This window comes from Collinsella sp. AM20-15AC, from assembly GCF_003471405.1.
GTDB lineage: Bacteria > Actinomycetota > Coriobacteriia > Coriobacteriales > Coriobacteriaceae > Collinsella.
In genome coordinates this window covers 56,687-104,424 of record NZ_QRJA01000005.1, presented here as the reverse complement: position 1 = coordinate 104,424, position 47,738 = coordinate 56,687, and the positions used below count along the sequence as shown (strand labels likewise).

At 57.8% G+C, this 47,738-nt stretch carries 37 protein-coding genes and 1 pseudogene (1 of these 38 cut by a window edge); 14 read left to right on the top strand and 24 right to left on the bottom strand.

The annotated features are described in order from the left end of the window. Positions 1-5: 5 nt before the first annotated feature. From rlmN to DW233_RS02940, 3 genes and pseudogenes are all read left to right on the top strand, one after another. A complete protein-coding gene (rlmN, locus tag DW233_RS02955) occupies positions 6-902 on the top strand; it encodes a 23S rRNA (adenine(2503)-C(2))-methyltransferase RlmN (RefSeq protein ID WP_370448030.1) in 897 nt (298 codons plus the stop codon). Between the two features lie 537 nt (positions 903-1,439). Beyond that, positions 1,440-1,880, top strand: coding sequence for an RNA polymerase sigma factor (locus DW233_RS02945; protein ID WP_117553198.1), 441 nt, complete (start codon positions 1,440-1,442; stop codon positions 1,878-1,880). Next, positions 1,861-1,938 (top strand): annotated as a pseudogene (locus tag DW233_RS02940) (helix-turn-helix domain-containing protein); the annotation flags it as partial. The gene DW233_RS02945 and the pseudogene DW233_RS02940, both read left to right, overlap by 20 nt. 62 nt (positions 1,939-2,000) lie before the next feature. On the opposite strand, the gene DW233_RS02935 reads toward DW233_RS02940, so the two are convergent. Next, positions 2,001-4,766 carry an FtsX-like permease family protein gene (locus tag DW233_RS02935; RefSeq protein ID WP_233547922.1) on the bottom strand — a complete coding sequence of 922 codons (2,766 nt, stop codon included), beginning with the start codon at positions 4,764-4,766 and terminating at the stop codon, positions 2,001-2,003. Positions 4,767-4,771: 5 nt separating this feature from the next. Further along, complete coding sequence (locus DW233_RS02930; protein ID WP_118266630.1) at positions 4,772-5,473, bottom strand: ABC transporter ATP-binding protein; 702 nt, start codon at positions 5,471-5,473, stop codon at positions 4,772-4,774. A gap of 271 nt (positions 5,474-5,744) precedes the next feature. Between DW233_RS02930 and DW233_RS02925 the strand changes: the two genes are divergently transcribed. After that, on the top strand, positions 5,745-6,383 hold the full coding sequence (locus DW233_RS02925) for a GyrI-like domain-containing protein (RefSeq protein WP_118266628.1): 639 nt from the start codon (positions 5,745-5,747) through the stop codon (positions 6,381-6,383). A gap of 185 nt (positions 6,384-6,568) precedes the next feature. Next, positions 6,569-7,804, top strand: a complete 1,236-nt coding sequence (locus DW233_RS02920) for a chloride channel protein (protein WP_118266626.1) — start codon at positions 6,569-6,571, stop codon at positions 7,802-7,804. Between the two features lie 206 nt (positions 7,805-8,010). On the opposite strand, the gene DW233_RS02915 is transcribed toward DW233_RS02920, so the two are convergent. The 3 genes from DW233_RS02915 to DW233_RS02905 all read right to left on the bottom strand — a co-directional run bounded on the left by DW233_RS02915 (position 8,011) and on the right by DW233_RS02905 (position 11,528). Continuing rightward, the gene (locus DW233_RS02915) at positions 8,011-8,589 is read right to left on the bottom strand and encodes a methylated-DNA--[protein]-cysteine S-methyltransferase (RefSeq protein ID WP_233547921.1); all 579 of its coding nucleotides are present in this window, start codon (positions 8,587-8,589) and stop codon (positions 8,011-8,013) included. Between the two features lie 352 nt (positions 8,590-8,941). Then, positions 8,942-9,967 (bottom strand): aspartate-semialdehyde dehydrogenase, encoded by a 1,026-nt coding sequence (locus tag DW233_RS02910; protein ID WP_118266622.1) that lies wholly within the window; start codon positions 9,965-9,967, stop codon positions 8,942-8,944. Between the two features lie 172 nt (positions 9,968-10,139). Then, positions 10,140-11,528 carry an aspartate kinase gene (locus tag DW233_RS02905; RefSeq protein WP_118266621.1) on the bottom strand — a complete coding sequence of 463 codons (1,389 nt, stop codon included), beginning with the start codon at positions 11,526-11,528 and terminating at the stop codon, positions 10,140-10,142. Positions 11,529-11,631: 103 nt separating this feature from the next. Here DW233_RS02905 and thrC point away from each other — a divergent pair, with 103 nt between their 5' ends. Both thrC and thrB read left to right on the top strand, forming a co-directional pair. Further along, on the top strand, positions 11,632-13,149 hold the full coding sequence (gene thrC / locus DW233_RS02900) for a threonine synthase (protein WP_118266619.1): 1,518 nt from the start codon (positions 11,632-11,634) through the stop codon (positions 13,147-13,149). Positions 13,150-13,352: 203 nt separating this feature from the next. Beyond that, positions 13,353-14,234 carry a homoserine kinase gene (gene thrB / locus DW233_RS02895; RefSeq protein WP_118266617.1) on the top strand — a complete coding sequence of 294 codons (882 nt, stop codon included), beginning with the start codon at positions 13,353-13,355 and terminating at the stop codon, positions 14,232-14,234. A 252-nt stretch (positions 14,235-14,486) separates the two neighbouring features. Here thrB and yihA read toward each other — a convergent pair whose 3' ends face one another. The 12 genes from yihA to DW233_RS02830 all read right to left on the bottom strand — a co-directional run bounded on the left by yihA (position 14,487) and on the right by DW233_RS02830 (position 28,918). Further along, positions 14,487-15,077, bottom strand: coding sequence for a ribosome biogenesis GTP-binding protein YihA/YsxC (gene yihA, locus DW233_RS02890; protein ID WP_006234871.1), 591 nt, complete (start codon positions 15,075-15,077; stop codon positions 14,487-14,489). 38 nt (positions 15,078-15,115) lie between these two features. Next, a complete protein-coding gene (mtnN, locus tag DW233_RS02885; RefSeq protein WP_118266615.1) occupies positions 15,116-15,856 on the bottom strand; it encodes a 5'-methylthioadenosine/S-adenosylhomocysteine nucleosidase in 741 nt (246 codons plus the stop codon). A gap of 298 nt (positions 15,857-16,154) precedes the next feature. After that, positions 16,155-16,973, bottom strand: coding sequence for a pyruvate formate-lyase-activating protein (gene pflA, locus DW233_RS02875; protein WP_117716956.1), 819 nt, complete (start codon positions 16,971-16,973; stop codon positions 16,155-16,157). 174 nt (positions 16,974-17,147) lie between these two features. Continuing rightward, positions 17,148-18,002: a DegV family protein gene (locus DW233_RS02870; RefSeq protein WP_118266611.1), complete on the bottom strand. Its 855-nt coding sequence runs from the start codon at positions 18,000-18,002 to the stop codon at positions 17,148-17,150. Between the two features lie 266 nt (positions 18,003-18,268). Then, the gene (locus tag DW233_RS02865; RefSeq protein WP_117818104.1) at positions 18,269-19,711 is read right to left on the bottom strand and encodes a glycoside hydrolase family 32 protein; all 1,443 of its coding nucleotides are present in this window, start codon (positions 19,709-19,711) and stop codon (positions 18,269-18,271) included. A 99-nt stretch (positions 19,712-19,810) separates the two neighbouring features. Next, positions 19,811-21,262 (bottom strand): PTS transporter subunit EIIC, encoded by a 1,452-nt coding sequence (locus DW233_RS02860; protein WP_117818102.1) that lies wholly within the window; start codon positions 21,260-21,262, stop codon positions 19,811-19,813. Between the two features lie 45 nt (positions 21,263-21,307). Beyond that, positions 21,308-22,690, bottom strand: coding sequence for a family 43 glycosylhydrolase (locus DW233_RS02855; protein ID WP_055252441.1), 1,383 nt, complete (start codon positions 22,688-22,690; stop codon positions 21,308-21,310). A 184-nt stretch (positions 22,691-22,874) separates the two neighbouring features. Next, the gene (locus DW233_RS02850; protein WP_117736112.1) at positions 22,875-23,885 is read right to left on the bottom strand and encodes a LacI family DNA-binding transcriptional regulator; all 1,011 of its coding nucleotides are present in this window, start codon (positions 23,883-23,885) and stop codon (positions 22,875-22,877) included. Between the two features lie 302 nt (positions 23,886-24,187). Beyond that, positions 24,188-24,439, bottom strand: a complete 252-nt coding sequence (gene grcA3 / locus DW233_RS02845; protein ID WP_055252439.1) for an autonomous glycyl radical cofactor GrcA3 — start codon at positions 24,437-24,439, stop codon at positions 24,188-24,190. Between the two features lie 85 nt (positions 24,440-24,524). Continuing rightward, positions 24,525-26,576, bottom strand: coding sequence for a formate C-acetyltransferase (pflB, locus tag DW233_RS02840; protein WP_117758359.1), 2,052 nt, complete (start codon positions 26,574-26,576; stop codon positions 24,525-24,527). Positions 26,577-27,046: 470 nt separating this feature from the next. Next, positions 27,047-28,060, bottom strand: a complete 1,014-nt coding sequence (locus tag DW233_RS02835) for a 2-keto-3-deoxygluconate permease (RefSeq protein WP_233509199.1) — start codon at positions 28,058-28,060, stop codon at positions 27,047-27,049. A 108-nt stretch (positions 28,061-28,168) separates the two neighbouring features. Continuing rightward, positions 28,169-28,918 (bottom strand): SDR family NAD(P)-dependent oxidoreductase, encoded by a 750-nt coding sequence (locus DW233_RS02830; RefSeq protein ID WP_006234857.1) that lies wholly within the window; start codon positions 28,916-28,918, stop codon positions 28,169-28,171. 249 nt (positions 28,919-29,167) lie between these two features. Here DW233_RS02830 and DW233_RS02825 point away from each other — a divergent pair, with 249 nt between their 5' ends. The 5 genes from DW233_RS02825 (at position 29,168) to DW233_RS02805 (ending at position 36,444) form a co-directional block, all read left to right on the top strand. After that, positions 29,168-29,617: a MarR family winged helix-turn-helix transcriptional regulator gene (locus DW233_RS02825; protein WP_118266609.1), complete on the top strand. Its 450-nt coding sequence runs from the start codon at positions 29,168-29,170 to the stop codon at positions 29,615-29,617. Then, positions 29,614-31,980, top strand: a complete 2,367-nt coding sequence (locus DW233_RS02820; RefSeq protein ID WP_118266607.1) for an ABC transporter ATP-binding protein — start codon at positions 29,614-29,616, stop codon at positions 31,978-31,980. The genes DW233_RS02825 and DW233_RS02820 overlap by 4 nt, the downstream gene beginning before the upstream one ends. Then, entirely contained in the window at positions 31,980-33,836 is a 1,857-nt protein-coding gene (locus DW233_RS02815) for an ABC transporter ATP-binding protein (protein WP_118266605.1), read from the top strand. Before DW233_RS02820 ends, DW233_RS02815 begins: the two co-directional genes overlap by 1 nt. Before the next feature lie 581 nt (positions 33,837-34,417). Next, a complete protein-coding gene (locus DW233_RS02810) occupies positions 34,418-35,449 on the top strand; it encodes a 3-deoxy-7-phosphoheptulonate synthase (protein WP_118266603.1) in 1,032 nt (343 codons plus the stop codon). Positions 35,450-35,799: 350 nt separating this feature from the next. Continuing rightward, a complete protein-coding gene (locus DW233_RS02805) occupies positions 35,800-36,444 on the top strand; it encodes a GNAT family N-acetyltransferase (RefSeq protein ID WP_118266602.1) in 645 nt (214 codons plus the stop codon). Between the two features lie 82 nt (positions 36,445-36,526). Here DW233_RS02805 and DW233_RS02800 read toward each other — a convergent pair whose 3' ends face one another. Then, positions 36,527-38,077: an RNA-binding domain-containing protein gene (locus DW233_RS02800; protein ID WP_158564555.1), complete on the bottom strand. Its 1,551-nt coding sequence runs from the start codon at positions 38,075-38,077 to the stop codon at positions 36,527-36,529. A gap of 191 nt (positions 38,078-38,268) precedes the next feature. After that, complete coding sequence (gene aguA / locus DW233_RS02795) at positions 38,269-39,390, bottom strand: agmatine deiminase (RefSeq protein ID WP_118266601.1); 1,122 nt, start codon at positions 39,388-39,390, stop codon at positions 38,269-38,271. Between the two features lie 178 nt (positions 39,391-39,568). Here aguA and DW233_RS02790 point away from each other — a divergent pair, with 178 nt between their 5' ends. After that, positions 39,569-40,372: a helix-turn-helix transcriptional regulator gene (locus DW233_RS02790; RefSeq protein ID WP_158567790.1), complete on the top strand. Its 804-nt coding sequence runs from the start codon at positions 39,569-39,571 to the stop codon at positions 40,370-40,372. A 372-nt stretch (positions 40,373-40,744) separates the two neighbouring features. Here the strand turns inward: DW233_RS02790 and DW233_RS02785 are convergent, their stop codons facing one another. The 4 genes from DW233_RS02785 to DW233_RS02770 all read right to left on the bottom strand — a co-directional run bounded on the left by DW233_RS02785 (position 40,745) and on the right by DW233_RS02770 (position 46,579). Next, positions 40,745-41,914 carry an ATP-binding protein gene (locus DW233_RS02785; RefSeq protein ID WP_118266597.1) on the bottom strand — a complete coding sequence of 390 codons (1,170 nt, stop codon included), beginning with the start codon at positions 41,912-41,914 and terminating at the stop codon, positions 40,745-40,747. Between the two features lie 251 nt (positions 41,915-42,165). Continuing rightward, complete coding sequence (locus DW233_RS02780) at positions 42,166-43,542, bottom strand: MATE family efflux transporter (protein WP_117736106.1); 1,377 nt, start codon at positions 43,540-43,542, stop codon at positions 42,166-42,168. A gap of 100 nt (positions 43,543-43,642) precedes the next feature. Next, positions 43,643-45,271: an amidohydrolase gene (locus DW233_RS02775; RefSeq protein ID WP_158567789.1), complete on the bottom strand. Its 1,629-nt coding sequence runs from the start codon at positions 45,269-45,271 to the stop codon at positions 43,643-43,645. A gap of 315 nt (positions 45,272-45,586) precedes the next feature. Continuing rightward, the gene (locus DW233_RS02770; protein ID WP_117736105.1) at positions 45,587-46,579 is read right to left on the bottom strand and encodes a helix-turn-helix transcriptional regulator; all 993 of its coding nucleotides are present in this window, start codon (positions 46,577-46,579) and stop codon (positions 45,587-45,589) included. Positions 46,580-46,707: 128 nt separating this feature from the next. On the opposite strand from DW233_RS02770, the gene DW233_RS02765 reads away from it, so the two are divergent. Continuing rightward, positions 46,708-46,899: a hypothetical protein gene (locus DW233_RS02765; RefSeq protein ID WP_118266594.1), complete on the top strand. Its 192-nt coding sequence runs from the start codon at positions 46,708-46,710 to the stop codon at positions 46,897-46,899. A gap of 36 nt (positions 46,900-46,935) precedes the next feature. Here DW233_RS02765 and DW233_RS02760 read toward each other — a convergent pair whose 3' ends face one another. Beyond that, on the bottom strand, positions 46,936-47,738 hold the 3' portion of the coding sequence (locus DW233_RS02760; protein WP_118266592.1) for an APC family permease. 607 nt of this gene lie beyond the right edge of the window; only the last 803 of its 1,410 coding nucleotides appear in the window; its start codon lies off the right edge, out of view; it ends in the stop codon at positions 46,936-46,938.

Below are 47,738 nucleotides of genomic sequence, written 5' to 3'. Positions count from 1 at the left end.
TCGCGGTGACATCGTTTTTATGTCAACCTTGGTCTAACAGAGCCTTTCACAAAGAAAATCTATCAATATCAACAAAAAAAGTCTATAAAAGTAGCGATACTGAAAAGTATGTTTATGAATTGAAAGATAACAGGTATATTGAAACGGTTTTTATTAAACGGCGAGATGGTGGGACTGTTTGCGTAAGTACGCAAGTTGGTTGTTCTGTTGGCTGTATTTTTTGTGAGTCCGGACGCAATGGTTTTGTTCGTAATCTAACACCGTCTGAAATTGTGCAGCAGGTTGTATTGATACGTCAAAAAGTAAATCGTATCGTTTTTATGGGAATGGGAGAACCTTTATTCAATTACGACAACTTGATTGCAGCAATCCATATTCTTCGAGATAGAAATGGACTTAACTTTCCAACCGACGGCATTACCGTATCAACAGTTGGTCCAGTTAATCAATTAAAAAAATTGCGCGAAGAACATCTAAAAATTCAGTTGACAATATCTTTACATGCAGCAACACAGGCTGCGAGAAACTGTATCATTCCTCATATGCACATGTACGCTATTGAAGATGTTGTTAAGCAAGCATTGTCCTATTCTCAAAGGCATAATCGAAAAGTGGTATTTGCGTATTTGCTTTTACCAGGTATAAATGACCGTTCCTCAGATATAAGGCAACTTGCAAAATGGTTTAAGGGCAAAAATGTTATGATTAACGTGCTGCAATACAACCCGACGAGTAATTCAAAAATTAGAGCACCACAAAAACAAGAAATGGTTGCGTTCAAACATCAATTAGAGCAAACAGGACTTGAAGTTACCATGAGAGTTTCTCATGGTAGAAAGATTAAAGCAGCTTGTGGACAGTTAGCTAATACATATAATAAAGCCAAAAAACAACAGAAATAATTTAATTAAAAGAGCCAGACGCACAGACGCAGAGCCGATAATATGCAGTTTGAAATACTGCTGTTATCGGCTCTTTTTTGATTTTAATTTGTGCCCCCAATAACCATATTGGAGCAAAATCAGAACTGTTGCTTGTCGTTCTTTGATTTCCGCAGCAGCTTTGAAAAATCAAAGCCGCCGTTTCTTTTTATCTTCTAATGAAATGACGCGGTATCACTGTTAAAAGCGGCGGCTAAAAGGAGGTAGCCGCCATGAAGCACATACCCTATCGACAAAATCCGACGGTCATTGACACATCAAAAAAAGCCCGACCACCGCCGGGAACATCTCTACCCTTGACTATGAACTGTCTAATCATCTAAATACTGCTTACAATACCCATACGCCTGTCCGGGCTTTTCGGACAGGCGTATTTTGCTGCTCAAAAAATTTTTTGAAAAAATTTCAAAAAATCTTCGGCGTTTTTCAAAAACGCCGTATTGCCCCGCGAAAAGGGGGAAGCACCACCAACTTTCCAACGAGAAAGGAGGTGAGAATGTGGAACCTAATAGCAGGGAGTTTTACAAACAATGTGCTTTTCAGAAGTTTTGTAATACGGTGCTGCACAATGAAGCGTGTGACGCTCACAGGGAGCTGCACAGGCATAAGGCAAGGGAAGTCACCTTTTCCGATTTGCCCTTAGACGAAGCGCGGCAGCTTCATACCTTTGATGAATATTTCAAACGGGAAACCGCCGAAACCGTCTTTGAGAAAGCCGGGAAGAAAATCACGCCGAAGCTGCTTCTTGAAGCAATCCGTACTTTGCCGGAAGAAAAGCGCAAAGCCGTACTCCTGTACTATTTCGAGGGAATGAACGACACCGAGATTGCGGAGATGTTCAACACGTCGAGAAGCACGATACAGTACAGGCGGACAAGCTCTTTTGAGAAATTAAGAAAATATCTGGAGGAAAATGCTGATGAATGGGACGAATGGTAACGAACCCGGCTACCCGGAAAACGCCCTTATTCCCTATTCTGTCATTGTGGCAGCGACAATGGTTGTCCGGCGTTTGCCCAGATAAAACCTGCCAAAATAAACCTGTCCCTTTTTGGCAGGTTACTCGGCGCTCTTGAGGGCGCCGACCATGTCGATCTTGTTGAGGGTACGGTTGGTAGCGAGGTTGACGATAAATGTAAAGCCAAAGGAAAGTACCACGGCGAGCACGTAGCTCAGAGGCTCGACCTCGACGTCAAAGTACAGCGACGGCATCTGCAAAATGTAGGTAAAGCTCTCGGCCAGCAAGCCGCCCAGCGGTACGCCCAGTGCGGCTCCAATCGCCGTAAGAATCAACGTCTCCTTGTTGACATAATGGTGCACCTCGCCACGGCGAAAGCCCAGCACCTTGATGGTCGCCAGCTCGCGTTCGCGCTCCGAAATATTCGTATTAGACAGCGTAAACACCACCACAAACGACAGGCACGCCGCCATAAAGGTCACAAGCACCACGACCGAATTGATAATCGTAAAGTTTGCCTCATAGTTTTCCCAATGCTCGGCGGTACTCGACAGCGTAATCCACCCATCGCTCTTAAGACGGTTGGAAAACGCAATCTGATCGGCCGACGAGCCCTTAAGCAGCGCAAGGATGCCGTTGAGGCGCGCGCTTCGACCGAACGCGCGCTCATAGGTGCCCTGCGTCATGTAAAGCGTGTTGCCCAGATAGTTGAGCGAGATGTCGCTGACTTTGACCTTGGCAACATTGAGCGACGAATCTTGGACGTGAGCCGTGTCACCCGGCTTGATCCCCAGCACCAGCTGAGAGCTCTTGCTCAAATACACATCCCCGTCACGCAGGGTGAGCGGTTCTTTGGACTCATCCTCAAGGCGAACATAGTCGTCCAGATCGTTCGTGCGGTCATCGGGCACCACGATCAGCTGCACGGTCTCGCTCTTTCCGCCGAATGTAAAGGTGACGTTGTCGGTCATAATCGGCAGCGTCGAAGTCACGGTCACGTTGGAATCATTGGCCGCGCTGCGCTCATCGAGCGCCGCGCACGCCTGCGTAAAGTCATCGGGGTTGGCGACCGCCAGCAGGTCATAACGCGTGATATGTCCGTACTGCTTGGGCGAAAGCGCGACCGACGTGTCGCGAATGCCCATACCGCAGATCACAAGCGCGGTACAACCCGCGATGCCAAAGATGGTCATAAAGGCGCGCTTTTTGTAGCGGAACAGGTTACGCGCTGCCACCTTGTTCAAAAAGCCCATGCGGCGCCAGATAAAGCCAATGCGCTCGAGCAAGATGCGCGAGCCGGCGCGCGGGGCCTTGGGGCGCATGAGCGAGGCGGGGGTCTCGGCCATCTCGTGGCGGCAGGCGATAATCGTGGCGCCCACCACGCCCACGGCAAACAGCGCCACCGACACTAGTGACGACACGATGTCGTACGAAAGCAGCATCTGGGGCAGTGAGTACATGTCGTCGAACACCGTAAACAAGAACAGCGGCAGGCCCACGAATCCGATGATGTTGCCGAGTACGCCGCCAATCAGACACGCCCACAGCGAGTAGTCCACATATTTGGACAGGATACGCCCGCGCGAATAGCCGAGCGCCTTGTACAGACCAATGAGCGTGCGCTCCTCCTCGACCATACGTGTGGCGGTGGTGAGGCTGATGAGCACGGCGACGATAAAGAAGATGAACGGGAACACCGTGGCGATGGCCTCGATTGAGGAGCTATCGCTCTCGACGCTCGAGTAGCTTGCGATATTGTCGCGGTCTTGGATGTACCAGGTGCATTCGCCCAGGTCAGAGAGGTCGGCGCGGGCATCGGCAAACTGCTGGTCGGCGGCGGCACGGCGCTGGTCCAGGTCGGCTTGTGCCTGCGCACGCTCGTCACTGCCCTCGACCATACGGTCAATGTTGCCCTGCTCAATCCCAAAGAGCATATTCGCCTGACGCTCGGCCGCATCCAAGCTTGCCGGCGTGTCGACCGTCAGCTCCTGAGCGCGCGCCTTCTCACGCTCCTCGCGGATCTTCTCGATATTGCCCTTGACCTCATTGATCTTTGCCGTGTAGGCATCCGAATAGGAGTTGAGACTCTTGGCTCCCTCGACGATCACGTGGACCGCGGAGTAGGAAGAAGATGTCGCGGCATCCTCACTCACATAGAACTTGTAGTCCGCAGTCGAAGCAGCACGAAAGGCGTTGACGGTCGAGTCGGAGCTCACGTCGGTAGGATCGAGGACCTCGGCCGTAATGGTGTAATCGCCCGCGGCAAACTGGTCCTTGGCGCTTTGGTTGGACGAGCTCGCGTCATTGGCGACAAAGCTCACCGTATCGCCGATTTTCTTGCCTGAAGCCTTCAAAAAACGTGAGGTCACTGCCACTTCGCCCGAAGTCTCGGGCAGCTCGCCGCGCACCAACACCGGTTGGTCAATATTCTCCTTGGAGAGGCTCTGTACGACGACACGCTCGCGCGTCGTACCCACGGCGGTATAGGCGGTCTCGGTATAGATGCCCTCGGCCGTCTCGACGCCATCGACCTCTTGGATCGCAGCAAGATCGTCATCGGTCAGACCATAGGTCGACTGCACGTTGATGTCATAAACATTCTGCTGGTCAAAGTAAGCGTCAACCGAATCGCACAGGTCCTCGCAGCCCGCCTTAAGGCCGCACATCACGCTCACGCCAAGCGCCGTGATGATCACGATGGACAAGAAGCGCTTAAGGCTGCCGCGAATCGTGCGGTAGATGCCACGGCGAAAAACCGTCGGCACCATATCGTTTGAGCTTTGGGCGGTGCGGTAGGTCGTAAAATCCTGCTCGCGCTCCGCGTTCTGCGCGTCGCGGCGCCGGCTGTTTTGGCGGTCCTGGTCCATGGGCGCTACCACTCGATCATCTCGATCGGCACGGGATTTTGTTGGACCGTCTCGCTCTCCACGCGCCCGCTCTTAAAGCGAATCAGGCGATCTGCCATGGGCGCCAGCGCGGAGTTGTGGGTGATGATAATGACCGTAATGCCCTGCTTGCGGCAGGTATCCTGCAACAACTGCAAGATCTGCTTGCCGGTTTTATAGTCGAGCGCACCCGTGGGCTCGTCACAAAGGAGCAACTTGGGGTTCTTGGCCAGCGCGCGGGCGATGGACACGCGCTGCTGTTCGCCACCCGAAAGCTGTGCCGGAAAGTTGGCGAGGCGCTCACCCAGGCCGACCTGACAAAGCGTTTGCTCGGCATCGAGCGAATCGGGGCAGATTTGCGCCGCGAGCTCGACGTTTTCGAGCGCCGTCAGGTTGGGGACCAGATTGTAGAACTGGAAGACAAAGCCAACATCGGCGCGGCGGTATTCCACGAGCTGTGCCTCATTGGCGGAACTCACGTCGCGCCCGTCCACCGTTACGGTGCCGGAGGTTACCGTGTCCATGCCGCCCAGAATGTTGAGGGCCGTGGTCTTGCCGGCACCCGAAGCACCCAGGATAATGGCAAGCTCGCCACGCTCAACGGTAAAGCTCGCGCCGTCGAGCGCGTGAATGCGGGCATCGCCCTCGCCGTATGCTTTGATGACGTCTTTGAATTCGATATAAGCCATCGATCGGTTCCCATCTGGTCGGATAACTCTTTAGTATTACCCATTTCCCACCGACAAAAAAGGGACAGGTTTATTTTGGCAGGTTTTATATGGGGAAACGGCAGCTATAGATGAGGCGCCGGGGAGGCCGAGAAATCATCGACGGGGTCAGGCCGACCGCCAAACACAACGCACGCATCTCAATCTGTCAGCCAAATCATTCGAACAGCTGTTCGTTTCTATGATATGATTCAACTATCTAAGCAGGCCAATACGCAGAAAGGCGGCCAACATGGCGTTCGACTTTAAGAAGGAATGCAAGGAGCTCTACAAACCTGCAAGCAAGCCGAGTATCGTAACTGTCCCGCCTATGAGCTACGTTGCCGTTCGCGGAAAGGGCGACCCAAATACCGAAGGTGGCGAGTATCAAAACGCCCTGCCGCTACTTTACGGCATCGCCTATACCGTCAAGATGTCGAAGAAAGGCTCAAGAAGTATCGAGGGCTATTTCGACTTTGTGGTACCGCCGCTCGAGGGTTTCTGGTGGCAAGAGTCCCCGAGCGGCGACATCGATTATGTACGCAAGGACGATTTCAACTTTATCTCGTGCATCCGCCTGCCCGATTTCGTCACCCGAGATGACTTTGACTGGGCAGTCGCGGAAGCCACGACCAAAAAGAAACTGGACTTTTCCGCCGTCGAACTGCTTAAAGTTGACGAGGGCCTCTGCGTTCAATGCATGCATACCGGACCCTATGACAGCGAGCCGGCAACCGTAGACGCCATGCATGAATATACGACCGAGCAGGGCTATGCCCTCGACTTTTCCGACACCCGCCTTCATCACGAGATCTACCTCTCCGACCCACGCAAATGCGCGCCGGAGAAGCTTAAGACTGTGGTTCGTCATCCTATCAAGCGCGCTGAATAGCGTGGGGCGTCATTTCACGCGCTAGGTTTTAAGCCAGCCAACCAGCCGCCTCCTAGGCCGTCCGGTAATTATCTTGACGCGGCCCGTCGCATCTTATAAGTTTGTTTTGCTAAAGCTGGAAAGCCTCTCAACGATGCGCAACTCCAGCTCTTTTTCTATCAAGAGAGCAAGTGTCGGAAAGCAAAATGTCAGAAAGCAGCGCTTCGAGCAGAATCAAACGCCTGCTCAACACCTATAGCGGCCTCATGCTTATGGGTGCCGTCGGAATCCCTATTGGCATCATCGTCGGTGCAATTTGTGCCCTCTTTGGTCGCGTGCTCCTGGCAATCGGCGCCTTCCGCGACGAGCACATCACCCTGCTCCTTCCCTTCCTCGCCCTCATAGGCTTGGCCATCGTATTTGCCTACCGCACCTGGGGCAAAGGCACCGATCGGGGCATGAGCTTAGTATTCGACGTAGGTCACGGACGCGAGGACGCCATCTCCCCGCGTTTGGTGCCGCTCATTATGCTGAGTACGTGGGGGACGCATCTCTTTGGCGGTAGTGCGGGACGCGAGGGCGTAGCAGTGCAGATCGGCGCCACCGTCTCACATTGGATCGGCCGACGCCTACCTTTCCGCGACCCCGGCAACACGTTTTTGCTCATTGGTATGGCCGCTGGCTTTGCCGGACTCTTTCGAACGCCACTCGCCGCCACGGTCTTTGCTATCGAAGTACTTGTCGCAGGACGCATGGAATACCGCGCGCTGTTTCCCGCGCTTACGGCTTCACTTGCCGCAAGCATGACCTCCGGCGCCCTGGGGCTCGAGAGGTTCGAGGTCGCCGTTGCCGCCTCGCATGCGCTCGACCTCCCCGGTCTTGGACGGCTTGCGGTGCTGGGCGTCGCGTTTGGCATGGCGGGCGGCGCCTTTGCCTGGTGCCTTGCGCATGGCAAGACCCTTGCAGCGCGGCTGCTCCCCAACCCTTACATACGCGTTGCCGTTATGGGCCTTGCGCTGTCGGCGATTCTGTTCGTGCTATGGCAGGGGCGTTACTGCGGCCTTGGAACAAACCTGATATCCGCGGCACTGGGTGACAACGGCGAGCCGTCGATCATGCCTTGGGACTGGGCGCTCAAATTCGTACTCACCATCGCCACGCTTGCCGCAGGATATCAAGGTGGTGAGGTAACGCCGCTGTTCTCCATCGGAGCAAGCCTGGGTGTCGTGCTCGCCGGAATTCTCGGCATGCCCGTCGAGTTCTGCGCCGCGCTGGGATACGCCGCCGTCTTTGGCAGCGCCACCAACACGCTGCTCGCGCCCATCCTTATCGGTTGCGAGGTCTTCGGTTTCGGTAATCTGCCGGCGTTCTTTATCGTCTGCGTTGTGGCTTATCTGTTCATCATGGACAAATCGATCTACACCCTGCAAGAGCGAGCGTAGAAAGATGTCCAAGCAGGTGGTCTCAACCGGAAACGGCGTCCCACTCTGAGGCCGTATTCCGGGACACGGTTTCCGCTTGGGAAGCCATTCGGAAAGCGTGTCCCGCTTTAAAACGATATTCCGGGACGTGGTTTCCGTCTGATCCTCCATTCGAAAAGCGTGTCCCGTTCTATCGCGGCGTCTTGGCTATGCAAAGTGCTCGAACGTTATTCCTCGTACGCGCCCTCAAGCCAAAGCAGCCACTCCTTGCGATCAAGTCCGCCGGCATATCCGTTGAGCGATCCGTCGGCCGCCACCACGCGATGGCACGGCACGATAATCGAAATAGGGTTGCGAGCGACCGCAGCCCCCACCGCGCGAGGAGATACAACGGGCGCTTCATTTCCCGGCACACGATGTCGAGCCGCAACACGCTGGGCGATCTCGCCATACGTAGCGACCTCGCCACGCGGAATTGAAAGTAGCTCAAACCAAACCTCACGCTGAAACGCCGTGCCAATCATATGCAACGGCGGCGTAAACCGAGGTTCCTGCCCTGCAAAATAAGCATTCAACCAAGCCCAAGAACGCTCAAGCACCGAAGAAGCCGCGCCATTTGCCGGACTCACCGACAACATCCCACCGGTACCAGAAACCGCATCGGCACCTACGACATACTCCGCATCCTCTTTGAGCAGCGTAGAGCCAAAGTGCTCCTGCCCCTCAAACCAAAGCCCCGTCAAACCGCGGCCATCAGCGGCAAGCAAGATTTCGCCCAAAGGCGAGGCAAATGTCGTCGTGACCACCAGCGGCTCCTTTCAAAACTCCGCAACATAATACCGCGAACTGTGCAGACAACCCCAATCGACCCCAAAGTCACCCAAGGCAGCAGGCGCAAAGCGCCGAGGCCGCCGCCGGGACCAGGGCCCGCAACAACCACGTGCCCCCACATCAGCCCAGCGGCCCCAACCAACAACGGCCCCATCGTGGGCAGCTCGCAGCAACGTCACCGCAGGCGGGGGCCGGGCTTGGTTTTCAGAACACTCCGCAGACCAGTGTGGCGCCTTGTCCGCGGCTCCGAAGGAGCAGGACAAGGCGCCACACATGGTCGAGGACGTTCTGAAAACCAAGCCCGGCCCCCGCCGGACAGGTCAACCGCTACTCGCAGAGCAGCTTAGCGATCTGGACGGCATTGGTTGCCGCGCCCTTACGGATTTGGTCGCCGCAGCACCAGAAGGTGATACCGCGCACGGCCTCGGGGTTCGAGATGTCGCGACGCACGCGGCCGACCCAAATCAGGTCCTGGTCGGACGTATCCATCGGCATGGGGAAGCGATCGTGCGCATCCTCGGCGCTCATATCGTCAACCAGCTTCACGCCCGGAGCGGCAGCCAGCGCAGCACGGGCCTCCTCAACCGTAATGTCGCGCTCAAACTCGAGCGTAATGCTCTCGGAGTGCGAACGCAGCACGGGCACGCGCACGCAGGTGCAGTTCACGCGCAGCTCGGGCAGATGCATGATCTTGCGGCCCTCGTTTTGCAGCTTCATCTCCTCGGAGGTAAAGCCCTCCTCCTTGACACCGCCAATCTGCGGAATCAGGTTGCTCGCGAGCTGGGCGGCAAAGGCGCGCGGCTCGGGAATCTCCTCGCCGCGGCCCAGGGCGGCCAGCTGAGCCTCGAGCTCAGCCATACCGGGAGCGCCAGCGCCCGAAGCCGCCTGGTACGTCGAGACGATCATGCGCTTCACGCCGGCGAGCTGATGCAGCGGCCACGTAGGAACTAGGCCGATGATGGTCGCGCAGTTGGGGTTGGCGATAAGGCCGTGATGCCACTTGATGTCGTCGGCATTGATCTCGGGCACAACCAGCGGCACCTCGGGATCCATGCGGAAGGCGTGGCTGTTGTCGACCACGACGGCGCCGCGCTTGACGGCCTCGGGCAGCAGCTCCTTGGCGATATCGTCACCGGCAGCGCCGAGTACGATGTCGCAGCCCTCAAAGGCCTCGGGGCAAGCCTCTTCGATCACGATCTGCTCGCCGTGGAACTCAACGGTCTTGCCCGCGGAGCGTGCACTTGCCAACAGCTTGAGCTTGCCGACCGGGAACTCCTGCTCGTTGAGGCACTCGAGCATCTGGGTGCCCACGGCTCCCGTCGCGCCCAAAATAGCAACCGTGTACTGTTTCATGCTTCCCCCTTTAAAGGTTGTGGCTTTTGCCCGCACGCCGAGCAGGCCGATTATTGTTGCCAGTGTATACAAGAACGGGGCGGATACAAAACCCGCCCCGTCGAAACGAAACCGAAACGAAACGCCCGACAGTAGATTTTTGGGACATCCTAAAAATCTACCGGGATGGTAACTACTTGTGGAGGGCTGCCAGGGCGGGATCGGCCGGCGCGGGAGCCTCCAGGTCGGAGACCTTCACAATGCCGTTTTCGTCGGAGAAGGCACGGTAAATGGTCTGAATCGCCAGATCGAAGTCCTTCTCCTCGACACCGATGATGATGTTGATCTCGTCACAGCTCTGCGAAATCATACGCACGCTCACGCCAGCCTGGCCAAGCATGCCAAACAGGTGGCCCGAGATACCGGCGCGGCCGCGCAGGTTACGGCCGACGGTCGCGATAAGTGCCAGACCCTCGACAACCTCGATCTCGAGCGGCTCGACCTCCTGCTGAATGTCGCCTACGAGCGAGTACAGCGAATCGCGCACGTCCTGCTCCTGCACCACGGCGCCAAAGCGGTCGACACCGGTGGGCATGTGCTCGACGGAGACATCATAGCGTTCGAAGACCGAAAGCGCACGGCGCATAAAGCCGACGCGCGGCTTGGTACGGTCGCGGGCAACGTTGATGGCGACAAAGCCGCGCTTGCCGGTCACGCCGGTAATGATGGGCTCTGCCTCGCCCTCGTCAGCCGTCTCGCTAATGATGGTGCCGGGGTCCTGCGGCGCGTTGGTGTTCTTGATGACCAGCGGAATGCCCGCCTCACGTACGGGGAACACGGCCTCCTCGTGCAGGACACTTGCACCCATGTACGAAAGCTCGCGCAGCTCCTCGTAGGTAACGCGGGCAATGGGCTGAGCCTCGGGAACAATACGCGGATCAGCAGAATAGAAGCCCGAAACGTCGGTCCAGTTCTCGTACAGGTCGGCACCAAGGCATTTGGCCAGGATCGAGCCGGAAATATCGCCGCCGCCACGATCGAGTAGCTTAATCTGACCCTCACGCGTCGCGCCATAGAAGCCGGGCATAACAAAGCCGCCCTGCTGACCGTACTCCTGCACCAGCTCGGAGGTGCGGTTCATGCTGAGCGTACCGTCGTGATGGAACGCCACGACCGTCGCGGCGTCCAGGAACGGCAGGCCCAGATACTCGGCCATCAGGCGAGCGGTGAAGTACTCGCCACGACTCACGAGCTCCTCGGTGGAGTAGCCGCCTGAGCGGGCGCGCTCGGCAAAGGCCGCAAACTCCTCGCGGATGGGATAGGTGAGCTCCAGCTCGTCAGCGATATCAAAATAGCGCTGCCCAATGTCCTCGAGCAGCTCCTCGCACGACACGTGGTACTTAACGTGCGCGTTGACCAAGTAGAGCAGATCGGTCACCTTGGTGTCGCCCTTAAAGCGGCGACCGCAGGCAGAAACCACCACAAAACGGCGGGCCGGGTCGGCATCGACAATGGCCTTGATCTTCTTAAAGTGTTCGGCGTCGGCGACCGACGAGCCGCCAAACTTGGCAATTTTTATCATGGGCTTGAGGTTACCTTTCTAAAAGCCTCTGCAAACCTGTTTTGCGCGCTCTGATACCATGGTTTCACCGATTGGGACCAAGGCATCCGAGGAGCAGTGTTATATGGGAACTTATCATAGTACACGAGGGCGCACTTTATCGTGCTCAAGTAAGGTGGCAATCCGTACCGGCATCGCTCCCGACGGGGGTTTGTTTGTCTCGGACGAGCTGGGCACCCAGCAGGTCGATATCAGCTCGCTTGCAGATAAATCGTACTTTGAAATCGCTCAAGATGTGTTGGGAATGTTACTGAATGATTACACAGACGAAGAAATTTCGGCCTGTGTGAATGAGGCATACCGCGGCACGTTTGCGAGCGAAGAGGTCACGCCGCTCGTCAAACTCGACGCCGCACCGGGCGCCGACGCCCCTCAGACCTATGTGATGGAGCTCTTTGGCGGCCCCACGAGCGCCTTTAAGGACGTCGCCTTGCAGATGCTCCCCCGCCTTATGGCCCGCACCTCTGCCAAGGACGGCGGCGCCGAGCGCATCATGATCGTCACCGCCACGTCGGGAGACACCGGCAAGGCCGCGCTCGCCGGTTTTGCCGACGCTCCGGGCACGGGCATCACCGTCTTTTATCCCGAGGGCAAGGTCAGCCGCGTCCAGAATCTGCAGATGTCCACGCAGGAGGGCGACAACGTCGCCGTCTGCGGCATCCGCGGCAACTTTGACGACGCTCAGAGCGCCGTCAAGCGCATCTTTGCCGATAAGGAGCTTGCCGAGCGTCTAGAGGCAGCCGGCACGGTGCTTTCGAGCGCCAACTCCATCAACGTCGGCCGTCTGGTGCCGCAGGTCGTCTACTACTTTGCCGCCTATGCGCAGCTGCTGCGCGCCGGCGCTATCGAGGCCGACGACGCCGTAGAGTTCTGTGTGCCCACCGGCAACTTTGGCGATATCTTGGCCGGCTACTACGCCAAGCGCATGGGTCTGCCCGTCGCCAAGCTCGTCGTGGCGAGCGACAAGAACAACGTGCTTGCCGACTTCCTGACCACCGGCGTTTACGACCGTAACCGCCCGTTCTTCACGACCATTTCACCGTCGATGGACATCCTTATTAGCTCCAACCTGGAGCGCATGCTCTACTTCCTGTCCGACGGCGACTGCGAGCTCGTTGCCGGGCTTATGGAGCAGCTTGCCCAGACGGGTCGCTACGAGGTTCCCGCCGACCTGCTGGCCAAGATCCAGAGCGTGTTTGGCTGCGGCTGGGCCAGCGAGGACGAGGTCCGCGCCGCCATCAAGAGCTGCTGGGATGCGAACGGCTACGTGATCGACCCGCACACCGCTTGCGGCTATCACGTCTTTGAGCAGGTCGCCCCCGCCGAGGGCGCCAAGGCCCGCGTGCTGCTTTCGACCGCCAGCCCCTACAAGTTCCCGCGCGCCTGCTGCGACGCCCTGGGCCTCAACGTTCCCGAGGATGATTTTGAGGCTATGCGTGTGCTCGAGCAGGCCACCAACACGGTCGCCCCGACCCAGCTCGCCGAACTCGAATCCAAACCCGTCCGCTTCGAAGACGTCTGCGACGTCGATGAGATGGCAAGCTACGTCGAGTCCGCAGCAAAACGAATGAGCACCAACTAAACCCCTTATTAAGCGCCGGCGAAAGCCGGCGCACCTTCTTTTATCAGATACCCACCGGGATGATGACGAACGCGCACAGCGTGCCTGGCTGTTTAGTTCGTCGCGAGTTCCGCACGCAAAGGAAAGCACTTAATGTGCTTTCCGTCTTGCGCAGGACTGCCCGAGCAGCGAACTAAACAGCCAGGCACGCCAGGAGGACTCACATGATCAAAATCACCGTCCCAGCGACGAGCGCCAACTTGGGCATTGGCTACGACACCCTCGGCATGGCCGTCAGCCTCTACTCGCACTTCACCTTCGAGCGCGCCGACAAACTAACCATCACCGGATGCCCCGAAGAGTTCCAAAACGAGAACAACCTGGTCTACGTGAGCTTTGTCGATGCACTGGCCGCGTGGGGCGAGCCGGCTTTCCCCGTTGCTATCGACATTCAGACCGACGTGCCCGTCGCCCGCGGCCTGGGTTCCAGCTCCACCTGCGTCGTCGCCGGCATCATGGCCGCCGCCGCACTGACAGGCCACACCGTCGACCGTGCCGAGCTCGTTCGCATTGCCACCGAGGTCGAGGGCCATCCCGATAACGTCGCCCCTGCTATCCTGGGCGGCGCCGTCTGCTCCTTTACACCGACCGATTCGCTCCCCCAGTGCCTGCGCTACGAGGTGAGCGACAAGCTTCGTTTTATTACTGTGATTCCGCCCTACGAGGTACATACGAGCGAGGCGCGCAAGGTCGTGCCGCAGGAAATTCCGCTCTCCACCGCCGTATGGCAAATGGGCCGCATCGCCGGCATGACGCGCGGCCTGGAGACCGGCGACCTTGACCTGATTGCCGCCGCCAACGACGACCGCATCCAAGAGCCGTATCGCCGTCGCCTGATTCCCGACTACAACGCCGTGCGTGACACCTGCCTTAACGGCGGCGCTAAGACCATCTGGATCAGTGGCTCGGGCTCGACCCTCATGGCTGTAACCGACGACACCATCGTGGCGAAGTTCCTGCAAGTCAAGCTGCGCGAGCAGTTCCCTAAGTGTGAGACGCATATTTTAACGTGCGACACGGAAGGCGCCCAGATCGAATACCTGTAGTCGCCGTCCCGTATACCCGCCGGGGAGGCCAGGGGCTTTGCCCCCAAATCGTCCTCGGACATGACAGGACCCCCGCTACGCACTTCGTGCGGCGGGGGTCCTGCCGTCCTGCGGAAAGATTTGGGGGCAAAGCCCCTGGCCTCCCCTACGTTAACTTCGCTGGCGGCGGCTACAGGGACCTACACTCTGGAAAGTCGCCGGGCTGATAGTTGCTTTTTATTGATAGGGTCTCTTGCTAGGTTGGGGCACTTATTAGAGGCAGGCTTCGGCAATGCGCTTTTTGAGTTCGTCGATGCCGGTGCCGGTCTGGGAGCTTGTGATAATAACGTTCTCGGCCGGAACGTTGAGCTGCTTTTTGATGGCTGCCGCTTGGCGTGCCTGCTGGGTGCGGCTGAGCTTGTCGGCCTTGGTGAGGCAGACGATAAAGTTGAACTCGTTGCCCTGCAGGTAGTCGATCATGTCATGGTCGAGCTTGCTCGGGTCGTGGCGAATGTCAACCAGCGACACGACCAGGTTAAAGCTGCGCTCGGAGTCAAAGAAGTCGCCAATAAGCTCGGCCCAGCGGTCGCGCTCGGCCTTGGAGCGACGGGCGAAACCGTAACCCGGCAGGTCCACGAAATGTACGTCGTCGGCCTCAAAGAAGTTGATGTTGCTCGTCTTGCCCGGCGTACTCGAAACCTTGACCAGGTTCTTGCGGCCAAAGAGCTTGTTCATAATCGACGACTTGCCCACATTGGAGCGGCCCACAAAGCTCACCTCGGGACAGGTGGACTCGGGAATCTGCGAAACCTTGCCGTAGCTGGCGACGAACTTGGCAAGCTGGTAGTTAATGGAATCGGCCATGGACACTCCTTGGTCGTAGGTTCTTACAAAAGAGCGCGCTATTGCGCAGCGGCAATGCGGCGGACGATATCGAGCGTGATGTCACTTGCGACACGCGCATACTCGAACAGATCGAACTCTCGATCGCAAATTGCATCGTACGCCTCGTCACAATTATCGCTGATAGCGCGCAACACCAGGCAATCGACACCATTTTTGGTTGCGACATGGGCAATTGCCGCGCCCTCCATGCCGACACAATCGGCATGCGTCGCCTCGATAGCGTCGTTGCGCATGGCGGCGCCCGTCACAAAGCGGTTACCCGTGGCAATCGTGCCGACCAGGAACTGCTTGGTGCCCTCGTTCGAAGCGACTGCATTTGTCGAAGCGTCAACGAACCCACGCTCAGCAAGCACGTCGACGGCAATATCGACCAGCGCGGGCGTCGAACCAAACTCCTCAAGCCCCGGTGCAGACTCGGCGATAAGCGCGGTATCGGTATCCAGATAGCGCAGGCGTTTGCCAATGACCACGTCGTCGATATGGAGCTTGGGGTTCAAACCGCCCGCAATGCCCGAAAACACAACAGCCTGCGGAGCATACTTACTAATGAGGTGCTGCGTTGCAGCGGCGGCGTTCACTGTGCCCATGCCCGCCGTTGTGGCGACAACTGTCAGGCCGTCGAGCTCACCGCTCACGACGGTCAAGCCTGCCTCCCGCGCCTCGCAAACGTCACTCAGCTCTTCCTTAATCTGCATGATCTCTTTTTCGAGCGCACCGATAATCGCGATGGCAGCCATACCATTCCCCAAACCTATACGAAATTCTCAACCAAGGTATGGTACCAGCATTTTGTTTGACCTCGCCAAACGAACACGCTAAGCCAGCGCAGCTCGCGTATCAAACAGAGCCTTTGCAATCGCAGCCGTAACCTCGCTCGAGTGGTCGCTCCACGACATCAATGTCATGATACTCATAACATAGCTATGGCCGTCGACTTCGATCAGTCCGGCATCGCATGTCGAATAGTAACCATCCTCGCTAATCCAGCCCGCCTTGTTGCGCATCTTAAAGGGTAGTCAATTTGGGACGGGCTTGTTAGCCGATGGCCGACCTGAGCTCCGCACGGCGCTTTTTCATGCCGGCCATGACGGCGTTGCGCAGCTCGGGCATGCGCGCGGTATCCATCTGGGGCACGCCCTCGAGCTTATAGGGAATACCCAGCTGCTCGTACTTGACGACACCCATCGTGTGATACGGCAGCATTTCCAGGCCCACCACGTTGTGCCATGGAGCGATCAGGCGACCGAGCTTCTCGCATTCCTCCGCCGTGTCGGTGATACCCGGCACCACCACATGGCGAATAACAACCTTAATCTTGCGATGGGCAAGCTCATCGCCAAACGCCAGGATGCGCGCAGGATCGCAACCGGTCAGCTTTTTATGCTCAACCGGATCGGCATGCTTGATGTCGAGCAGCACCATATCGGTCTCGTTGAGAACAGCATCGAACTTCTCCGGATGCTTGGGATCAAATGCATAGCCACAGCTATCTAGGCAGGTATGCACACGGCCATCGGGATTGTTGTGCATTGCACGGAACAGGTCGGCCAAAAACTCGGGCTGCAGGAGCGGTTCGCCACCCGAAACGGTAATGCCGCCGCTACGGTAGAACTCATGGTTGCTCTGGAACTCGTCCATGAGATGCTCGACGGTCACCATCGTGCCGCCGTTAACAGACCAGGTATCGGGATTGTGGCAATACGCGCAGCGCATGGGACAGCCCTGAACAAACACCACAAAGCGGATGCCGGGTCCGTCGACCGTTCCCATCGTCTCGATCGAATGCACGCGACCCAGGGCATACGCAGAGTCCTCGGGACGAGCGTCCACACCCTCAAGCGTCATTTCTGCCATTCGCGCTACCTTGCCTCTCCTTGGATGCAACCAATTAAAATGCCAGAGCCATTCTAGCCCATGCGTTTGCGTTTAAACGTCTCGGACTAGAACGGCACGTTTTAATCTATCCCCCATCACCATGGCTGGGGGGCTACGTCGAGATGTCAGGCTGGAGAACGCTCGCCTGCGGCCTTACGCCTTGAGCGTGAGCACCGCACCGAAGGCGGTCGGGCCGCAATGGCTCGAAATGACGCCGCCAACCTGAGTCCAGGTAACGTCCTTAAATCCCAGATCGTGCGCATAGACTTCCATGTCGTCGCGCAGCTCCTCGGAAAGACCCACCGAATACGCCAGGCCAATGTGTGAGTAGTCAATCTCGCCCTTCGCAACCATGTGGTCAAGAAAGGCACGGGCGCACTTGAGCATACAACCGCGGAACTTCTTAGTCGCCACGAACTTACCGCCCGTCACCTCGATGCAGGGCTTAATCTTGAGCAGATGGGCGCCTAGGAACGCGACGTTGGACAAGCGACCGCCGGCCTTAAGGAAGGCGAGATCGGTTGGGACAAAGCCCAACAGCACGCGGTCCATCACCGAATTGGTGAAGGCGAAAATTTCGTCAACGGTGGCATCGGGGTGAGCCTCGATGTATTTGGCAGTCTCGACGACAACGAGCGACTGGCCTACCGAGACAAAGCGCGTGTCCATGGAGAACACGTAGTCGCGCCCCTCCGCTGCAATCTTCGAGGACTGATGCGAACAGGTCGTGGCCTCGGAATATGCAAGATGCAAAATGGTCGCGTCGGGCTGCTCGGCATGAATGCGGTCGTACACGTGAGCAAAATCCGCAGGCGAGCAGCCACTGGTCTTGGGCATAACGCCAAACTCGTTACAGCGCGAGTAAATCTCGAGCGGATCGATCGAGCCGTCCTCGACGGTCTCGTCACCAATCGTGACATGCATAGGCACGCGCACGATGCCGTAGCGCTCGCAGAGCTCCGGCGTCACATCCGACCCAGACTCAACCACGATTACGTACTTGCCCATTATCATCACAACCCATCTCGACGTTGGTTATTTATTACGCGCGCACGCCCGTCGCCCAATTGAACAACGACTCCCAAGCACCAGAGAGACGCCGCCCTTCGCCACAACAAAGGACAGCGTCTCCCTGAAATACTCCGTGCTTGCATGAGATTCTACACGGTTTGGTAATGAGTGTTACTTACTCCGCAAACGGTAGCTATATGCGATAAACGGTAGCCACCAAGAAAGCCTGTGTATCCAAAACGCCATGGTCACTCACAATGCGGCTAGCGAGCCAGACGGTAAAACTCCATCGAGGCGTCGCCCTCGGCGCGCAACTGCATCGCCGGCGCCGCAGACGAATAGGTGCGGCTCGTAAGCGCAACCTCGCCGTCGTTGACAAATACCTCGAGCATCGTGGCATCCGAAAGGACTCGCAGGCAGTAAAGCTCGTCGAGCTCAACCGACCTCTTGTCGCGTCCATAGCCCTCATCGCCCATATCAAGTGTGAGCATTCCGTTGGCAAAGCACACGACAACGCCCTCACGAACTTCCAGCTCAATGGACTTCGTCCCCCGGCACGACACGACGGCATCAAACAGTCGACCAGGAGAGCCGACGGTCTCTCCGGCGGTCACCGAAACACGCTCCTTGCGCAGTTGCTCAACCTCGCGCGCGGGCCACTGACAGAGCTTACCGTCGCGCATATTCAGCACCCTCGGCACGGTAAGCGCGCACTGCCATCCGCGTTCCACCGTCGGGTTTTGAGCCGTTGCATCGGGGCAGCCGGCCCAACCGATCATAATCCGTCGACCGTCGGCATCTGCAAATGATTGAGGGGCATAGAAGTCAAGACCCGCATCGACCATCGGGGGCATACCCTGCCCGGCGATTTTAAAGCTAGGCGCCTCCCAATCGGCCTCAATACGAAACCACACGCACTGATGCGGGTTTTGGTAACGCCAACCATCGGCGGGCACGCCCTGCGGACAGCAAACGAGAATAAGCTCGCCATCAAGCTCAAACAGATCGGGGCACTCCCACATAAAACCGAACTTCTCGCCGAGCTCAATACGCGTCGCATATTTCCAGCACTCAAGATCGTGCGAGGTATAGACGAGCACGCAACCGCGGTCGTCTTTCGTACGAGCACCAAGAACCATATAGTAGATACCGTCGTGCTCCAGGATCTTGGGGTCGCGCACGTGCGTACTAATATCGTCGGGGTAATCGACCGGACCAACAGCTATGTGCTTCTCCCCCAATTTATCGGGGTTCTCGGTAACCATGTGAATCTGATTTTGGTCGCGCCCTGTCAGCACATAGTCATAATCATCGCGGTCAAAATGCTTGACGTTACCGGTATAGAAGTAGTGAATCTTGCCGTCGTGCATAAATGCAGACCCCGAATACGCACCGCTCGAGTCTAGATCTGAATCGGGGAATAGCGCGGGACCGCGGTTCTCGTACGTCACAAAGTCCTTCGTCGTCAGATGATTCCACAGCACCGGTCCGCCGTGCGCGGCATCAAACGGATCGTATTGGTGATAGATGTGGTATGTATCACCAACCTGCACCAAACCGTTGGGATCATTGAGCCAGCCAAGCTCGGGCTCCGCATGGAACAGAAGTCTATCGGAGTCAGCCGCGATGCGAGCCGCAGTCTCATCCTGCCCGGCACGCCACAGCTCGTAGTCCGAGCGCGTCACCTTATGTTTTTGATCGAACATTCAATCGTCCTTCTTGTAGAGGAGAAGGACGCCCGGCCCATGCGAGCCAAACGCCCTTCTCCAACAGGTCGACCCGTACATTACCTTGACGGATCTGGATTAGAAGCTGACATCAAAGCCGGCGCCTGCACCCTCTTCATCGGTGGTCGGAACGCCCTTTGCCTTGTTGTAGGCAAAGATCAGGATGATCGGGACGAAGAAAGCGATCAGATTGCCAGCCACATACCACACGAGGGTCTCGGGCGTGACGATGAGCAGGCCAAGTACGCCGGTCAGACCCTGGCCGATAGCGCGCACCTCAAAGAGCTTCACGAAGGCACCGCCGCAGCCGGCACCGATGCAAGCGCAGATGAACGGAATGATCGAGTAGCGCATGTTTGCAGCAAAGATAGCGGGCTCGGAGATTCCGACCAGCGTCGGGATAAAGGACGACATGCAGATGTTGCGCTCTTTGGAATGCTTCTTGTGAATGAGATACATGCCGATGGCGCCGCCGCCCTGGGCGATGATGGAAACGGACCAGATGGCCTGGATGTAGTTGAAGCCGGTCGTGGCAACGAGATTAGCCTCGATACCCTGAATGAACTGGTGCGTACCGGTAACGACGAGCGGCTGCAGGAACGCGGCAAAGACGAAGGCACCAAAGACGCCCATCCTGTTGTACAGGACATCGATTACGCCGGCAAGGACGTCGCCAATCAGGTTGCCGAGCGGGCCGAACACGGTGAACAGGGCGACGTTGGCAAGAATCAGGGTAACGGTCGGGACAAAGACGAACGAGACGACCTCGGGGATGTACTTCTGGGCAATCTTCTCGACCTTGGCCATGAACCAGGCGGTCAGGATTGCGGGGAACACGCCGCCCTGGAAAGCAACCATGGGAATGGAGAGCGGACCAAAGTTCCAATACTCAGCACCCGTCGGGTCCATAACGAACGCGTTGCGGTTCATAAGGCTCGGATGAACCATGACGATGCCGACGAGGATACCTAGGATCGGGTTGCCGCCAAAACGCTTGACCGCGCTGTACATCACCAGGACAGGCAGGTAATCGAAGGTGGTAGCGATAATGGCAAAGAAGCTTGCGAGGTTCTTGAGGAACTCGCTGTGGTCGGCAAGGCTGCCCTCCATGCCAAAGAGGCCGTTGGCAACGATCAGCGACTTAAGGCCGATGATGATAGCAGCGCCGACGAAAGCGGGAATGATGGGGATAAAGATGTCCGAGAATACCTTGAGGACCGAGAAGAACTTGCCCTTCTTGTCCGCCTCGGCGCCCTTGACCTCGGAAGCACTGATCTCCTTAACGCCCGTCAGAGCCATAAACTCATCATAGACCTTGTTTACGGTACCGGTACCGAAGATGATCATGAGCTGGCCGCTGTTGTACAGCACGCCCTTGACGCCATCGATGTTCTCGAGCTCGGCCTTGTTGTACTTGCTCGTGTCCTTGAGCACCAGACGCAGACGCGTAACGCAATGCGTGGCACCCTCGATGTTATCCAGACCGCCGACGTTATCGACGACTTGCTGAGACACTACTTTGTAGTCCATGTTCCTCTCCATTCCCTTACGAAATCATAAGACGTTTTGTGGCCATTACAGAGATGCGATCGTTGCATTTGCGCACTTGACCGTACCGTCGGTGACCGTCAGCGCCACACCCTGGCCCTGCTTATTGCAGAAGCGAGCGTTAAGCGCAACATCATCGACAAAGATGGTCGCGATATCGTCGTCAACGACCAGGCGCACATGATGAGTGCCCTCGCCCTTAAAGAACAACGGACGCTCGAGGCCCATGTTGTTGACCTGGAACCACGGATACTGGGGGGCCGCCGTAAACTCGAGCTTGCCCTCACGCAGGTTGGCGCGGAACTCATAGGCAAGACCAGACTCGGCGTCCTCGGCGAGCTTCACCGAGAAGCCGGCAGCGTCACCGGCGAGCTCGATGTCGGCGTCGAGCATATAGGTGGAACCGGCATCCGCAGCGAGCACCTGCTCGACCTTGCCCGACTCGCAGGAAAGCTCAAAGGCCTCGACTGCCTTAGCCTCGCCAAAGGCGCCAAGCATGCTGTCGGGGAGTTTGGTGCCAAGCGTTCCGTCGGCACGCTGAACGATCTCGAGGGGCATAAAGGTGCCACCCCACAGGTAAGAGCTGGGGTCGCCGCCCTCGTCACGCGTAGGAACCCAACCAAAGAGAACGCGGCGCTCGCCATCAAATGCGGTACGTGCGGCATAGTACGCGCGGCCATCGAAGGAATCGTCCGCAGGAGTAATCCAGGGACCGTTGATAGAGCGAGACATGCGGTAACGGGTCTTGTTGCCATCGCTGTACTCAGAGAACACCAGATACCACCAGTCGCCCATCTTAAAGAGATCAGGCATCTCAAACATGGTGTACAGGCCCGGATTCCACCAGTCGCCCTGGAACTCCCAGGTATCCAGGTCCTTGGAGGTGAACTTGACCAGACGACCGGTCATCAGACGCTTGTCCTCGCCCACACGCGTGCCGAGGATGAGCATGTACTCTTCGTTCTCCTCATCCCAAAGCACAAAGGGATCGCGCCAGTTGCGGTCATCGTAACCCTCCTGGGGCGGAAGCAGCGTCTCGGCGATGTTCTTCTCCCACTTGACGGCGTCGTCACTCGTTGCGTGAAGAAGAACCTGCTTCATCAAACGTGCGCGGACCTTATCGCGATTGCAACCAGTGTAGAGCGCATGGTACTTGTCGCCCACCTTAAACACCGTGCCGGCATAAACATACTGGTCGACTTCCTCGTCGCCGCCACGCTCAAGGCTCTCGCCAAAGTCTTTGTAATTGACGAAGTCCTTGGTCGTAGCGAGCGCCCAGCCAAACGGCTCTCCGAAAGGTCCGGGGTTACGCGTGTCACGCTGGTGATAGAGATAGAACGTGCCGTCCTCGCCGTACGGCATGATGTCGCCTACCCAAATTCCCTCAGGCTGGTAATACACCTTGTGCATCCGAGACTTCCTTTCCCGCAAGATACTAACTCGGTACAACTGCAAGATATGTCAATCGTTTTCATATGTCAAACGTTTTCACACCAATACGTCTTTTCGCAGTTCCAGTCGTCGGCAAACGGTTGACATATGCCGGCGAACGGTCATCAGAGGCGTTTGAGGAATTCTTTTGGCACGGGATGAACTACGCGGTTTTGCCCTCAATGAGTTCAACGGGGAGTTTGATATTCGATTCGGGCTTATCGCCGTTAATAAGAGCGATGATGGATTGCGCCGCGAGCTCTCCGATGCGATCGATATCTTGGCGTACGGTTGTTAAGTCAGGCATAAACGTCATGGTGCGGCGGGCACCATCCGCGCCCACGACCTTAATATCGTCCGGAGCGCTCAAGCCGCGTTGCTTCATCACGTTGAGACAGATGGCCGCCATCGTGTCGTCTCCCGCAAAGATGCCGTCAATATCGGGGTTCTCATCGAGGATCTTCGCAACGACCGCGCTCTTTTCGTCGTCGGACTTAACGAACTCGACCTCACGGACAAGCGCGGGCAAACCGGCCTGCTCCACAACATCGTGGTAGGCATCGGTACGCTTATTGGCAGGCATACGCATGCGGCTATTGTTGCGCAGGCACAAGATGCGCGAACACCCGTCATCGATCAGGCGACGCGTGGCAAGTTCGCCGATGCTATAGCTGTCGCTCGCAATCTGAACAGAGGCCTCGCCAAGGTCGCAGTCGATACCAACCAGACTCAAGCCCATCTCGGCATACGCCTCGGCACCGATATTAAGCGAGTTGACGATGACGCCATCAACCATATTGCGCCGAAGCATATCGATATAAGAACGCTCAAGATCAGGTCGATTGGCGCTATTGCACAGCAACATCTTAAAACCGTTTTCGGCCAGGGTACGCTCAACGGCTTGGACCGCTTGTGCATGAAACGGGCTGCTGACATAGGGAACGATCATACCGATTAGATTCAGGCGACCGTTGAGCATGGCACGGGCGATATCGTTGGGCGTATAGTTGATACGCTCCATCGCGGCATGGACCTTATCGCGGGTCTCTTGGCTAATATAGCCGCGATTATTAAGCACGCGAGATACCGTAGTAGGCGAAACCCCCGCCACCGCTGCAACTTCCTTGATGCCAGGCTTAGCAGAATCCTTAGAACGAGCACCCTCGCGAGCCATAGCACCCTCCCCTCATCAACATGTCATACGTTTACATACGAACAAAGCATACCCCAACAACAGTGGGAAGACGGTAACAGTACAAGTAAGTAAACGACTCATCCAAATAATTAGGAGAGTTCCGCCTAAAGGGTGACTACACAGGACCCCGCCGGGGCTGTTTGGGCTACCTCCCAAAATATTCCGCAGGACGCAAGAAGCCCTCGCCGCACGAAGTGCGCAGCGAGGGCTTCTTGCATGTCCGAGGACGTTTTGGGAGGTAGCCCAAACAGCCCCAGCGATCCTGCGGGAGTTAAACCCCTTTAGAACTTGTTGTGGAAGGTACGCGAAATGACCTCGTCCTGCTGCTCCTTGGTGAGCGTGTGGAAGTTCACGGCATAGCCGGAAACGCGGATGGTCAGCTGCGGGTACTTCTCGGGGTGAGCCTGAGCGTCGAGCAGCGTCTCACGGTTGAAGACGTTGATGTTCAGGTGGTGGCCACCCTTCTCGGCGTAAGCGTCGAGCATGTGGACCAGGTTATCGGCCTGAGTCTCGGAAACTTCAGAAACCTTCATAATGTGTCTCCTTCGATCGATAGGCGCCGGCCGAAACCAGCGCACTAATCAGTAATCGTTATTGTTAGTATAGCACTAACAATAGTTACTCGCCCAGCTGATCAAGGTCGATATCACCAAAGAACACCTGGTCCTCCTTGCCGAGCGCACCCGGGATGATGGAGAAGGTGTTGGAGATGCCGTCCTGAGCATCGCGGAACGGGAGCTTGGAAACCGAAGACAGCGAAGCGATGGCGCCGTGGCTATCGCGCTTGTGCATGGGGTTAGCACCCGGGGCGAAGGGCTGGCCAGCCTTGCGGCCATCAGGCGTAGAACCGGTCTTCTTGCCGTACACGACGTTGGAAGTGATGGTCAGAACCGAGGTCGTGGGCACGGAGTTGCGGTAGGTGTCGTTCATGCGGATGTACTCCATGAACTGGTGCACAACGTCGTGAGCGATCTGGTCGACGCGGTCGTCGTCGTTACCGTACTTGGGGAACTCGCCCTCGGTCTCGAAGTCGACGATGATGCCGTTCTCGTCACGGACGGGGTGGACCTTGGCGTATTTGATGGCGGACAGGGAGTCAGCCACGACGGAAAGGCCAGCAATGCCCGTAGCGAACCAGCGGTGCACGTGCTTGTCGTGCAGAGCCATCTGGATGCGCTCGTAGCAATACTTGTCGTGCATGTAGTGGATGATGTTCAGCGAGTTGACGTACACGCCAGCGAGCCACTTCATCATGTCGTTGTACTTGGCCACAACGTCGTCGTAATCGAGCGTATCGCCCTCGACGGCGCGATACTTGGGGCCGACCTGCTTCTTGGAGACCTCGTCAACACCGCCGTTGAGTGCGTACAGCAGGCACTTGGCCAGGTTGGCACGGGCGCCGAAGAACTGCATCTCCTTGCCGATGCGCATGGAGGACACACAGCAGGCAATGCCGTAGTCGTCGCCGTGGTAGACGCGCATGAGGTCGTCGTTCTCGTACTGGATCGAGGAGCTGGCAACAGAAGTCTTGGCGCAGAACTTCTTGAAGTTCTCAGGCAGACGGGTCGACCACAGAACGGTCATGTTGGGCTCGGGGCTGGTGCCCATGTTCTCGAGCGTGTGCAGATAGCGGTAGCTCATCTTGGTAACGAGCGTACGGCCGTCGACACCCATGCCGCCGATGGACTCGGTGACCCACTGCGGATCGCCGGTAAACAGGGCCTGGTACTCGGGGGTACGGGCAAACTTGACCATGCGGAGCTTCATGATGAAGTGATCCACGAACTCCTGGATCTGCTCCTCGGTGAAGGTACCGTTGGCAAGGTCGCGCTCAGCGTAGATGTCGATGAACGTAGAGGTGCGGCCGATGGACATAGCGGCGCCGTTCTGCTCCTTGACGGAAGCGAGGTAGGCGAAGTACATCCACTGGATGGCCTCCTGCGTGTTGGTAGCAGGGTTGGAAATATCGAAACCATAGGTCTCGGCCATCATCTTGAGCTCGCCGAGGGCGCGGATCTGCTCCTGCAGCTCCTCACGATCGCGGATGTTGTCGGCGGTCATGACCGTCGGGGTGGAAGCCTTCTGGGCCTCCTTGTCCTTGATCAGGTAGTCGACACCGTACAGGGCGACACGACGGTAGTCGCCGATGATGCGGCCGCGGCCATAGCCATCGGGCAGACCGGTGATGATGTGGGCCGAGCGGCAGGCGCGCATCTCGGGGGTGTAGACATCGAAGACGCCGGCGTTGTGAGTCTTGCGCTCGAAGGTGTAGCGCTCGACAACGTTCTCGTCGATCTTGTAGCCGTGCTGGCTGGCAGCCTGGCAAGCGATGCGGATACCGCCGTTGACGTGCAGCGCGCGCTTGAGCGGCTTGTCGGTCTGGAGGCCGACGATGGTCTCCTTGTCGCGATGGGCGTTATCGATGTAGCCAGCGGGGTGGCTCACGATACCCGTGACGGTCTTGGTGTCCATATCGAGGACGCCGCCCTGCTCGCGCTCCTTGAGCAGCAGGTCGAGAACCTCGCCCCACAGCTCCTTGGTACGCTCGGTCGGGCCGGCGAGGAACGACTCGTCGCCCTCGTAGGGGGTGTAGTTCTTCTGGATGAAGTCTCGGACGTCAACCTCTCCCGTCCAGATGCCTTCCTTGAAGCCTTCCCATGCCTCCTGCATTGTGTAACCACGCTCCTAGTTACGTGTAATGCGGCGCTCTCTCACACCGCTGCTTATTGAATTCTTGAATTATCGGCTTGCACTACCGGCTTCTTCCGTTCTTCACCACACGTTGGTACAGGGAAAAACGTTTGTCCACCTTGGAACTGCAACCCAAAACCCAAGATTTCATCCGTTTGAGAAGGATAACATAGCCACCCCCTTCATCAGGGCTGTTATATGTTTCTTTTTTTATATCATAAGGGCGTTTTTTACAAACCCGCAGGAAATGCGAGCGCGAACAACTACCGTTCACCGATTTGTTTGGTATTTTTCCTTGCCTTTATACGACGTTCACTCTAGCTGTTATGCCAGTTTTAGTAGGGTAAAGTGCCCCAGAGACCCCACAGAAACTGCAGGGCGGTCACGGGACTTCCCCCGTGGCCGCCCTGAGGCGTGGCTAGTTTTTTAGCTTTGATTGCCGCTTGGCATTAGGCGGCTGCGGCGGCCTTGTCGGTCGTTGCCTTGCTGTGGCCCTGGCCCTCAAAATGCTTGTAGCACCAGCTGGTGACCAGCGGGGTCAAAATAGCCGTCACGATTGCGCAGGCAGCAACCTGTGCCGTAGCCGTCGCGAGCACGGCACCACCGTACATGGCCCCGTTGACGCTTGCCATGGCAGCAGGCGTGGCCACATTGGCTCCGGCGCAGCTCGAAATGGCTGCACCTGCGACACCCGTACCGCCCGTGAGCTTATCGACCGCGATGACGGGAATTGCAAAGACCACCGAGCAGATCACGCCGAGCAGAATACCGGGAAGACCGCCATTAATGAGCTGGCCAAAGGTCATGGTCGAGCCCATGGCAAAGAAGACGAGCACGATGATGGCGGAAAGTGCCGGTGCCATCATCTTCTTAAAGCTCGGGAAGAGGTTACCCAGAATAATGCCGACGACGATCGGCAGGATGGCGCCCACGAGCGACCAGCCGATCGGAGCCTGACCGGCAGCGCCGAGCACGATCATCGTGACCGGAGGGCCGACAACCAGCGTGGTGATGGCGACAGCGCCACGCTCGGCCTCGTTGCCCATGGTGCCCATCAGGCCAGCGTACATAGCGTTGTTGGCGCCGGTGCAAGCGGCCAGCATCACCATGGCAGAGATGCCAAACAGGTTGTCGTTGAATACATAAAGGATGAGCAGCGACACGGCAACGACCACGATCTGCTTGACGGCGATGATGATGGCGCCGCGGGCAGCGGCGGCAGGAGCACTCTTAAACGAAATCGTCGTACCGACGATGAGCAAAAAAGCGCCAACAAGCGGGCCTGCGCCCTGCTGGGTCATGCCGAGCGTAAAGCTGCCGAGCGTTTTGAACAGGTCGGGGAACAGCGTGTTGAGCAGGCAGCCCAACAAAAGCGGCACCAAAATATTGGCACCCGGGATGGAGGACATCTTAAAGAACGGCTCCTTTGCCGCCGGCGCCTCCACCGCAGTCGATTCACTCATATATATCTCCTTTGGATGCATGCGAATCGTAGCCGCACGCGCCTTTGTCAGAAAGAAGGCGACGGTCCCGAGTCGCAGGAGCCGTCGCCGAATAATCGTCGCGGGGTATTACCCGTCCAGAACGATGCCACCATCGCAGTCACCGATCTCGCCGTTCACGAAGCTGGCAAGGTCGGAGGCAAAGAAGAGCACCATCTGCGCAGGCTCGCTGGCCTGGGCGGCGCGGCCCAGAGGAATACCGTTGATGATGCGCTGAGAGTTCTCGTCAGAGAGAATCGAGGTCATATCGGTAAGGGTGAGCGACGGGCACACGGCGTTGCAGCGGACGCCAAACTTGCCGCCTTCCTTGGCGACTGCCTTGGTTAGACCGTTAACACCGGCTTTGGAGCTGGCGTAGGCAGCGGTGCCGAGCAGGCCGCCGCCGATCTTGCCGGCAACAGAGCTCACGTTGACGATAGTGCCGGCATGGGCCGCCTTAAAGTGCGGGTACACGGCGTTCATCATGGTAAAGGTGCCGTTGAGGTTGATGTCGATGGTGCGACGCCACTCGGTGTCATCGATCTCGTCGAACTTCTTGGTGCTGATGACGCCAGCGCAGTTGATCAGGATGTTGGTTTGCGGCAGGTCCGTAAAAATCTGCTCGACGGTCTCACGAGCCTTAGGCGCATCGGCAACATCGAGCTGATAGAACTTGTTGCCCTCGCCAAGCTCGGCCACAGCGGCCTCGCCCTTGGCAGCGTTCCTTGCGATGAGCGCGACGTGTCCGCCGCCCGCGACGATGCCCTTGGCGATCTCGAGGCCAATGCCCTGAGTGCCACCCGTGACAATCGCGGTCTTGCCCGTGAAGTCAAATGCCATGACTCCAACCCCCTTGATTCAGGTGTCTCCTTGCGGGAAGTTGGAGCATCGCACGTGGCGATAAATGAGTCCCAGTCGTCATGGTGGTGACAACCCCTCGCCTAACCGCGGGCATAATAGTTCTTTGAAACGCTTCAGCAATTGAATTTTTTAACTCTTTATGCGCTCTTTATATTGCCCACTGCATGAGGCCCGAATATGCGGGTATCATCTTCCACCGAAAATAGTTTCTAGTGTTAGGGGTTTTCGGTGGAAGATACCGATTTCCATGAGCTTGGGCGTCAACTCTTAACTGAGTTTGGCAGCATGCATCAGCGCATTTCGCGCTTTGCGGACAAAGCTCTCGGCGGCGAGATGGCCGTCATGCGCGCTCTCATGCTCGCTGGCGGCTCGCTCACGCCGAGCGAACTCGCCAATCGTGCCTGGGTCTCGAGCGCCCGCATCGCCAATATCCTACGCGCTCTCGAAGCCAAGGGCTGGGTTGAGCGTGAGCACTCAAAGACCGACCGTCGTCGCGTACACGTCACGGTGACCGACAAGGGATTCCATGATCTCGAGATCAAGCGTCGGGAATTCGAGGACCGCACCGCGGCCTTCCTCGAGCAGCTCGGCGAAACAGATACCCAAGAGATGGTGCGCCTTCTAAGACGTGCCAACGAAATTATCGACCGCAACCAAGAAAGGAGAGATGCCGAGTGAGGATTCTCAAGCTCTTTAAAAAGCATGTCCTGGCACTGTTCGCAGCTATCGTACTTATCGTAATCAGCTGCAACGCCGATCTGGCGCTGCCTACCTATATGAGCGACATCGTCGACGTGGGCGTGCAGCAAGGCGGCATCGCCTCGCCCGTGCCCGACACCATCCGCTCCGAATCGCTCGACGACCTCGAACTCTTTATGAGCGCCAAAGACGCCAAGACGGTAGAGGCTGCGTTTGGCAAGGCAGACAAAAACGGGATTCGCACGTACAAGGGCACCGAGGACGAGCGCGCCGACGGCAGCAAGCTCGCCGACATTATGAGCCTGCCCGAGACCGTCGTCCTTTCGCTCAACCAAGGCATCGACGCCGACTCCATGGGCGACATGACCGGCACGTCCAGCGAGAAAGACAGCGACGCCGCTCAGGCCATGCCCACGCCCGAGCAAATGGCGGCGATGACGCCCGAGCAGCTCGCCGAGATGCAGCAGAAGGCCACGGCGGCCCAGAACATGCAAAAGCAGATTGATGCAGACGGCGGTAAGATCACCATGAAGAGCCTGCGTCTGGGCATCGAAGGCGGTCTGGTAGACCAAAGCAAGCTCGTCGAGAGCGCCAACGAAATGGCAGATAAAATGGGCTCCATGTCGGGGTCCATCGTCACCCAGCGCGCCGTGAGCTATGTGCAGGACGAGTACAAGGCACAGGGTATCGACCCCGCCGACGTGCAGAACGCCTACCTGGGCCGCATGGCGACCACGATGTTTGGTCTGTGTCTGGTGTCGCTGGTCGCCACCATCCTGACCGGTGCCGTGGCTTCGCGCACCGCCTGCTCCATCGCCCGCGACCTGCGCCGCGAGACCTTCAACAAGGTTATGCACTTCTCGCCGGCCGAGGTGGGCAAGTTTAGCCAGGCCTCGCTCATCACCCGCTGCACCAACGACATTCAGCAGATTCAGATGGCCGCAACCCTGTTTATCCGCATGTGCCTCATGGCGCCCGTCATGGGCATCGTCGCCGTCATGCGCGTCCTGGCCAACCACACCGGCCTGGAGTGGACCATCGCCGTGGCCATCATCGCGGTCTCGGCCGTCGTCGGCGTGCTTATGGGCCTCACCATGCCCAAGTTCAAAAAGATGCAGAGCTTTGTGGACCGCGTGAACCTTACCGCTCGCGAGCTGCTCGACGGCCTTATGCCCATCCGCTCGTTCAACCGCGAGGAGCATGAGCTTGAGCGTTTTGACAAGGCATCACTCGACCTGATGACCACACAGCTCTACACCAACCGCGCCATGAGCTTTATGATGCCGCTCATGATGCTCGTTATGAACTGCATCACCGTGCTTATCGTCTGGTTTGGCGCGCAGGGCGTGTCCGACGGCGTGATGCAGGTCGGCAACATGATGGCGTTTATCTCCTACACCATGCAGATCGTCATGGCGTTTATGATCCTCACCATGGTTTCGGTCATCCTGCCCCGCGCCGAGGTCGCAGCCGAGCGCGTTGAAGAGGTCATCACTTGCCCCACGAGCATCAACGACCCCGCCTCGCCCAAACTGCCCGCGACCAACGCGCCGCGCGGTGAGCTCGCCTTCCACGACGTGAGCTTCCAGTATCCCGATGCCCGCGCCGATGTCATCAGCGGTGTGAACTTCACCACGCACGCCGGCCAGATGCTCGGCATCATCGGCTCCACGGGTTCGGGCAAGTCCACGCTTGTGCAGCTCATCCCGCGCCTGTACGACGTCACCGGCGGCAGCATTTCGCTCGACGGCATCGACGTGCGCGATATGACCCTTTCCGAGCTTCGCCGCCGCATTGGCTATATCCCGCAGCAGGGGCGTCTGTTCTCGGGCACTGTCGAGAGCAACCTCAAATTTGCCGGCGACATGGTGAGCGATGATGACATGCGCCAGGCGACACGCATCGCACAGGCCGAGGACTTTATCGCCGAGCGCGAGGGCGGCTACGACTCCCCCATCAGCCAGGGCGGCTCCAATGTCTCGGGCGGTCAGCGCCAGCGCCTGGCCATCGCCCGCGCGTTGGCCAAAAAGCCCGAGGTCGTGGTGTTCGATGACTCGTTTAGCGCCCTCGACTACAAGACCGACGCGCGCCTGCGCGAGGAGCTTGCCAAAAACGTTACCGACGCCGCGCTCGTGGTCGTGGCCCAGCGCATCGCGACCATCATGCACGCCGACCAGATCATCGTGCTCGACGACGGTCACGTAGTGGGCACCGGCACGCACGAGGAGCTGCTGCACGGCTGCCCGGCGTACCTGGAGATTGCACAGTCGCAGCTTTCCGCCGAGGAGCTGGGGCTTACCCAAGAAGAAATTGCAGCCGTCATGGAAGGAGGCGAGCGCTAATGGCAGACGAGACCAAGACTCAGATTCCCAAGCCCACCCGCCAGCGTGGTCCCATGGGCCGCATGGGTGGCATGCGCCGTGGCGAAAAGGCCAAGGACTTTAAGGGCACCATGAGGCAGCTGCTCGGCTATATCGGCCAGCACAAGATTGCCGTGTTTGCCGCCGTCGCCTTTGCCGTGTGCTCGGTCATCTTTAACATTGTGGGGCCCAAGGTGCTCGGCCAGGTTACGACTAAGCTGTTCGAGGGCTTGGTTGCCAAGGTCAACGGCACCGGCGATGTCGACTTTTCCTGGATCGCCAAGACGCTCGGCTTTTTGCTCTGTCTGTATCTGGCGAGCTCTGCCTGCAGCCTGATCCAAGGCTGGCTCATGACCGGCGTCACGCAAAAGATTTGTTATCGCATGCGCAAGGAGATCGCCGCCAAGATCGCCGTCGTTCCGATGAGTTACTTCAACGGCCACAGCAAGGGCGACGTACTCAGTCGCATCACCAACGACGTCGATACGCTCGGCCAGTCGCTCAACCAGAGCGTGACGCAGCTCATCACGTCTGTCACACAGATTATCGGCGTGCTCGTCATGATGCTGTCGATCAGTCTGCCGCTCACCGGCGTCACCGTGCTCACGCTGCCGGCTGCCGCGATTATCCTGACCGTGATGATTCACTTCTCGCAGCCGTACTTCCGCGAGCAACAGCAAGTCCTGGGCGCCGTCAACGGCATTATCGAGGAGGACTTTGCCGGCCAGAACGTTATTCAGGTGTTCGACCGCGCCGAGGCCTCAATCGAGGAGTTCGACCGCCAAAACGACCGTCTCTTTATTAGCGGCTGGCGCTCGCAGTTCCTGTCGGGCCTGATGATGCCGCTTATGAGCTTGGTGGGTAACATGGGCTACGTAGGCGTCGTCGTGGTAGGCGCGCAGCTCGCGCTGACCGGCAATGCCACGCCCGGCGACATCCAGAGCTTTATCCAGTACGTTCGCAACTTTACGCAGCCGGTGCAGCAGCTGGGCAACGTGAGCAACACGATGCAGTCGATGGCCGCCGCCACCGAGCGCGTGTTTGAGTTCTTGGCTGCGCCCGAGGAGGAGCAGAAGGCCGACGCCCAGATTCCCGAGAAGCGCCCCGGCCACGTTGAGTTCGACCACGTCAAGTTTGGCTACACGCCCGACAAGACCATCATCCACGACTTTAGCTGCGAGGCACAGCCCGGTCAGACCATCGCCATCGTCGGCCCCACCGGCGCCGGCAAGACCACGCTCATTAAGCTGCTGCAGCGCTTCTACGACGTGGACGGCGGTTCACTGCGCGTCGAGGGCGTCGACGTGCGCGACTGGGACCGCGCGGCACTGCGCGGCGAGTTTGCCATGGTGCTGCAGGATACCTGGCTGTTTAACGGCACCATCCGCGAGAACATCCGCTACGGACGTCCCGATGCGACTGACGCCGAGGTCGAGGCCGCTGCACGCGCCGCACGCTGCGACCACTTTATCCATACGCTCGCCGGCGGCTACGACTTTATGATCAATGAGGAGGGCACCAACCTCTCACAGGGCCAGCGCCAACTCGTGACCATCGCCCGCGCCATTTTGGCCGACCGTCCGGCGCTGATTTTGGACGAGGCGACTTCCAACGTCGATACCCGCACCGAGGAGCTCATCCAGCGCGCCATGGATGCGCTGATGCAGGGCCGCACGAGCTTTGTCATCGCGCACCGCCTGTCCACGATCCGCAACGCCGACGTGATCTTGGTAATTCGCGACGGCGACATCGTCGAGAAGGGCACACACGACGAGCTGCTCGCCCAAGGCGGCTTCTACGCCGACCTGTACAACTCGCAGTTCGACGAAGCGGCGTAAATTCTGCCGCAGGGAACGAATAACGCCCGAGAACGGGGGCGCAGGACAGCCTGCGCCCCCGTTTTGTGTCCTTCGAGCCTCGAAACGCCTTCCCTGGGACCTGATTGACGGCGCCTTCCAGACCCCGTGGTCAAAAAAGGGCAAATATGAGTACTGTCACCTTTTTAGTAACAGCCAAAACTGCCCCAAACGACCTCTTTGCAGCCCAGATATGCCTTCAAATTGATCAAAATGCCCGGTAGCATACTTCTGTGTGCCAACGTTAATGAACATATTTACTGTTGTGTCTATTATCTTGTAAGATCGATATGATACTACGCTAGCAACAGTACTCATATTTGCCATTTTTTGTCCACAGGGTATGCCGCAGAAGATCCAACTTGCTCCAGCGTGCCGTACGCTGGCCCTCCCCTTCCGGCGAGCACCGACATTTCCCCAGATAAAACCGACCAAAATAAACCTGTCCCTTTTCGGCAGGTTTCGGGGCGACAACGGCTTGCACTTTAGCGTGCGACAGCGGATAATGCCGTGCATTCGAGAATTCGCCAATTGTTGCCGTTAATTGATAAAGGAGGTCCCATATGGCCATGGAATTCAAGCGCAGGTTGCCGATCCCCATGGAGATCCGCGAGGAAATGCCGCTTTCCGCCGAGCTTACCGCCAAAAAGCAGGCATTCGACGCCGAGGTCGCCAAGGTCTTTACCGGCGAGGACGCACGCAAAGCGCTCATCATCGGCCCGTGCTCTGCCGACCGCGAGGACTCGGTACTTGAATACATGAACCGACTGGCCAAGGTCGCCGAAGAGGTCAAGGACAAACTCATCATCATTCCGCGCGTCTACACCAACAAGCCGCGCACCAAGGGCACTGGCTACAAAGGCCTGCTGCACAACCCCGACCCCGAGGCGCCCGATGACCTGCTCGAAGGCGTCAAGGCCATCCGCCACATGCACCTGCGCGTCATCGAGGAGACTGGCTTCTTTACCGCCGACGAGATGCTCTACCCGTCCAACTACCAGTACCTCGTCGACCTGCTGAGCTACGTTGCCGTGGGTGCACGCTCGGTCGAAAACCAGGAGCATCGCCTGGTGTCGAGCGGCATTTCGGTGCCTGTGGGCATGAAAAACCCCACCGCCGGTTCCACCACCGTCATGCTTAACTCCATTTACGCCGCTCAGGCGCACCAGAGCTTTATCTTCCGTAACTGGGAAGTCGATTGCGATGGCAATCCGCTCGCACACGCCGTCATGCGTGGCTACATCGGCCTCGATGGGCGCACCTACCCCAACTACCACTACGAGCACCTCGAGCGCCTGGCCGAGCGCTATACCGAGCATGCCGGCTACGCCAACCCGGCGGCGGTCATCGACTGCAACCACGACAACTCGGGCAAGCGCCCGCTGGAGCAGTACCGCATCTGCAAGGAGGTGCTCGACAGCTGCCGCCGCAACGAGTCCATCTCCAAGCTGGTCAAGGGCTTTATGATCGAGTCCTACCTGGAGGATGGCAATCAGCCAGTCGATGGCGGCGTCTTTGGCAAGTCGATCACCGACCCGTGCCTGGGCTGGGAAAAGACCGACTACCTCATCCACGAGATCGCGGAGCGGGTTTAGAGTTACGGCGTTTTACCAAACGCCGTAACCGGCCGACGCAGCAAACCAGCCAGAGCGGCAATCTGCCTTTCAGCTTCGACGGCATGACCAAAAGGTCAATGCCGCCTCGCTTCAAGGCACCTTGCTCGCTCTGGCGGGCTTTCTGTCGTTGCCAAGACATCGGCGTTACCAAAGCCGGCACTTGGGGACGCTCTTGTTTGACTAGTCGTTTAAGAACGTCCCCAATGACTACCCAATTGCCACCTCTCCGTCCCCGAGGTATCGGCGCTCGTCTGCCGAATGGTTGATGCGGCAACGATGTCGCCATGTCACACTCAGAAGTGGCCTGACCCAACTTGGAAGGAGCCCCCATGAGCCTTGACAACGTAACTCTGCGTGCCGCCACGCTCGATGACCTGGCCGGCATCGCCGCCATCTACAACCAGCTGTGGTGCAACACGCTGCGCAACCGAGGCGACGTCGAAGCCGCCGATTTCTGTGCGCGCTTTAACATCGCCATGCAGCTGCAGCGCTCCCCCATCGCGCTCGTTGCCGAAGCTGAAGGCCGCATCATCGCCGCTTGCTGCATCGGCATCTTCGAAGACGGCAAACCACGCACCAATCCCACGTGGGAGCCCTGCTACAACGAGATGTTCGCCCAGGCAACCGAGATGGCAAAGACCGCCGATGCCAAGCTCGAAGGCTCGCTCTTTGGCGATAGCCGCGAGAAGGCAACAGCCGACCGCTTTGCCGCCACGGGCAACGAATATGCCCAGGGCCAGCTCAACCTGATCATCATTGTGCCTGAATGGCAGGGCAAGGGACTCGGCCGCGAGCTCATCGACCTTGCGCGCGCCGAGCTCGCCAAGGCAGGCTGCACCAAGTTCTTCCTGATGAGCGACTGCAACTCCGATTGGCAGTTCTACGAGCACCTCAACATGAAGCGCATCCTGGAGGATCACAGCCAGGACACCGGCGACGGATTTATCGTCTATATGTACGGAGGCACGCTCTAAGTACTCCTTCAATCAAGGCGAGCCGGGCACCCGGCCCTTGGCCTCTGCCCAGGAATAACCCAGGGGGCCGGACCGCCCGTCCCTAAACCTGCCCGACAGCGCGATATCTCGTCGCCCGAGCGCGCCCCTCTTTAACGAGTGCGCCTTCCTCAAGCAAACCGTTGATAACCCGCAGCGTCACGTCGCGCCCAGTTCCCAGAGCGTCCGAAGCATCCTGGCGCGTAAAACCGCGGGGCCGCTCAAGGGCAAAGCGAATCAAGGTGCGAGCGTATCCACCACGTCGCTCGTCCGAGACATCCTGTAGCATCGCGGACGCCTTGCACGCAACATCAAAGCCAAGCTCCTCCACGAGCTTGGCACGCACCTCGTGGCCGCAGTCGCCATTCATCGACACGTGCCCCTCTCGCTGCGCTCGCACGGATGTAAACGCTTGCGAAACATCGGGCGGCAGCGCCCCTTCCCGCTCGAGCTGCTCATAATCGCTGTAATCCCCACGCAAGTTGGGACCGCTATTGCCACGAGGCGTCAGATGGGAATTGCGCACGGCATTGACGTTGGGCAGCGACAACCTAAACATTGCAGGGTAGGCGCAGACCTCGGGTTCCAACCCTTCCGCCTCATAGAGCGCGCGGATCCCCTTGAGGCCCGTTCCAAACGCCTCGACCATCCCCAGGCGCAAAAAGAGCAGTTGCAGCTTTGGATTCCGAGCGTCCGAGCCGCCCGCAAGCGCCTCCTCGACGCTGATGTGCTGCGGCCCTCCCGCATTGGTAAATTCAAGCGCCGTACGGCTCATCTTGATAAGAGACGCCACCGAAGATTCGTAGTCGCGATGGATAAACAGGTTCAGAATTCCCTCTCGAACAGCCTCGCGGGGATAGTCGTCCTTATCTATGCGATCAAGTCTTCCCGGCACAAAGTACATACGCGTTGCGTTCGATATATTGAGGAACCGTTCGATATCCTCTATCTGCCTAAAGATCGATCCCTCGCCATCCTGACGGTCGATAAACTCGGTATACGCATCGTCGTTGAAGAGGCCAGCGCGGACTGCAAAGGGGTTTTGGTCAGAGACCAGCAGTGCCAAATTGGTGTAAAAGCCCAGCTCATCGATAAGGCCAAGATTCTTTTGAGAGGTTTGGTCAAACGTAATCTCCGCGCGCCTAAAGACCCGCTCGGCTTCAAAAAACGTCAAACTCTGTTCATGAGAGCGCGCGGTCTCAAAATAATCGCCGTCGGTGCGCTTGATCATCGAGCGGATCTGGGCCATCTCGATGGGCACGTTGGCAGGACCCAGGCGCCGATATACCCCGGCGGGAACAAATCCCTTCGAGCACAGGCAGTACGGCTTGTGAGGACCCGCTTCCACCTCGATTTTCACCAACGCTGCGCCATCGATGTCCAATGCGGAGACCGTCGTGATTTCAGAAACGTCGGGATACACGCCATCGGTTATTGCATTAGAGCATTGAAGCATGGTGGCATCGATATCGTCCACGCCGACGATGCTGCCAAAATCGTCGATTCCGATATACAAGGTACCGCCATTCGAATTGGCAAACGCCACCACAGCTTTGAGCAGCTTAGGGGTAAATGTGCACTTGAACTCCACGGTCTCACTTTCAACAAGCTGCATGCTACCCCCTATCATCGACTATCGACGATTCTAGACCAACTATCGACGATAAGCAAGGCCCCCTGGTACCCTCGCTTAGGCCCGAGCGCCCGCGTGCAATGCTGCCCGCCGCACGCAAAAGGGCCCGCCAGCGTGTGCGCCAGCGGGCCCCAGGTCATATCGACACCACCCCGTGTGCCGTGCAACCGCCTCTACTTGCAGCGCGCCTTGGGCTGCTGCTGGGTGATGCAGTGGATGTTGCCGCCGCCGTAGATAACCTCGCGAGTCATGATACCGATGACCTCGCGATCCGGATAGGCGGCTTGGATATCCTTGAGTGCCTGGGCATCGTTGGGGTCGCCAAACTGTGGCACCAGCACTGCGCCGTTGATGGGCAGGAAGTTGAGGTAGCTCGGCTCGAAAGCATCCTCGGGGGTACGCGGCAGCACGCCCTCGACGGGGTCAATCGTGCTGGCCTCCTCCTCGGTCATATATACCGAGGTCGCAGGCATAATCACCTTGTGGATCTTGAGCTTGCGGCCACGGGCATCCGTCGTCTCGGAAAGCGTCTTATACGCCTCTTGGCACTCCTTGTAGAACTTATGGTTGGGATCATCGGTCCACATGCAGCAGACCTCGCCGGGCGCACTAAAGCATGCGACGTCGTCCACGTGCCCGTTGGTCTCAAACGGGTCGATGCCATCCTTGATCCAAATGACCTTCTCGATGCCCAGGTACTCGGCAAGCTTCTCCTCGATCTGCTCCTTGGTGTACTGGGGGTTGCGGTCCTCATTGAGCAGGCACATCTCGGTGGTCACCACGGTGCCCTGGCCGTCGCAGTTAAACGAGCCACCCTCGAGGATATAATCCTCGGGACGATAGCGGTTAACCTGCTCGAGCTGTGCCACCTGCAGGCCAATGGAAGCGTCCTTGTCCCACGGGAAATACAGGCCGTCAATGAAACCGCCGTAAGCATTAAAGTGGAAGTGCGAAAGAGCAACCTCACCATTGTCATTAACAAGGAACGCCGGGCCGGGGTCGCGAATCCAGCTGTCGTTGTACTCCATGTGGATAACGCGCACGTTCTCAACGCCGTCGAAGATCTCACACACCGCGGGGAAGTCTTCGGTGTTGACGCCCACAGTGACGGGCTGAAAACGTGCAATGGTCTTGATGATCTCGGTGAAGACCTTCTGCGCCGGCTTGGCGCCGCAGCGCCACACGTCGGAGCGGTGCGGCCACAGAATCCAGGTGCGCTCCTGTTCCTCATACTCGCCGGGCATATAGAACCCGTCCTTCTTAGGTGTGGACTCACTCTCGTAGATGGTCTTCATTTCAAGCTCCTAAATCTCGGTGCTTTTGCTTGACGAGACCATGATGCGGCCGCACCGAGATGTTCTCAATGGTCCCTCGAGCCCCTTTCAGCGACCGACGGTATACCATTCGCTGACCTAAAGTTCTATTCAGGCCGAGAACATGACATACTGGGTTCCACAATGGAAAGGACGCCCTATGCCCCCATGCAATAAACAGCAGACTATTGAGTTGGACAGTACGACCTGGACTGCTCTCAACGAGCTCGCGCTTGCAATCCACGCATCACACGGTGTCGATAAGCTGCAAAAGGAGACCCTCGAGGGAACGACAGGGCTCGTACCCCATCGGATCGCCATGTTCGACCTGATCGAGGCGGCGGGCAGTGATGCCCCGCGCTACGTCCACCCCGCAAGCAGCGGAATGGACGACCGCGCGCTGAGCGACTACTACAACCGCTACGCCGCGATGGACTATACAACATGGAGCTTTGACCTATATAAGGTCGGCGTCTACCGCGACCTCGACCTCGTCGACGTCGAGCGACGCGATGCCACGCCCATCTATCGCAAATGGATGGAACCGCAGGGCGTCTACTTTGGCTGTACGGCCACGCTCGCGCACAACGACAGCCCGCTAGGAAGCATCACCCTGTTTCGCGAACGCACGGCCGGAGACTTCACCGACACCGAGCTCGCAATCCTGCTCGAAGTCGCTCGGCACGCGAGCCTCGCGCTCGCCAACCTCTATCCTCGGGGCATTAAGCTCACCCAGACAGAAGACGCAAACCATCTGAACGCCTTCATTACAGAACACAATATCCAACCGCGCGAAGCCGAAGTCATGCGGCTCATGCTCGACGGCAAAACGAACAAACAAATGGCAAACGAGCTATTCATAAGCGAGTCAACCGTCAAGAAGCACTTCAACGCCATCTATCGCAAGCTCGGCGTCAGCAACCGCCTGGGCCTTATGACTGCCGCGCAAAACATCCTGCGATGAAAAAGGGCGCCCTCCATGCGGAGAACGCCCTTTGATTTCGCCATTTGAATTAGTGTCGGCTCTGGCTCAAAGAGTAGACAGGTTTATTTTGGCAGGTTTTATCTGGGCAAACGCCGACCGCCGCGGAGGAGCCACTCCACCTCGCGGCGGTCTTCTAACAGAAAAAACCAAGTGAGTAGGCTTTTTGCAGGAGGTCAAGCACGCCCCAAAACGCCACAGCTCTGACCTGCGGTTTTATTGAGCATTTGTCGCGATGTGCTCGGCATATCCAAATAAGTCTACTCACTTGCATCTAAGACGCACCAGATAGGCAAAAAACCGCCGCAAAAGGGGCCGGTTCCCTTCGCGGCGGTCGTTAATTCGCCGAGCTTGTTATCGTAAAAGCCAATCACGCGCCGAAACCACACTACAGTCTTTCGACTCATACGTTGAGTCCACGCGGGCCACAACATAGCGCGCATCTTTTGCAATGTCGATCTCATCGCATACAGTCTGTAGATGACGGGCGTACTTATCGTGATACGTTCTGGATGATTTTATTTCGATAGCCTTGGGACTCCCTGAGTTTGTACAGTCGAGCAAATCGATTTCACGCTTGCTGTCGTCCCTATAGAAATACAGCTCGGGATTCTCGCCCACGTTGAGATGGCTCTTCGCCGTTTCGGAAACGATGAGGTTTTCGAAAACGGCCCCCAGATAAGGGCTCTCCAATAGTTGCTCCAGTGATCCAATTTTGAGCAAGTAGCAGAGCAGCCCCGTGTCGTAAAAATAGAGCTTGGGCGTTTTAGTTAGACGCTTCTTGGCATTTGCATAATAGGGCTGCAGCGAAAACGTCAGGTAGCTCTGCTCCAGGATGGACAACCAGCTTTTAATGGTCGATACGCTCACGCCCGTATCTCGAGAAAGCGAGGATATATTGATGAGGGCACCGACGCTCTGAGCAATTATGGACAGAAACTTATGAAACTCCGCCTTATTGCGCACATCAAGCAAGCCCACAACATCGCGCTCAACATAGGTATCGATATAGCTGGGGAAATAAACCGAGGACGGCATTCCGGCGGAACGCAGGCGAGGGTATCCCCCTTCGAGCGCGAACAAATCCACTTCCAGCTGCCCCTGCTGGCCCCTCTCCGCTTCTTGAAACGATAATGGCAGCAATTTCAAGATCCCGACTCGCCCGGCAAGAGACTGGCCGATGCTTTTCATCATCAAAAAGTTTTGCGATCCCGTAAGGATGTATTGACCGGCGTCTCCCCGCTCATCCGAAACAACCTGGATCATCGAGAACAAATCCGGGGCGTATTGCGCCTCATCGATGATGAGTCCGCCCTTTCGGTTGCGGATAAAACTCACCGGATCCTCCAAGGCCGCGCGCCTCGTTTGGGGGTCCTCAAGCGTGACATAGGAATAGTCGGGAAAGGCATGCCTAACCAGCGTAGACTTACCGCTCTGCCTAGGCCCCGTCAACGACACAACAGGAAACCAACCCGCCACGCGAATGAGCAACTCATGCAAATCCCTGTTAATGTACTCGGCCATATCAACGCCCCTTATAACGCTGTTACCATAATCGTATAGTATCATTTTCCATAATCTTGCAGTAGTGTTTTCTATAATATTGTAGTAGTGTTTTCCACAATCTTATAGTAGCCCAGTTCAAAAACGTTATTTATAGAGCCGAAATCTCAGACCCTAAATAACAATAGCCACCACAATGGGAACTGTCCCCATTGTGGTGGCTTGCAGGCGAGTTGACTTATTCGACTATCGCGCGCCGGCCGTGTCCGAGTCTAGAGCGTGGCAAGTCGCTTGGATTCGCGGACGGCGAGGGCGATGGAGATAAGGCCAGTGATGGCGTCAGCCGCCACCAAGGCAAACCAGACACCCTGAACGCCCATCATGTTGCCAAGCAGGTACATAAGCGGCACGGAGCAGATCACGTAGCGGAGCAGACCGGTGAACGTGGCGATACCCACCTTCTCAACCGCCTGGAAGTACATCGACATGGTCATGGCAAGATAGCCCAGGGCCACGGCCAGGATAACGATGCGCGTGGCGTTGGCGGCAACCTCGACGAGCGCCGGGTCGCTACCAGCAAAAAAGGCGCAGACCGGCGTTGCGGCCACCCATAGCACAGCAGACACCGCAGCAAGCGTCACGACCTGGTACTTAAGCGTGCAGGAGAGCGTTTCCTTGAGGCGCGCCCACGCCTTGGCGCCGGCGTTGAAGGCGGCAATGGGCTGCAGGCCGTACGAGAAGCACTGGGCGACCATCATGGTAATGTAGAGGATGTAGCCGTTGATCACGCCAAAAGCCGCGATGTAGAGCGAACCCATATCGCCGCCGAGCTGGCCAAGCAGCGAGTTGGCAACGGTGTTGAAGATGAACGTGGCAGCCTGCACCAAAAAGAACGGGAAACCGATCTTGATGATCTGACCGCAGATGCCCATGTCGAGTTTGAGATCGGCGGCGCTGATCTGGAGCTGCGACTTCTTACCGCCGATGAACCAGAAGACACCGATGGCCCAGATACCGATGGAAAGACCGTAGTATACGCCGGCCCCCATAACGCCGAGCTTGAGCACAAACGTGGAAAGCGCAAGCCAGCAGATAGCGACGATGGCAGACACGGTCATGAGGTTGGCCTGGATCTGAACCTTCTCGTCCACACGCATGACGGCGGTGACCATTTGACCAATGACCGTGAGCGGCAGCAGCACGGAGAAGGTGCGCACGCCGGCAACGGTATCGGCCATGATGTCGGGCGTGGCGCCGAAGAATGCGCAGATGGGCTCGGTAAACACAGCCATCACCACAGCAAGCAGCACACTCACAATCGTGGTAAGCCAAAAGCCCTGGCTAAACGCCTTGCTGGCGCCCTTAATGTCGCCGGCACCCAAAAGGTTGCCCACCACGGCGGGCACGCCGGTGCCAAACAGGTTGCCAAAGGCCAGGTTAATGTACTCGACCGACATGATGATCGAGACGCAAGCCAGGCCGTGTGCACCCAGGCCCCAACCCATCACGAGGCCCTCAAGGACCACCATGATAATCTGGGCGAGCATACCCTGGCCGGTGATGATGGTGTACTTGCGCACCAGGCCGGGAATCGGCTGCGAGGCAAGCTCACGCTCCTCCTCAACAGCGGCGGTTGCTTCTTCTGCCATTGTTCTCCCCTTTCCATGAGAGATTGATGAATGGATGAATGGATGGATGGATGGGCAGCACGCACGGGCTGTGGCACCGCCCGGCGATGCAGCAGCCCCGCTAGGCCTCGTAGACCACCTTGCCGGCAATCATCGTGAGAGACGCCGTGGCCTCGAGCACCTCGGCCGGCTCGCAATCAAAGAGATTGCGGTCGAGCACGCAGATATCTGCCTGTTTGCCGCACGCGAGCGTGCCGATGCGGTCCTCGGCATGCATGGCGTAGGCGCTGCCATAGGTGTAGGCGCGCAGAGCCTCGGCCATGGTAATGCGCTCCTGGGGGAACCAGCCCTCGGGGTTGGAGCCGTCCTCGAGCATGCGGAAGACCGCGCCGTACACCTCCTCCATGGGCTCCAAGCCCACAACGGGGAAGTCACTGCCCAGGTGCACCACGGCGCCGCTGGCAAGCAGGCTATGCAGGGGCCACGAAAGCGCAGCACGCTCGGGGCCCACGGCATCGTCCTTGGCAAGGTCAGCCATATCGAGCAGCATGTGCCACGGCTGCATGCCGGGGCAGACGCCGAGCTCGGCATAGCGCGGCAGATCCTCGGGCTGAACCGTCTCGTTGTGCTCCATGGAGTGGCGGCAATCCCGCTTGCCATGCAAGCGCTCGCCCTCCTCAAAACAATCGAGCACAAAACGCACCGAGCGATCACCGATCGTATGGATGCGCGTGTCAACGCCCCATTCCTGCGCTCTGAGGATGGCAGCGCGGATGCGCTCCGGCTCCTCCGCGGGCTCACCACAGGTATCGGGCGCGTTGCTATAGGGCTCAAGCATCCAGGCGGTATGGTCGGAGCACACGCCATCAAGGAACTGCTTAAAGCCGTGCCACTCCACCTGCGTACCCGGGAAGGCGTATTTCTCCTTGATCTGCTCGAGCGTCAAGGACTCGTTTTCGAACAGGTCGGTGTACAGGAACACACGCAACGGCAAGTCGCCCTTGGCATTAAGACCTGCCAACACCGCATACGGGTTTTCCATGCTCACAAACGAAGGATTGACCATGCCGACCGTAGTGATTCCCAAGGCATTGGCGCGCCGGGCGGTTTTTGCAAACGACGCGTCAACAACCTCGGGCGCTGGGTCATAGACCTCATCCATAAAGAGGGCTCCCGCGTTGTTGGAGAACACACCGGTAAGGTTACCGTCGGCGTCCTTCAAAATCTTGCCACCTGCGGGATCGGGCGTCTGCGAAGTTACTCCCACCTTGTTGATGGCGCAGGTATTGGCACTAAAGGTATGCAGGTCAACCTGCTGCAGAAAAACCGGGCGGTCAGAGATGTACTCATCGATCATCGCGGCTGTGGGCATCTCGGGGACATCCCACTGGAACTGGATAATCTGGCAGCCCAGGATCCACTCGTTATCGGGATGGTCGGCCGCAAACGCCACGACACGTTCCATCGCCATCTCAAAACTGGTGCAGTCGATGAGGTTGACGGCAAAATCGGGGTCGGTCATAAACGCGCCCTGGGCAAAATGCGTGTGCGAGTCGATCAGGCCGGGCATGACGAGCTGGTCGCCAAAGTCGCGCACCTCGGTATCGGGACCGATAAACGGTGCCAGGTGAGCATCGTCACCGCAGGCAACAATCTTATCACCGCGCACGGCAACGCCGCCCTTAAACGGCTCGAGCCCATCGCCGGTAAAGACGGCGTTGCTCTTGATAACTACATCAGCCTTGTCCATGTGAGCCTCCTCAGGCATCTTTGGTTGCAACGCGGACGCACCGCCCGCGTGGGCACTCGGTTGGGAGCGTAGCGCTCCCGCATCGGCGCGTGCCTACAAGCCGTGCTCGGACGTCTGTCCCACGTCCGCGGCTTCGCGCTACACCCATTGATACACAGGGGCAAATCCGTGCCAAGGCCAGGGATCGCAAACGGTCAGTTTAAGCAGGTTTACACGCTTTACCTGCAGGTTTATTGTCTGAGATTATTACCGCGTCATTACGCCCAACGGCGTGCCCGCCCACACGGCAAGACCCGCATGCAAGGAAGAATAGGACTAGGAACGCCAAAAGGCATCTATGAGGTCATCTCGGTTGGAGACACCGCTTTTAACGTAGATGCGATGCAAGTGCGCCTTGACAGTGCCAGGGCTGATGACCAACTCGCTGGCGATGTTTTGGGCGTCGTTGCCCTTCAGCACCAGCGTGAGCACCTCCTGCTCGCGCCGCGACAGCTTATGGGCATCGGCATAGATCACAACGCGTGATGCTAGATCGTCCCCAGAGCGTGCGCTCTCGGCCGCCACGTCCTCATCGGCACGCGGATGACGGGCATACACGCGCAGGATATGGCTAAACTGGCAAAAGAGTTGGACCGCGCATGCCATGAGCAGCACGTTTTCGGAGATATTGCGCTCGGACAGATACCACAAAAAGAGGCTGATGACGGGGTTTTGAGAGTCGGGGCGACAGAGCAAAATCATGTAGGTGTCCTCGGCGATTACGCAAAACGCAAGAACGAGTGCCACCTTCCAAAAGAGCTTTGAGCGGTCGAGGTCGAGTTTCTCAACACGCGTGGCCCTGTGCCGGTAATGCCAGGCGGCATAGGCAAGACATCCTACATTGCCCAGGTCACGCGTGAGCCAAAAGAGATACTGCTGCATCTCTCCGGCAGCACCGCTGCGAGGCACCAGCACCAATTGCAAGATTGAAAACGGCACGATAGCAAGTCCGAGCATGCGCGACGTCGGCCTTTTGCGCAAGCGCGCAAACATCCACAGTACCACGCAGGCATAGATGGCAATACCGAGCACGCAGCGCAGCAAGGGGTGCTGCAACGGCTCGCTAAAGGTAACAGCGTAGTCGTATTTGAGCCGATTGTACTCGTCAAAAAAAATGACCGACATATCGAGCATGTAGAGCAAAAAGCCCGCCGCGGCCACCAGGCTGTCGCGACGGCGCGTCATGAGCCAAACCACCAATGCCACGGCACTGGTCACCAGAGCCACACCCATGATAATCGTGGTGTAGATATAGAACGCGAAACTCATGCCCGCCTCCCCTGTCTAGATGCCGTGAGGATGTTGACAGATTCTTTGCCGCAAGATTAGACTCACCGATTAAACGTACTGTATCGTTTAGATAAACAAGCTGTGTCTCACCGATGAAAGGAGATGCCATGGCGCCTATCGCACCGCTCAAAATACTCGTTGCCCCTGCCGCCAAGGCCATCACCCGACTCGGTTCTTCCATGACCTACGACGATATCCCCTGCGCCGTTGAGGCGCGTTCGGACAGCTGCCCCTATCTGGGCCACGTCCCCTTCTTTGCGCCTAAGCTCGTTTCCGATCCCGAGCACCGCGAACAGTAATCCAAGATGCACCAAGCGCTGCGCAACTCGCGGCGCTTACTGTTTTGGTGCAAAGTAACCTGACCCCCGTGCACCAACGCCGGGATTGTCGACGCTTCGGCCGCGGCGCGATATGAGGCGCGAAACCTCGCCCAATAACAGGCCAATCACTACGCCCGCGAGAATCGGCAACTTTGCCATCTCGGCAGGTGAGCTGTTGAGCGGCACAATCGTAGCAACAATCGAAAGCACGAGCTCCACCACGGGAATCGCAAGCGCCACCGCGAGCACCTTGCCCTCGAAAGGCGCACGGAACACACGCGAGCGATTATCGTGCTTGCGTAGACGCCAAAACGCTGGAAACATGGGGATATAGCTCATGAGCAGAAAGACGACGTTCATCGAGAAGAAGACCCAAAAGACGTCGGAACCCTCACCCAGCGGAATCTGGAGCAGCAGCACCAGGCTGGCAAAACAGCCGTTAATGAGCGCCGAGCCGTTGGGCATGCCGGTCTTTTTGGACACCAACGCAAAGGGACGCGGCATGTTGCCATGGCGCGCGGCATAGCTCGCTACGTTGTTGACGCCAAAGCTCCAACAGATCATATTGGCGAACAGCGTCACCAAAAAGGCCACGCCCACGACCATCGTCAGCGGGTGGGTGTGCCCCACCATAGCGGCGACTGCGTCCACAATGCCCGAATCGAGTGAAAGCTGCTCGGTGGGAACCGCTGCTCCAATGCCAATGCCGCAAATGATGTAAATTGTCGCAATGGCCACGCCACCGGCAATAACCGCCTTGGGGATATCACGCGACGGGTTCTTCATCGTGCTGGCAAAGGTCGCGACCACTTCGAAGC

Excerpts from the sequence above, each read along its gene's own strand:
- DW233_RS02935 (WP_233547922.1), bottom strand. The coding sequence starts at position 4,766 with ATGGACCAGGACCGCCAAAACAGCCGGCGCCGCGACGCGCAGAACGCG.
- DW233_RS02930 (WP_118266630.1), bottom strand. The coding sequence starts at position 5,473 with ATGGCTTATATCGAATTCAAAGACGTCATCAAAGCATACGGCGAGGGC.
- DW233_RS02925 (WP_118266628.1), top strand. The coding sequence starts at position 5,745 with ATGGCGTTCGACTTTAAGAAGGAATGCAAGGAGCTCTACAAACCTGCA.
- DW233_RS02920 (WP_118266626.1), top strand. The coding sequence starts at position 6,569 with ATGTCAGAAAGCAGCGCTTCGAGCAGAATCAAACGCCTGCTCAACACC.
- DW233_RS02910 (WP_118266622.1), bottom strand. The coding sequence starts at position 9,967 with ATGAAACAGTACACGGTTGCTATTTTGGGCGCGACGGGAGCCGTGGGC.
- DW233_RS02905 (WP_118266621.1), bottom strand. The coding sequence starts at position 11,528 with ATGATAAAAATTGCCAAGTTTGGCGGCTCGTCGGTCGCCGACGCCGAA.
- thrC (WP_118266619.1), top strand. The coding sequence starts at position 11,632 with ATGGGAACTTATCATAGTACACGAGGGCGCACTTTATCGTGCTCAAGT.
- thrB (WP_118266617.1), top strand. The coding sequence starts at position 13,353 with ATGATCAAAATCACCGTCCCAGCGACGAGCGCCAACTTGGGCATTGGC.
- yihA (WP_006234871.1), bottom strand. The coding sequence starts at position 15,077 with ATGGCCGATTCCATTAACTACCAGCTTGCCAAGTTCGTCGCCAGCTAC.
- mtnN (WP_118266615.1), bottom strand. The coding sequence starts at position 15,856 with ATGGCTGCCATCGCGATTATCGGTGCGCTCGAAAAAGAGATCATGCAG.
- pflA (WP_117716956.1), bottom strand. The coding sequence starts at position 16,973 with ATGGCAGAAATGACGCTTGAGGGTGTGGACGCTCGTCCCGAGGACTCT.
- DW233_RS02870 (WP_118266611.1), bottom strand. The coding sequence starts at position 18,002 with ATGGGCAAGTACGTAATCGTGGTTGAGTCTGGGTCGGATGTGACGCCG.
- DW233_RS02865 (WP_117818104.1), bottom strand. The coding sequence starts at position 19,711 with ATGTTCGATCAAAAACATAAGGTGACGCGCTCGGACTACGAGCTGTGG.
- DW233_RS02860 (WP_117818102.1), bottom strand. The coding sequence starts at position 21,262 with ATGGACTACAAAGTAGTGTCTCAGCAAGTCGTCGATAACGTCGGCGGT.
- DW233_RS02855 (WP_055252441.1), bottom strand. The coding sequence starts at position 22,690 with ATGCACAAGGTGTATTACCAGCCTGAGGGAATTTGGGTAGGCGACATC.
- DW233_RS02850 (WP_117736112.1), bottom strand. The coding sequence starts at position 23,885 with ATGGCTCGCGAGGGTGCTCGTTCTAAGGATTCTGCTAAGCCTGGCATC.
- grcA3 (WP_055252439.1), bottom strand. The coding sequence starts at position 24,439 with ATGAAGGTTTCTGAAGTTTCCGAGACTCAGGCCGATAACCTGGTCCAC.
- pflB (WP_117758359.1), bottom strand. The coding sequence starts at position 26,576 with ATGCAGGAGGCATGGGAAGGCTTCAAGGAAGGCATCTGGACGGGAGAG.
- DW233_RS02835 (WP_233509199.1), bottom strand. The coding sequence starts at position 28,060 with ATGAGTGAATCGACTGCGGTGGAGGCGCCGGCGGCAAAGGAGCCGTTC.
- DW233_RS02830 (WP_006234857.1), bottom strand. The coding sequence starts at position 28,918 with ATGGCATTTGACTTCACGGGCAAGACCGCGATTGTCACGGGTGGCACT.
- DW233_RS02815 (WP_118266605.1), top strand. The coding sequence starts at position 31,980 with ATGGCAGACGAGACCAAGACTCAGATTCCCAAGCCCACCCGCCAGCGT.
- DW233_RS02810 (WP_118266603.1), top strand. The coding sequence starts at position 34,418 with ATGGCCATGGAATTCAAGCGCAGGTTGCCGATCCCCATGGAGATCCGC.
- DW233_RS02805 (WP_118266602.1), top strand. The coding sequence starts at position 35,800 with ATGAGCCTTGACAACGTAACTCTGCGTGCCGCCACGCTCGATGACCTG.
- DW233_RS02800 (WP_158564555.1), bottom strand. The coding sequence starts at position 38,077 with ATGCAGCTTGTTGAAAGTGAGACCGTGGAGTTCAAGTGCACATTTACC.
- aguA (WP_118266601.1), bottom strand. The coding sequence starts at position 39,390 with ATGAAGACCATCTACGAGAGTGAGTCCACACCTAAGAAGGACGGGTTC.
- DW233_RS02790 (WP_158567790.1), top strand. The coding sequence starts at position 39,569 with ATGCCCCCATGCAATAAACAGCAGACTATTGAGTTGGACAGTACGACC.
- DW233_RS02785 (WP_118266597.1), bottom strand. The coding sequence starts at position 41,914 with ATGGCCGAGTACATTAACAGGGATTTGCATGAGTTGCTCATTCGCGTG.
- DW233_RS02780 (WP_117736106.1), bottom strand. The coding sequence starts at position 43,542 with ATGGCAGAAGAAGCAACCGCCGCTGTTGAGGAGGAGCGTGAGCTTGCC.
- DW233_RS02775 (WP_158567789.1), bottom strand. The coding sequence starts at position 45,271 with ATGGACAAGGCTGATGTAGTTATCAAGAGCAACGCCGTCTTTACCGGC.
- DW233_RS02770 (WP_117736105.1), bottom strand. The coding sequence starts at position 46,579 with ATGAGTTTCGCGTTCTATATCTACACCACGATTATCATGGGTGTGGCT.
- DW233_RS02765 (WP_118266594.1), top strand. The coding sequence starts at position 46,708 with ATGGCGCCTATCGCACCGCTCAAAATACTCGTTGCCCCTGCCGCCAAG.